This window comes from Acinetobacter sp. S40 (assembly GCF_016624705.1).
Taxonomy (GTDB): Bacteria; Pseudomonadota; Gammaproteobacteria; order Pseudomonadales; family Moraxellaceae; genus Acinetobacter.
Map to the genome: position 1 here is coordinate 1 of NZ_JACVTU010000018.1, position 44424 is coordinate 44424.

The window sequence follows — 44424 nt, forward strand, 5'->3', positions numbered from 1 at the left end:
GCACTGGGTCATCCATTGGGCGCATCAGGAGCACGTTTGGTGACCACTGCGTTAAATCAGCTTGAACAAACAGGGGGCAAATATGCCTTGTGTTCAATGTGTATTGGGGTGGGTCAGGGTATTGCCTTGATTATTGAGCGGGTTTAGGGAGCGAACAATGCCAACCGTTACTTTTAAAGATCAAATTACATCACAAGACGTCATGTTGCATTATCAAACTTTTGGTGAGGCTCATAAACCTGCCCTGATTTTCTCAAATTCTTTGGGAACAAATTTGGGCATGTGGCAAAAACAGTTTAATTATTTTAAGCAGAACTTCTTTGTGATTTGTTATGACACTCGTGGTCATGGTGCATCTTCTACCCCGCAAGGCGCTTATACTTTAGATCAGTTAGGGAATGACGTAATTCAACTGTTGGATCATCTTCATATTGCCAAAGCAACTTTTTGTGGTATCTCCATGGGCGGGCTGACAGGGCAATGGTTAGCTATCCATTATCCTGAGCGTTTTGCCCATGTGATTATTGCCAATACTGCAGCCAAAATTGGTCAGGCGCAGGCATGGCAGGATCGTGCCAAACTGGTTCGTGAACAAGGTTTAAAGCCGATTGCTGAAACGGCTGCATCACGCTGGTTTACAGCAGATTTTATTCAGCAGCATTTGGTTGTTGTAGAGACGCTTTCAAATGATTTGGCTGCGGGCAGCGCTGACGGTTACGCTAACTGTTGTGACGCTTTGGCATTGGCAGATTTACGTGATGAATTGGTGAAAATCAATATTCCTGTGTTAATTATTGCAGGTCAGCAGGATCCTGTTACAACTGTTGCTGATGGAAAATGGATGCAACAACACATTGCCAATGCTCAACTGGCCGAAATCAGTGCTTCGCATATTTCTAATGTCGAACAACCCGAGCAATTCAATCAAATTTTACAGCAGTTTATTGCCGCTTAATTTAAAGCGCTGTGATGGATCAGTCGCATTATAGTATGCTTAAATACTGAATATGCTAGACAAGACAGCTTAAATATAAAGCTATCTTGTCTTTTTAGATTCACAGCATGTTTTTCCACGGCTAGGATGCAAAGACCATGAGATTAGCAGCCATATTTTAGACGCTTAAGCTAAATAAGCCTGAGCATATTGGGATGATGTCCGTCGTTGTAAAGTCTGACTAATCCGCTGGCTGGCTTGCATCAGCTTTTCCAGATTGATTCCGGTTTCAAACCCCATATGTGAAAGCAAGTAAAACAGATCTTCCGTAGCAATATTGCCCGACGCACCTTTGGCGTATGGACAGCCGCCAAGTCCTGCGAGGGATGAATCAAATACCCGAATGCCTTGTTGTAAGGATTGATAAATATTTGCAATCGCCATGCCATAAGTATTATGAAAATGCCCAGCCAATACATCGCTATTGAGTTCAGCTAAACACGCTTGCCAAAGCGTTTGAACACGATTAGGCGTAGCTGTACCCATAGTTTCTCCTAAGGAAACTTCGTAACATCCCAAGTCGTAAAGCCGCTTAACGACTTTGACCACTTGTTCGGGTGCAATCGCTCCTTCATAGGGACAGTCAATGACACAGGAAACATAGCCGCGAACACGGATATTCTGGGCTTTGGCTGCGGCCATGACATCGGCAAATTTTTCAAAACTTCCATCAATTGAGCAATTAATATTTTTACGGGTAAAACTTTCAGATGCTGCGGTAAAAACCGCAACTTCTTTACAACCGACCGCCTGAGCGATTTCGAACCCTTTAAGATTCGGCGTAAGTAAACTAAATTGTACATCTGAATGTTTTGGCAGTTGCTGGAAAAGTTCATCACTGTGAGCCATTTGAGGTACCCATTTGGCTGAGACACAGGAGCCGACTTCTATAAATTTTAAACCTGCATCTACCAGATCAGAAATAAAATTTAAACGCTGTTCTACAGTTAAAGCCTGTTTTTCATTTTGTAAGCCATCTCTGGGGCCCACTTCTACGATTTTGACAAACTCCGTCATGCAACTTCCTCCTCAGCGGGTTGAAATTCGACTAGTTCATCGCCTGCTTTGACCTGATCACCGACTTGGAAATAGGCATCGACAATGACACCGTCTTGAGGTGCACGAATGCTATATTCCATTTTCATGGCTTCCAGCGTCATTAAAATATCGTCTTTTTTAACGCTCTGATTGGCAGTCACTAATACCTGAGTAATGACGCCTGGCATTGGGGCTTTCAGATGTCCTTGTTCGGTCTGCTGATCAGCTTGAGTATAGTCCACTCGGATATACTCAAAAGAATGGCTTTGCGCGCCATGAAATAGGGTAATACCGTGCTGGCTTTGATTAAATGCCAATATTTGCCGCTTAGCATTGATCTTTACAGTTGCTGTATGTGCATCTAGTAGTTGACCTGAAATCTGATAGCTTTGACCCTTATATTCAGCATAAAAACCCTGTTCCGCAGCGGCAATCTTGATTTCAATGTTCTGGTCTAAATAGATCAGTTTCATCTTTTGCTGGAACGCAATATTTAAACGCCATAAAGGCTGTGCTTGCCATAATTGTTTTTGGTTCGAGCAGTGATTATTGAGTTTGCTTAAAAATTCAATAAAGGCGGTCGCAACGATCAGTTCTGGCTGAATACTTTTATGGCGAAATAAAAAGTCGTGCTCACGTTGAATCAAATTAGTATCAAGTTTAGCTTGCTTAAATGAATCACAGCTTACGATACGTTGTAAAAATGAGATGTTGTTGCCTAAACCATCTACATGAAATTGGCTTAACGCATGTTGCATTTGAATTAAAGCAGCTTCACGGTTTTCACCCCAAACGATCAATTTGGCAATCATTGGGTCATAGTAAGTGGTGATTTCATCGCCCTCAACAATCCCGCTATCGACGCGTACATACGGGTTCTGAGTTGGGTAATGTAAATAGTCAATTTTGCCGATGGCAGGCAAGAAGCCCTTTTCTGGTTGTTCGGCATAAATACGTGCCTCGAGTGCATGCCCATGAATTTTTAACTCATGTTGCAGTTTTGGCAAAGGCTCACCATCTGCGACACGCAGTTGCCATTCCACGAGGTCTTCACCTGTGATCATTTCAGTAACAGGGTGCTCAACTTGCAGACGCGTATTCATTTCCATGAAGTAGGCGGTCCCATCCTGTTCCACAATAAATTCAACTGTACCTGCGCCCACATAATCAACAGCACGTGCTGCATCAATCGCAGCTTGACGCATCGCGTCCAGTTTAGCTTCTGGCATTTGTGGAGCAGGGGCTTCTTCTAAGACTTTTTGATGACGGCGTTGTACGGAACAATCACGTTCAAACAAATGTACATAATTGCCATGCATATCACCAAAGACTTGTACTTCAATATGCCGCGGTTGAATCACATAGTGTTCAATCAGCACATCATCGTTACCAAAGCTGGATTTTGCTTCACGTTTGCACGAAGCAAGAGCCTGTAGGAAATCCTCGCTCCGTTCGACCAAGCTCATGCCTTTACCGCCACCACCTGCGCTGGCCTTAATTAGTACAGGATAGCCAATGGTATCGGCTTGCTGTTTTAAAAACTCAGCATCTTGGTTGGTTCCGTGATAACCCGGTGTTAAAGGAACCCCTGCTTTTTCCATGAGAACTTTAGAGGTGGCTTTTAGACCCATTGCTAAAATTGCAGCGACTGGTGGGCCGATGAAACAAATACCGTGCTGTTGGCAGGCCAATGCAAACTGATCATTTTCGGAAAGGAAACCATACCCTGGATGAATCGCTTGACTGCCTGTATCAAGGGCTGCTTGAATAATACGATCAACTTGTAAATAACTTTGTGTTGCAGGAGATTGGCCAATATAAATCGCTTCATCTGCCAGTTTGACATGTTGTGCATCTGCATCTGCATCTGAATAAACCGCAACTGTTGCAATACCAAGTTTTTTTGCAGTGCGAATGACGCGACAGGCTATCTCACCACGGTTCGCAATTAAAATCTTTTCAAACATTGTGATCGTCCTGAATTGTTGTTATTGGGGAGTAGAAGTCCATGCAGGTTGTTGTTTATTCAAAAAGGCATTCAGGCCTTCTTTGGCTTCGCTGCCTTGACGAACTTGAGCAATATGCTGTGCAGTCTGCTTGAGTAAATCCTCACTCATGCTTTGATGATTAATCATTTGAATGAGTTGTTTTGATGCTGTCTGAGCGTGTGGTCCACCGAGTAACAACGCATCAATGATGTCTTGAACTTTTCTGTCTAAATCTTCTGCATCTGCGACTTCATGTACTAACCCTATCTGTTTGGCTTCATGTGCAGAAATACGTTCAGCAGTTAAAAAATAACGAGAGGCTTGTCGTGCACCGATGGCACGAATCACATAAGGACTGATGGTCGATGGTGCAAGACCGAGTCGAACTTCTGATGTGGCGAATTTGGCTTCACTGCTAGCAATACAAATATCACATGCCGATGCTAAACCCATGCCGCCACCAAAAGCTATGCCATGCACCCGAGCAATGCTGGGTTGTTTTAAAGTAGCGAGGGCATTTAGCATCTGTGCAAGCTTTAGCGCATCGGCTTCATTTTCTATAGTAGAAGCCTGACCTGCCTGTTTCATCCAGTTTAAATCGGCACCAGCTGAAAAACTTTTACCACGTCCACCTAACACCACCACACGAATATCATCCCGTGTATTGAGACTGTTAAAACAGGCATGTAACTCCTCAATCACCGTGGTATTGAAAGCATTATGCAGTTCAGGGCGATTCAGCCAAACATAAGCAACTTGACCGTGTTGTTCCAGTTGTAAAAATTGATAGCTCATACATATCTCCTACATGCGGAACACGCCAAACTTGGTGGGTTGGATTGGAGCATTCATCGCCGCAGCAAGACTTAAACCGAGTACATGACGGGTGTGAGCAGGGTCAATAACACCATCATCCCAAAGGCGGGCAGAGGCATAGTACGGATGGCCTTGGCGTTCATATTGTTCACGAATCGGTTGTTTGAACTGATCTTCCTCTTGTGCTGACCATTGCGCACCTTTTTGTTCAATCTGATCACGCTTTAAGGTTGAAAGAACACTAGCAGCCTGTTCACCACCCATCACCGAAATACGAGAGTTTGGCCATGTCCATAAAAAGCGTGGTGAATAGGCACGGCCACACATTCCATAATTACCTGCACCAAAAGAACCACCAATAATCAGGGTGAGCTTGGGGACATTGGCCGTGGCAACCGCCATAACCAATTTAGCTCCGTGCTTGGCAATACCTTCATTCTCATATTGGCGCCCGACCATAAAGCCAGTAATATTTTGTATAAATAACAAAGGGATATTGCGTTGGGTGCAGAGTTCAATAAAATGTGCACCTTTTTGTGCGGACTCGGAAAATAGAATCCCGTTATTGGCAATTATCCCGACAGGTATGCCGTAAAGTGAGGCAAAACCAGTAATTAAAGTAGGGCCAAAGCGCGCTTTAAATTCATCAAAACATGAACCATCAACAATCCGTGCAATCACTTCGCGTACATCAAAAGGTTTACGCGCATCACTTGGAATTACGCCATAAAGTTCGCTTGCATCAAAGAGGGGTTCATCAAACTGCTTATTTAAGTCATTTGGTTTTTTATTGAGATTGGAAACAATATTACGTGCAATGGCAAGCGCATGTTCATCATTTTCAGCCAAATGATCGGCAACTCCTGAAAGGCGAGTATGTACATCGCCCCCTCCCAAGTCTTCACTGCTAACCACTTCACCAGTCGCGGCTTTCACCAGTGGCGGGCCGCCCAAGAAAATAGTACCTTGGTTACGCACAATAATAGTTTCATCTGACATAGCGGGCACATAAGCACCACCAGCAGTACAACTACCCATGACTACAGCAATCTGTGCAATACCTAGACTAGACATACGGGCTTGATTATAAAAAATACGTCCAAAATGATCCCGATCTGGAAATACCTCATCTTGCATCGGTAAAAAAGCGCCCCCCGAATCCACCAGATAAATACATGGCAAGTGATTTTGTTCAGCAATTTCTTGTGCACGTAAATGCTTTTTCACGGTAAGTGGATAATAGGTACCCCCTTTTACCGTTGCATCATTGGCAACAATCATGCAGGTTATACCGTTCACTTGCCCAATACCTGCAATCACGCCCGCAGCAGGAATATCATCTTCATAAACCTTATAAGCAGCTAACTGACCAATTTCTAGAAAAGCTGTACCGACATCAATCAGTTGATCAATACGATCACGTGGTAAAAGTTTGCCTCTGTCCAAATGCTTTTGTTGGGCATTTTCTCCACCACCTAAAGCTACTTTTTGAGCCACTTGTTTTAGATCGCTGACCAATGTTTGCATGGCGTGTTGATTGGTTTTGAAGTCTTCACCTCGAATATTAATTTTACTGTGTAATGGGTTCATAAGCGGCATCCTGATTGATCATTATTATTTGGTTTCATTAAACAGTTCGCGTCCAATCAACATGCGGCGAATTTCTGAAGTCCCTGCACCAATTTCATAAAGTTTGGCATCGCGCCATAAGCGACCTGCCGCGAATTCATTGATATAACCATTACCACCGAGGGTTTGAATGGTTTCACCTGCCATCCAAGTGGCTTTTTCTGCTGCATATAAAATCGCACTTGCTGCATCTTTACGTAGGCTACGGTCATGATCAGCTTTGTCACAGGCTGTACCAACAGCATAGACCAAAGCCTTGCATGCCAACCAAGTAGAATACATATCTGCCAGTTTGCCTTGCATGAGTTGAAATTCACCTAAAGCCTGCCCAAACTGTTCACGTTCATGTAAGTAAGGAATGACTACATCCAAACAGGCATCCATAATGCCGAGTGGGCCAGCACTCAACACTGCACGTTCATAGTCCAGACCACTCATGAGCACTTTTGCACCGTTTCCTACACCACCGAGCACGTTTTCGGCAGGGACGTCGACATTGTCAAAAAACAACGGATAAGTATTGGAACCACGCATACCAAGTTTGTCCAAATGCTTGCCATGACTAAAGCCCGGCATATCTTTTTCAATAAGGAATGCAGTCATGCCTTTAGCGCCCGCCTGTGGATCAGTTTTTGCGTAAACCACCAGTACATCTGCATCACCGCCATTGGTGATCCACATTTTTGAGCCATTTAAAATAAAATGATTATCTTTTTGTTCTGCACGGAGTTTCATACTGATCACATCCGAACCTGCGTTTGGCTCAGACATTGCCAAAGCACCCACAAATTCACCTGAAATCAGTTTCGGTAAGTACTTTTGTTTTTGTTGCTCGCTACCGTTTCGGTTAATTTGGTTAATACATAAATTGGAATGTGCACCGTAAGAAAGGCCAATAGAGGCCGATGCACGAGAGATTTCCTGCATCACAATGATGTGCGCTAAATAGCCAAGATTAGTACCGCCATATGCTTCAGAAACAGTGAGTCCCAACAAACCCATATCGCCAAATTTTTTCCAGAGATGGGCTGGAAATTGATTATCTTGATCCACTTGTTGAGCAATCGGTGCAATTTCCTTGGCACAAAATGCTGCGACAGAGTCTTGTAGAGCAATTAAAGTTTCATCCAGACCGAAATTTAAGCTGCGTAGGTTCATTCTGTTCTCATCCCTTTGGTTATAGTTGTTGTTCCATAAGCGTTGTTGTATGTGCTTATGAAGTACCTTACAATGAATTTTTAAAAAAGTGAATACTAATTCATAAATTGATTTACAATTCATTTTGTTTGGTAGAGAATAAAATTTATGAGCTATAAACGATCATCTTTAATGCAGGAGCGGATGGAACAAAATCGCAAAGCGATTTTGAGTTCAGCCAGACAATTAATTTCAGAAGGAGGGTTTAAGGACGCACAGATACAAACGATTGCTGAGCAGGCAGGTGTCTCAAGTGGTCTGGTTTATCGTTATTTTGACAATAAAAGTCAGGTACTGATTGAGGTGCTGTCAGAAGCCATCAATACCGAATTGTTGGTGATTGATGCAATCACAGAAAGTGAGCTGACGGCACAACAAAAATTGCATAAAGCAGTCGCGACCTTTGTCAAACGGGCATTAAATAGCCCTCGGTTGGCTTATTCACTGATGTTTGAGCCTGTTGATTCAATGGTGGAGCATGAGCGTTTCCGCGTAAAACAATTGATCAAACAGAGTATTAAAAAAATCCTTGCGGATGGAAATGCAAGCGGTGAATTTGTGTTGGATGATTTAAATACCACAGCATTGTGTGTTGTTGCTGCTATGACCTATGTGGTTGTTGAGCCTTTAGATCCAGCCCAAAATACTAAGTTTGATCAGCAACATAAAGACTATTTTTCTAAACACATTGCTGACTTTTGTGTGAATGCAGTACAGAAAAAGTAGGGCAGATATACCAGTTAAAATCACAAAAATAGGCAGTTTGAAAGGTAGTTGCAGTAACAACAATTAGATCGGGTAAGAACAGAATTACAAAGAATCAAGGAGAATGATTCAATGCAACATGTACGGTTAAGCTATGCCTCAGGAACAAGTTCACAGCCTCTATTAGGAGTGACGATTGGAGAAAAATTTGATCAGGCTTGTCTACAATATGCAGAGCAAGAGGCAATAATCAGCTCACATCAGGGCAGAAGATTGACTTATCAGCAGTTACAGAATGAGGTAAATGCTTTTGCCTGTAGTCTATTGAAATTGGGTTTTCAAAAAGGAGAGCGTCTAGCGATTTGGTCACCGAATTGTGTCGAATGGACGGTGGCACAATTTGCTGCTTTTAAAGCAGGCATTATTTTGGTGAACCTGAATACTGCTTATAAAAGTCATGAACTGGAGTATGTTTTAAATAAAGTGTCATGCAAAGGGCTGATTATTGCTGCACAATTTAAAACCACAGATTATCAAGAATTGCTGAATAAAATTGCACCAGAGTTGACACATAGTCACGATAAAATTCTGCATTTAGAGCGCTTACCGCATTTAAAATGTGTAATAAAAATAGATGATCAGCAACAGACAGGGATATATCGTTTTAATGATTTGCTTGAAACACCGAATCAATCGCAGCTGAATGATTTACGGCATTTAGCCCAGCAACTACAATTTGATGAACCCATTAATATTCAGTTTACTTCTGGCACCACAGGTAACCCGAAAGGAACCATGTTGACACACCATAATATTTTAAATAATGGTTATTTTGTTGGTGAAGGAATTCGTTTAACCGCTCAGGATCGAGTGTGCATTTCCGTTCCATTATTTCATTGTTTCGGGATGGTGATGGGGAATTTGGCCTGTATTACGCATGGCTCAACCATGGTGTATCCATCTGCTGTATTTAATCCGCTAGAAACTTTAAAAACTATTCATCAGGAAAAATGTACCGCAGCATATGGTGTGCCGACCATGTTTATTGCCATTTTGGAACATGAGCAATTTAATGAGTTTGATTTATCCAGCTTACGTACAGGGATTATGGCGGGCAGTCCGTGTCCACGTGAGATTATGCAGCGTGTGATTGAACACATGCACATGTCTGATATCACTATTTGTTACGGTATGACAGAAACCTCGCCCGTGAGCGTGCAAAGTTATATTAATGATTCTATTGATAAACGAGTAAGCACAGTCGGACATGTCCATCCTCATATTGAAATTAAAATTATAAACCTTGAGGGGGAAATTACGCCAATAGGTACATTGGGAGAGTTATGTGTACGGGGCTATTCGGTCATGGCGGGCTATTGGGATGAACTTGAAAAAACCAAAGAAGTCATCGATGCAGCAGGCTGGATGCATACGGGTGATATTGCTGAAATGGATGACAAAGGTTTTGTCAAAATCAAGGGTCGAATTAAAGATGTAGTGATTCGTGGTGGTGAGAACCTTTTTCCCAAAGAAATCGAAGATTTTTTATATACACATCCAGATGTCAGTGATGTGCAAGTCATTGGTTTGCCAGATTTGCGTTATGGGGAAGAATTATGTGCCTGTATTATTTTGCATGAGCATCATCAAGCGGATGAAGACAGCATTCGTCGTTTTTGTAAGGAGCATATTTCACATAATAAAGTACCACGCTACATCAAATTTCTAACCGAGTTCCCGCTTACTGCTTCAGGCAAGGCACAAAAATTTAAGTTGCAGGAAATGATGCAAATTGAGCTTAATTTAACAGCGGCTATTTTTGAATAGAACATGGTTTCTCCTCTATGCTTAAACATAAAAGAGGAGATCATTTTGCTAAAAAGTATGATCTTAAACTTTGTGATCCTTGACCATTTTGAACTATTCATTTTTAGATTTGAATTTTTTTGTTTTACTTTTTAGGGTTAGACATTCTTTTCTCGGTGACATGGTTACATATTCAGAAAAATCTGTAACCAATTAAACTATAAAGTAATTGCTATATCTTATATCTAAGAGAGAGGTGGCTGCCCAAACAATTTCTTCTGGATGTAAGGATTGCACAGTAAAATAGCAAATAAAATAATCATTATCCCAATAATCGTAAAGAAATCTGGTAGCTCGTGCCAGAATATGAAGCCCCATATTCCCGCGAATACAATCGCAATATAATTCATTGGGCCGATTTGTCCTGCGGGAGCCAGACTATATGCATAGGACATAAATAATTGACTGATATTGGCAAGAAGGCCCGCTGCAATCAACAGGCTGAGTTCATGCCAGTTAAAAATTCGCCAGTGCCAAAACATGGGAATAGAAGAAATCAAAGTCCCAAAAATACAAAAATAAAATACGATCCGTTCTGGAGGTTCGGTATTAGTTAACGCCCGTACTGTTACAAATGCCATTGCTGAAAGAAAACAAGCTCCGAGTCCAATAAAAGACAATGTATTTAATAAACCTTGATCTGGTTTGGCAACGAATAAAACCCCAATTAAACCCAGTACCGCAGCCAAAATCATCGATGTTGTGATCTTCTCTTTGAGAAACAACCAAGCAATGAGGGGAATAAAAATAGGTGAGGAATAACTAAACACCATAGCATTTGATAGTTTTAAATTGGCAATAGCATAGAAAAAGCCATACATGGCTGCCAAACCCACTACACTGCGCCACGTATGCATCCACAGCTTATTTGTTTTAATAAATCCCATGCCTTGCTTAAATAGCATAGGAATAAATATGAATAGCCCAACAGCATTGCGGAAAAAAACAATGGTGGGGTTATCAACTGTATGTGAGGCAAAACGAATACAAACTCCCATAATTGAAAACAGTAAAGCGGATGTCATTAAACATAACAATGCTTTACCAACTTGGGAGGGCGGGGCTGAGTAAACATTTTGCATAAAAGTAAAATAGGCAGAAGATGTGTGTGGATAGTTTAACAATATCTACCCACTCAAGTAACATGAGCAAGATTAAAGACCGTCAGAGAATTGCGAATACATTCAGGATCTGACTTAATGATTGTTTACTGTGGATAATACAATCCTCTATAAACTTTATAGTCAAGAATTGGCTGATATTTATGCGAAAATATTGATCTAATTTTTTGCGTGTTTAGGCATTTAGGAGATATTTATTACTTTTAAAAATAATAAATATCAATGATTTATTTTATGTTTTTGTCATGGTAATTCTTTGAAATAGACTTCTGAGTAATTGCAACCTGCATATTTCTAAATCTGATGAGAAAAAACTATATAAATCAAAAAGAAAAAGTCCCAATCTTTCGATTGAGGCTTTTCAAAATCTGGAGCGGGAAACGAGACTCGAACTCGCGCCCCCAACCTTGACAAGAGTCACCGACATAAATTATATCATTATGTTTTATAATAATTTTATTAAATACATGTGCTTATATTATTTTTCATTAATTATATAAATTTATGACTATTTAGATCACTTTTATACGCATAAATTTTTATTCTAAAAACTCAACAAGAGTCGCCGACTTTTTTAAAATTAAGAATAGTTTGAAAATTTATTTTTTATCAATTGGTAAATAATTAAAAACATTTTAGACTATGAAGGGTTTTATTACACAAACCTATCTCACAGGGCTTATTCAGCAATATAATTTCTAGATGAATAAGCCTGCACCTAAAATCTATCGTACAAACAATTTGTCTTCTTAAAACCAAGCTTTGATCATTTGTGGAAATATCCTCATTTGGTTTGATTCCAATACCCTCTGGTATGTGTACTTGCCAGGTAAACAAGGACGAAATCAAACCTGCTCTTTACTGAACGAGCTTCTTGCTCTACGCCCTCTGGGTTCTATCCAGCTATTATATAGAGCAACAAGATTTTATACCGCCTGAACCCATGCCATTTGGATAGCAATACACCAAAGAGCGAAATGAGCAAGTCTTACGTTTAGATCACAAGATGTATGAAACAGACAAATCAGAAAATTATGATCTACATGCACTTAAAAATCTTATGGACGATAAAATCATGCATTGTATTTTCAAGTAAAAATTAAATGAAAAAACATTTAAAGAATATCTAATGTGTGTTTAATCAGGTAAAAACCTAAGCGCTATAAGGTGTATATAAAAGTACTGGGCTAAATATTAGAAACGAAATTAACAATTATAACCAAAATGTCGTTCAAAAATTTGCTTAAAGTATTGTGCGCTGCTGTAACCAATCTGATTGGCTACATTTTCTATTGGAACACCATCTTTCAATAATATTTGAGCATGTTTCATGCGAATTTCCAATAAATAATGACCAATTGTCTTTCCTGTATATTCTTTAAATAGGCGCTTTAAATCACATTCGTTTATACCAACACGCTTAGCCAAAGTTCGAATCGTGATTTTTTGTTCAAATTCTGACTCTAAAATTGCAATACTTTTATGAATAGGGGCAGGAATTTGATTTGACTTACTATGTTGGTCCAATAATAGACTCATCAGCTCTAAAGCTGCACCTTCTAAATGCAATAAATCAATAGATGACTGTGCAGGAGGGAGATTTAATAAATAATGTGCCTGATGAAGTATATTTTTATTCGGAATATTGATGGTTTTAAGTGCAGGATTAGAATCCGCTAAGAAAAATTTTGCCAAATCATGATGCTGAAAATTGGCTTGCATAATTTCTAGAAAAGTTTCATTAAAATCTAATGTAATTAAAGCCATATTTTTGTGTTCTTGAAGATAAATGGTCTGTAAACCTAGGTTTCCTTTTCTCAAAATAATCATGGGTGAACGAATTTGATATTCATGATTACTATAATGATTTTTAATGTGATGCGTACCTGAAAGAAGAATCGTGATTCCGAAAGTATTGGTGGTCGTTTCGGCACTCATTTTTAATGGGTGATCGATCCAATATTTGCCTTTACCTACGCAGAGTTTCCCAAAATCATAAATTTCACTGTAACCATCACCATCTGAAGGATTAAATTGATTCAGATGGTGATTGGGAAGAGGTGAATACATATCTAGAAATATATCACCGACTTGTTTTAGTACTGCTTTGTGCGAATCAATATAAATAGACATTGTGAAAGTCCATGCTAAATATAAGCGAGAATCATTTTCATTTTAAACCATCAGACAAGTCAATAGCATTTTGTTGTTATAAATGCTCAGTTTTTGTCAATGAGTGAATCGTTAAGCTATTCATATATAAAGAAAACAATAAATGGCCTCTTTCATCACTTGACTGAAATCCGATACTCTAAAATCAAGTTTGAATGCTGTTCCTAAACCTAAGATAATTTTTTTTTAAATCATAAGGTTTCCCATAACTATAAAAAATACATCCGATTCTTTGTATTAAATAATAATGATTCTTAATATCATTTATTTCAAGCCGATTCGTGTAGAAAATTTTAATGATAGATCAACTAAAACTACACACGTGTTATAGCAAAGGAGGCTTTATGAATGATATGAGTTTATCAATTGATTATGCATTTGAACCTATACAAAACTGCAAGTCATCTTGTTTTTTAACAAAAGACTATCAACTTTATACCTCTGAACTTATCGAAACAGTTCGATTGGCTGCAGAAAATCAGGAAAAACTCTTAACGACCATCCAAAATATATTTAGTCGCTTATCTCAGGATAAAGCGACAAATCCAGTCTTAGTGGGTGCGATTCCATTTGATACAGCACAGCCGTCTACACTCAATATTTATCGTCAGCATCAAAAACAATATGCTGAATCTGTTAATGATCTTGCAAAACATCAAAAGGACCATTCATTGACTTTGAATGGCCAGCAACGACTCGTTGCAAGGGAACATTTTGCAAAGAAGATAGACGAAGCTTTACAACAGTTTGAGAAAAATAATCTAGAAAAAATTGTGTTGTCACAGGCAGTTGATTTTGAGCTTAAACATCCACAAAACCCCTATACCTTGGTTCAAACCTTGGCCCAAAAAAATGCGCATGCCTTTAGTTTTGCAATTCCAGTCGAAGGCAATGCACATCTTTTAGGGGCAAGTCCTGAACTGCTGATTTTCAAACAGGATCAGGTGGTAAGAAGCAATCCCTTAGCGGGTTCACGTCCTTTGAGTGATCATGAACATATCAATCAAACACGAATTCATGATCTTTATGCATCAGTAAAAGATCTTTATGAACATCAAATTGTTGTCGATAGCGTGTTCAAACACTTAAAACCATTTTGCCAGGATTTAAGCCTTTCAGAAAAACCTGAGATTTTAAAAACCACCACCATGATGCATCTGTCCACGGTGTTTGAAGGTCAATTGAAATCAAAGCAGACCAATGCTCTAGAACTGGCTTTGTCACTTCATCCCACCCCTGCAATTTGCGGTGCTCCAACCCAGTTAGCCAAAGATTTTATTTTAAAACATGAAGGTTATGACCGTCATTATTTTGCAGGGCTGGTTGGCTGGATGGATGCGGAAGGCAACGGTGAATGGGTTGTGACGATTCGCTGCGGGCTGCTGACAGAAAACAATCTTCGATTATACGCAGGTGCAGGCATCGTTAAAGGGTCAGAAGCCGAACTGGAGTGGAATGAAACAGAAGCAAAAATGCAAACCTTACTGAAAACCTTGAATGCGACTTGTGAAACTTGATTAAGCCCAATACAGGTTCATAGCATATACCGCCAGATTACTCCTCAAAGACATACTTTATAACTGATACACGATAATAGGCATCACCATGGCAATTCCAAAAATTCAAAGCTACCCGCTTCCGTTTAAAAAAGATTATCCCGCTGCCAAAGTGAGATGGAAAATTGATAAAAAACGTGCAGCCTTACTGATTCACGATATGCAGGATTATTTCATTAATTTTTATGGTGAAGATTCTCCACTGATTCAGGATGTGATCAATAATATCGTCCAACTGAAAACATGGTGTATGGAAAATCATATTCCTGTGTTTTATACCGCACAGCCTGCAGAACAAAAGGATGAAGATCGTGCCTTGCTGAATGACATGTGGGGACCTGGCTTAACGGCTTATCCTGAACAAGCTGAAATTGTCGAAAAATTATCACCAACGCAACAAGATCATGTGCTGACCAAATGGCGTTATAGTGCATTTTACAATTCAGATCTGCAAAAGATTTTAAAAGAAACAGAAAAAGATCAGCTGATTATTTGTGGTGTATATGCCCATATTGGTGTCCTTCAAACCGCTGCGGAAGCCTTTATGAATGGTATACAGCCTTTTGTAGTGGGAGATTCAGTTGCTGACTTTAGTCTGACAGAACATTTATTTGCTTTGCAATATGTACACCGTAATTTGGGTGTCGTTGAAGATGCTCAAAGCGTGATTGCTTCATAAATTTCAAGATGAATCATCATTTGAATAAGGAGTTATCATGACACAAGTACAAACACAAGCATCGATCCAAGCCAATACTCAGAAAATTGCATGGGTGACTGGAGTCAATCAGGGCATGGGTGCAGAAATCATGCAACAATTGATTGCTCAAAATATTTATGTGGTGGGTTTTGACCTGTCCACCAATAACATTATCGAGAATGGCCGTTACGAAGTACACCAATGTGATGTTCGTGATTCATCGCAAATTTCAAATCTGTGTCAAAAACTACTCAACACTTTAGCGCCAGATTATTTCATCAATGCGGCAGGAGTGTTGCATTTGGATAGTCACGACACCTTGCCGATTGAAGCTTGGCAACAAACTTTTGAAGTGAATACCTTTGCGCCATTTTATTTCTTAAAACATTTAAGTCCACATTTTCGTGCCAAACGTGCAGGCAGCATTGTCATGGTGTCGTCCAATTCAGTACATGCGCCACGCATCAATATGGCGGCTTACGGTGCATCAAAAGCCGCATTCAGCAGTTTTAGTAAAACGGTCGGTTTGGAACTGGCTGAATATGGCGTGCGCGTCAATATCGTCTCACCAGGTTCAACTGCAACGCCCATGCTCCGTCAACTCTGGAAAGATGATTCAGGTGAACAGCAAACCATTCATGGCAATTTAGCGCAGTACAAAGTAGGTATTCCCTTACAAAAAATTGCGCTGACCAAAGACATCGCCAATGCCGTGATGTTCCTGATTAGCGATCAAGCTTCACACATCACCATGCATGATCTGGTGATTGATGGCGGCGCAACTTTAGGTCAGTAAAGGAACGATGACAATGCAATTACGGCAAGAAATTACCGCACAGATTCACCAAGTCCTTCAAGTAGATGGCATTCAGATTCAGCCCGAAGACAATCTGATTGAACACGGTTTGCATTCATTGGCGATTATGCAGTTGGTCGATCATTTTGAGAAGAAATATAATACCTCATTGTCCTATGCCGATTTTGCCATGTCACCAACGGTACAGGACTGGCATCAATTGATTCAGGATATAACGCTGAATACAGCAGATTCAGATTTGAATGAAGCTACGAAAAAGACCTCGACATTATCAAATTGGCTGCAACACTTACCAACAAATGCAGTGCCATTATCAGACATGCAATATGCCTATTGGGCAGGGCGAGAAACCGAAGGTGTATCGGCACATCTGTATATGGAATTTGAGGGAAAAGATTTAGATATTCCTCAATTACAATGTGCCTTTGAACAGTTAATTCAGCGTCATCCCATGCTGAGTGCATCCATTCGTGAGGGTCAGCAAAGTATTAAGTCGATTGAGCATCAGCAGATTCAGATTGAAGATCTGACTCAGTTGAATTCAGCAGACATTGAGGCACATTTAAAAGCAAAACGTGAGTGTTTAAGCCATCAACAATTAAACATTGCACATGGGTATGTGTTGGATGTGAAGTTAAGTCTTTTACCAGAACAACGTCATATTTTACATCTTGATTCGGATATGTCTGCAATTGATCCACAAAGCTTTTTGATTGTTGTGGAAGACTTAAGTGCCTTATATCGCGGTGAAAAACTTACAGATTTAAACTTGGATGGCGTTGACTATTTTAACTATTTAAACCAGCGTCGTGATCACGTGGATTTGCAAGCCCAAATTCAGCAAGATCAACAATGGTGGCAGTCACAGCTAGATACCATTTCACCTCCACCGCAGTTACCTGTGGTCGCTGAGGGCTTAAGAGCAGATCAACATCATTTTGAACGTCTTATTCATATTTTTCATGCAGATGAGCGTGCCCGTTTGCAAAGTTTGGCACAGATGCAGGGTGTATCTGTACGCAGTGTATGTTTAAGCCTATTTGCGCAAAGTATTGCAAATTGGTCATCTACACCTGAGTTTCGTCTGAACTTACCAGCCTTTATCCGTGAGTCTGATTCGCAAAATATTAATCATGTGGTGGGTGATTTCACTCAGATCAGTCTGCTGAGTTTAAAGCTCAATGGTCATGAAAGTTTACTGGATACTGTTAAACGGATTGAACGCGATGTCGATCAAATTTATGAGTACTACCGCTATGGGGGGATTCATGTACTGCGTGATTTATCAAAACATCGCCAACAGCTGGAAGTTTCTCCCATTGTGTTTACATCGGCATTGGATGAAGGTGAGATATTCTCGGAGCAATTGCAAAGTACATTAGGGCAACCTGTATGGTGTATTTCCCAAGGTCCAAAAGTCGATTTGGATGTACAGATTGCCTATTTCAATCAGGGCTTAGCCATCAACTGGGATATTCGTACACATGCTTTTAAATCGAATGTCATTCAAGGCATGTTCGATCATTATATTCAGTTAATACAGCATGTATTGACAGTAGGTAGTCCTGCATTTGCGCAAACTTTAAATGCATTGTCTCAATACACATCACAGCTAATTCAGTCGCAAAATCAGCAACAAAATCAAGTCAAAGCGCCTTTAACTGAACAGATCTTGGCAAAATTCCCGAAAGCGCATGCTAATACGCCTTATCGTATTTTAAATGGTCTGGAGGTGGATTGCCCAGCTTGGGTCTTAGGTCGATTGGTCTTGAATCTTGATGATGCGAATTCCAATGCAAGGTATCCATCAGATCAATCTGAATGGATCGATATAGGTGTTCAAGCCTATATCGATGATCAAGGACAGTTACACCTGTTTGAGCATTCACATCAGCTTATTTTAAAAAATGGTCAATGCATTGAAGTGCAAAGCATTGAAGCACAAATTACAAAAATTGCATGTGTACAACAAGTCAAAGTCTATGCGGTTGAAAAGCAAGGTAAGTCCGTAATCGTGGCTGTGTTAACGCGTCATCAACAGCTGTCATCCTCAGATTTACACGCAGCTTATACGAATGTTTTACCGCAGTATTTAATACCTGAGCAGAGCTATGTGGTTAGTGATCTTCAGCCCTTTACTGCACATCTATCAACTGAAAATCTCCATCACTTTATGGCAACGCATGTCTCAATAGAATACGCACAACCGCGACCAGTACAAAGCGCAGCTCTTGAGAATGTGGTGACTTTTATCATGACGAAGATTATTGGTTTGCCACAGCAACAAGCCAACAGCGATTTGGATTTCTTTGATGAAGGTGGTGACTCTTTGTTAGCGACGCATTTGGTCGCAGCTTTAAATCAATATTTCAAGGATGCCGAAATAAGTGTGGTGGACATTTTCACACAGCGTAATGCAACAAATATCGCCAGACTGATTGAACAAAAACTGCCTGATACTGCACAGCGCATTGCTGAAGTGTTTATGCAAGTCATCGAGGGGAAATAAAAAATGAATCCAACACCATTAACCCCAATGCAAAAAGCCTATTTATTGGGTAAAAGTAAAATGTTCCCGCTGAGTCAGTCTTCAATGCATGACTTTCGGGAGTTTCAAGGACAGATGGATGCTGAAATTTTGGCACAGCGTTTAGCTCAACTCATCGAGTTATATCCTGCATTACATACCGTTATTGATGAAACACAGCTGGTTCAGCGGGTTGAGTGCAATATTGATGTGATCCATCATCTGAAAATTTATGATTTATCTCATTTCAATTTGACAGAAGCGACCATTCAACTGGAAATATTACGAAATGAATATCGCCATTTTTCTCATGATCTGAGTACACCACCTTGGCAGATTGCATTGATTCAATTGCCAGAATCAGCTGAAGTGTCCTCAGTGGTGTTGACCAGTTTTGATGGTTTGATCATTGATGGTTATTCGATTTCAGTCATTTTAGATCAACTCTTTGATCTCAATAAAGACTTAAGTCTTTTGTCAAACATTGCAGACCTAAATTTCAATCAGATGGATCGCAGTTTTTTTGAAGTTTTAGAAAAAGATCGTCAATTCTGGCAGGAAAAATTGGCACAAGTCGAAGAAGTAACTCAATTACCTTGGGCAAATGCTTTAGACAGTATTCTTGAGCCGACTTATTCACGTAGAACAGTTGTCATTGAAAAAGCCCAGTTTGACGCGCTCTCCAAACTGGCTGCGCAATATAAAGTCTTTCCAAATGCATTACTGACCACACTTATTTTAGAGGTGATTTCACGGTGGACTGAAGAGCAGAAACTGCTGATTTCAATGCCAGTCTCTAATTCAGCTTTACATAAAAAGGTGGGAAATAGCTCTTCCTTTATTGTGCTGGATTATCAATACCATTCAGACATCAGCCTTGTCGAACAGATTAAGACGACACAAAAGCAAATTCTGGAATCCATGACCCACACTTCGTATTCGGGTATTGAGCTTTCCAAATACCTGATTAAAAACTTGCAAGAATCCATTGTACTGCCTGTGGCTTTGACCAATGGTTTGTCTTGGGTAAAACCTTCTGAATCTTCACTACTGCGTTATGTCGGAGGGCAAACCCAAACCCCGCAATTGGCTTTAGATATTCGTCTTTCATTTTCGGCAAGTTCAGATTTGGTGATTGATGTTGATTTTATTGAACAGGCATTAAGTCCAGCCATGATTCAGGATATGGTGGATGCTTTATCAAAACGACTCAATGATTCAAACCAGCTCGAAACGGAATTAGAACAACCGAAACGTTTCTCTCATGTTGCAACATTAGACGATGATACAGAGAGTTCAGATGATTATCAGCATGTCGAGGTGGTGGATTATCTAGCCAATATTCAGCGTCATTTGTTTGAACAGATTCCCGATAAAATAGCACTCATTTATGAAGGGCAATCTATCTCTTATGCTGAACTGGGTGCTAATGTCGCGAAAGTCCGTCGTGCTTTAGATTTGGCACAAATTGGTCCGAATCAAGTTGTTGCGATCTGCTTACGCAAAAGTCCAGAACATATCTATGCCATTTTGGCTTGCGCCTTGTCGGGTATTATCTGGTTGCCTGTCGATATGGATTCGCCACAACTCAGACAGCAATACATCTTATCCAATAGTCGTGCAGACTTGGCGATTTCGACTACTCCAGTTGAAGGCTTACTAACCCTAAATATCGATGAAACACTAAAAGGTTCGACGCACGGGCAATTACATTCAGGCAGTGCAGAATCGGCATTTGAATCTGAAATCATCTGGCAACATCATCATGATGCATCGCCCGCGTATTATCTATATACCTCAGGCAGTACAGGCACACCGAAATGTGTGGTACTGAATAACCGTGCCACAGCACATGTGCTGCAAGAAACTATCGAGTTTTGGTGCATCAATCAGAATGACATTCATTTGGCAGCAACACCATTCCATCATGACATGTCGATTTTTGATCTAATGGCACCACTTTCTGTCGGCGGTACATTGGTCGTCCCAACCTTGGAAGAAGCTAAAAGTGCAGTGGCTTGGGCGCAGTTGATTGAACGTTATCAGGTGTCGATCTGGTGTACCGTACCTGCGATGGCGGACATGTTATTGACCTCTGCGGATCCAAAACAATTACAAAGTATTCGCCTGATTAACCAAGGCGGTGATTATGTCAAACCGTCCGTTGTGCAAAAGTTACGTGAAATATTACCGAATACCCGTCTGATTTCGATTGGTGGCCCAACAGAAACTACCATTTGGAGTATTTGGCATGAAATTACTCCTGAAGATATCGATGTGATTCCTTATGGTAAGGAAATGGAGCATAACCGCTATTACATTTTGAATCCGTGCGGTGAATTCTGTCCGCCAGGCGTGGTAGGACAGCTCTATATGTCAGGCATTAACCTTGCCAATGGTTATCTGCTCGATGGCAAGATCACTCAAAAGGATTTTGTACTTCTAACTCTGCCCAATGGTGAAGTGCATCGTGTCTTCCGTATGAGTGATAAAGGTTATTTACGTGAAGATGGTAATATTATTTTTGCCGGTCGTGATGAAGGTTACTTAAAGGTGCGTGGGGTGCGTATTGCTGCATCCGAAGTGGAAAATGCCTTAATGAAACATCCAAGGATTACCGATTGTGTGGTCACAACATGTACCAATCCTGTCTATGAAGGCAATGAATTGGTAGCGATTTATACGATTCAAAATATCCATCACCAAGATACCGATTTAAACGCGATGCGCCCATCTGAACTGCGTCAGTTCCTACAAGATTATGTGCCGAATTCACATATTCCATCTCGTTGGGTACCCTTAGCGCAATTCCCAATTACACGTAATGGCAAAATTGACCGCAAAATTTTAAAGCAAACCGCGCAAGATTTTCTTTACCAAACCTATGCAAAAGCTTCATCAAATCAAGCTGTCAAGCCATCAGATTCGCAGTTAGACCTGCAACACGTGGATGAACAAAATCGCAGTCGCCATGCTCAACAAGCAAGCTCGGCTCAGGCTCATCCTTCAATTGCCCAAGACGTCATTGAACATTTGCAAAGTTCATTAAACACATCAAATGATTTATCTGATGTATTGCTAGACACTGAAATTTTGGCACTCGGTCTGACTTCAGGGCATTTAAGTCGTTTAGCCAAACATTTTTCCCAACAACTCAATACCTCGATTCAATTTTCTGATTTAGCCAAGTGCAAAACCATTGGCGAGATCGTGCATAACATCGAATCGCAGCTACATCAGAAATAAAAGGGGAAATAGAACATGAGTCATCAGCACAGCATTATGAGCGATGAGTTGTTTAACTTATTTGCAAGTAAATTGCAGGATATTGGACTTTCAGATCAGTCTGAGGCATCTATAATATCTGCATTGAACTCTAGCACTACAGTTGAACAAATATCTTTAGAAACTCAAGCACAGCAGCAGATTTCCTTCGCAGAAGAACGTGCATGGATGATGCATCAGCAAGACCCGTTGGCATCTTCAGGTCCATTTATTTTAGCGCTTCGTCTTACAGGTAAAATTGATATTGCGCGTTTAGCTCGAGCAATTGAAAAGCTTTATGTTGGACAATCGAATTTAAATTTACGTTATGACCTGAATGAAGAAGGAGTCTTAAGCAAATATCATGCTGAACAGGCATCTGTGGATGTAAAAATTCATGTCGTTCAGTCTGAAATAGAGGCAATTCAGTATCTGTTGTCATGGTTAAAACAACCCATTGATTTGGCAAAAGTACCTGCAATTCAGTTTAGCATTTTGCCACAAAGTCATGATGCGGTGATTTTAGGCATTTTAGGTCATCACATCTTATTGGATGACGCCGCTTGGCAACCGATTTTTAGCCAACTTAACCACTATTATGAACATGCTGATCAAGTTGATGCTGGCTCGTATGTCTTTAAGAGCAATCCACAGCGTCAAGTGAAAGACAGCACTACGGCATTACAATACTGGAAAAATGCTTTTCCTACAGGCTTGACGCCAGTGCGTTGGCCAAAATTCTGCTTAGCCACTCAAATTCAAAGTTCAATTGTTGAATATGGCAAAAACAGCACCTTTAACGATGTGCAAAAAGCGGTACGTTGTTATAGCTATGTGAATGTTGGGAAAATTCAACAGCTCAGCCAACAAGCACAAGCATCGATTTTCCACACAGTTGTGGCAATATTTGGCAGTTATTTAAATCGCTTATTGGGTCAAAACTCGGTGGATATTTTTGTACCGATTGTGGAGCAATACGATGCAAGTAGCTTAAGTCAAATTCAATCGAGTTCAAATATTTTACCGATTCGTATCGTGCGTGTAGGTCAATCAAAACAATCCCAAACACTGAAGGGTGAAATCAACAACATCATCGAAAATGTACGTAATCAAATTCTGCAAGGGATGTCGAATAATGTCCCGATTGAGCGGATTTTGTCGGCAACCAAAACCAAGCGTAATGCGATTCCGAATGTGCTCATTACTCAGTTTGTGGAATCTAGTCAATATCTTAAATTAGAGGGTGTTAAGGCTGAAACAATTGCCATTCCACCGATTCATTCCGACTATGATCTGACTTTGGCATTTCAAGTGAAAGATGAAGACATTCACTTTGAACTAACCATAGGGGACAAATTATCGAAAAATATAGGCCCCTTACTATTGGAACAATGGCTTGATTTTATAGATGCAGATATTGGGGCATGGGCAGATGGCAATGCTATTTTTGCATCAGCGACGCAGCAAAATCTCAATCCATCGAGCCAACAAGATCTTGATCCAACAGTTAAGGCTGAAGTACAGATCACATCTGACACCATCGACGAGATTGAATCTGGTCAGAATATTTATTCATCAGTCATACGTTTGATTTTAAAAGAATTTAAAAGTGTGTTGATGAATCCGAATTTACAAGCAGATGACAACTTCTTTGATTTTGGCGGGCATTCTATTCTAGCTACTCGCGTAATTGGTAAATTGCAAAGCCAGCATGCTGTGCTGATTAAAATTGCCGATTTCTTTAATGCGCCGACTGCACGTGAATTGGCACAACATGCCGAGCTATTGAATAAACATGTTGAAGAACAGCAATCCATTGATGAAGACCGTGAAATTGTTGCACCTCTGACTTTATTGCAAAAAGCCTTTATGGGCTTTTCGGATCAGGGACGTGATGCCATGTATAACATTCCATTTGCATTCCGTTTTTGTGAAGCAGTGGATGAACAGGCTTTTCATGCGGCGTTTCTGGATATTCTAAAACGTCACCATAGCTTGCGCAGTATTTTTGTACAGGCGGATCGGGGGGATATTTTCCAAACTGTTATTCCCATGCAGCGGTTGCATCAGCATCCTTGGTTTTGGGGTTCTGAATATCAGGCGGAACACAGTGCACAGCAGATTTTACGTGCTGAAGCCAATCATTCCTTCGATTTGATGCAAGAGTTTCCAATTCGTGTTCGTTTTATGAAAGATGAACAGGGGCAGCATATTTTATCGATGTTGTTGTATCACATTGCTATGGATGAATGGTCGTCGGGCATCTTAATGCATGAATTGATTCTGGCCTATCGCAGTCGTGTAGCAGGTCAGGCTCCTATTTGGGAAAAGGCACCACGTCAGTTCCATGAATATGCGATGGCGCAAGATGATTCTACCTTGCAAGCACATATTCAGTATTGGGTTGATACGATTGGAAAAATCAAGAAACAACCGCCTTTATTGCCTGCTTATGCCACAGATGCAGAGCAACACAATCACCTTGATACAGCAGATGTGGCAGGTGCAGCGATTGAGTTTGGATTTACGGCTCTACAAGTTGAGCAATTGTACGCATTGGCGCGTGAGTATCGATCTTCTCTCTTCTATGTAGTCTATGCCGCAGTGGTGCTGGCAAGCCATTATTTAGGTGCTGGCAAAAAGATTTTAACTGGGACTTCCGTAGCTTGCCGTCAAGATCCGTTGTATCAGGATACCATGGGCTATTTCACCAATGTGGTGATGCATTACACCCTGTTGAATGAAACTTTGACCATTAAAGACCTGGTACAACAGGTTCAGAACAACATCTTCAAAGCACAAGAATATGCCGATATTCCATTTGCCATTGTCGAAGACAATATTCGCGCTGAAGGTGAGGAATGGACTGAAAGTCCATATGAAGTGTATGTGCAACTACATGCCCAAAATGCCTTAACAGGCGCATTTCAGCTCGATTCTGGGCATGAAATTGGTTTTAAACTGATTGAGCCTGAACGTAATACCGCCAAGTTTGGTTTGCATTTTGAAGTCTATGAAGAACCAAGCTCTGAACAAGAGCGCTTACGTGTCGTCATTAACTACCGCGTCAATCGCTACAACGACACACAAATTCAGCTGATTCGACAGGTTGCTGAGCAGGTCTTAACCTGTTTCATCGACATTATTACCCAGTCAGGTGAATCGATGCGTGTTGATGTTAGAGACATCCGCCGTCAATTGAGCAGCATTCAACTTCCAGAAATGGCGATATAAAGGATTTAGTCATGTTTATAGAACAAGATATTCAACAGGGATATGTGCCATTTCCAGAATCGAGAGCCAAACAATATCGAGATGAAGGATGCTGGAAATCACAGACGCATTTTCAACTGCTGGCAAGTTTAAAAGACGGTTTTGCACAGCGTGTAGCAGCGATTCAGGATCATAAACAACTGACTTATCAGCAGTTGTATGACTATGCCATTCATTATGGAAGTTACTTAAAACAGCAGGGTATTCGGGAAACAGATTTTGTCTTGTTGCAATCGCCCAATGTGATTGAAGTTTTTATAGTGATTTTTGGCTTGTATGCAATAGGTGCTAGACCGGTATTTTGCCTGCATGGTCATGGCTCATATGAAATTGAAAATATTGCAAAGCAAAGTCGTGCAACAGGTTTTATCAAACTCTGTGCATCTGCCAGTGAAGTTACAGCAACAGAGGTCTGCGAAGAATTTTCTACACCCAATTTTAAATTGTGGTTTCGAGAAAATATTGTTAGTCAATCGAGCATTGAAGTGTCATTGCCACAGTTAAACGGTATTCAACCTGACTTCAATCTACAAGCGCTGAGTGAATCTGAAGATATTGCATTTTTACAACTTTCAGGCGGAACCACAGGTTTACCGAAACTGATTCCACGCACTCATGCTGACTATATTTACTCAATTGAAAAGAGTGTAGAGGTTGCAGGGCTGACTCAGGATACCAAACAACTCGTGGTGCTACCTGTGATGCACAATTTCTGTATGAGTTCACCTGGATTTCTTGGTGTGTTTTATGCGGGTGGAACGGTGGTATTGAGTCAAATGACGCAGCCACGTGTCTGTTTTGAGCTGATTCAAAAATACCAGATTCAGCAAGTCTCTTTAGTACCTGCCATTGCAACACTTTGGCTGAATGCTGAAAGTCTCGAAGATTACGATTTATCCAGCTTACAAGTGGTACAAGTCGGTGGAGCGAAACTGTTGCCATCACTTGCCGAGCAGATTATTGACACATTGCAAGTCAAATTACAGCAAGTCTATGGCATGGCTGAGGGTTTGGTGAATTTCACGCATTTGGATGATTCAGACCAAATCACCATTCAAACCCAAGGTAAAAAGCTGTCACATCTGGATGAAATCCGCATCGCTGATCAGGATGGTAACGCATTGCCGATCAATACAATAGGGCATATTCAAACTCGTGGTCCCTATACCATTAATGGTTATTACAACTTGCCTGAAATCAACCGCCGTGCCTTTACGGAAGGTGGTTTCTATAAAACTGGTGATATTGGCTATTTAGATGAAAATCTGAATATTGTGGTCACGGGGCGTGAAAAAGAACAGATCAACCGTTCTGGTGAAAAAATTACGCCGAGTGAAATTGAAGACTTTATTTTGCAGTATCCATCGGTGAAAGATGTCTGTGTGATTGGCGTCAGTGACGATTATTTAGGTGAGCGGATCAAAGCCATCATTATTCCGAAACTTGAAGACAGTGAAATCAATTTAAAAAACATCCGTAAATTTTTGATCAGTAAAAATATTGCCCACTTCAAAATTCCAGACGAAATTGAAGTGGTGGCAGATTTCAAATATACCCACGTGGGTAAAGTAAACAGACAGAAACTAGGATAAGAAGGAGTATAAGATGAATAAACAACACATTTACGACATCGTGGGCATTGGGGTAGGACCATTTAATTTGGGTTTGGCTTGTCTGACCCAACCGCTGAATGAACTCAGCACGATTTTCTTTGATGATAAGGATGAGTTTGACTGGCATTCAGGCATTATGCCTGAAGGTTCTACCCTGCAAATCCCATTTATTGCCGATTTGGTCAGTTTTGCAGATCCGAAAAGTCCCTATTCATTTTTAAATTATTTAAAGCTTCACAATAAGCTGTATCAGTTCTTTATTCGTGAAAGCTTCTTTATTTTGCGTGCCGAATATAACTTGTATTGCAAATGGGTGGCTGAGCAATTGGACAATGTGCATTTTAAAAGTTTTGTTGATCAAGTTGACTATGATGAGACATGTAATCTCTACACCTTATGTGTAAAACAGTCCCAAGGTGATATCACGGTCGTGACTAAAAACTTGGTGCTTGGTACAGGCACGACGCCAATTATACCAAAATTCTGTCAGGGATACCCGGAACAGGTTCATTCCAGTGCGGACTATTTAAGCCATAAAAAAGACTATTTGAATAAAAAATCCATCACTATTGTCGGTGGCGGACAAAGTGGTGCGGAAATTTATTATGACTTGCTATCTGAAATTGATCAGCATGAATATCAACTCAACTGGTTGACTAAAGCATCACATTTCTTTTCCATGGATTTAGGCAAATTAACGCTGGAATTCACTTCGCCAGATTACACCTCGCATTTTTATTCACTGGATGAAGATAAAAGAGATCAGGTCATTGCTTCACAAAGTGCGTTGTATAAAGGTATTGAACTGAGTTTTGTTAATCGTATTTACGATCTGCTCTATCAAAAATCATTATATCGTCCGTTGCCAACTCGCATGATGCCAAATTGTGCTTTAGACGCTGTTGAACAACAGGGCAATCATTTAAATCTGACTTTTAAAAATTCAGACATTAACACGCGTTTCAAATTGGAAAGTGAAGTGCTGATTCTGGCACTTGGTTACGACTACAAAATTCCTGAGTGCTTGGCGCCAATTCGTTCTCACATTAATTGGGATAGCAAAGGGCGTATTGAGCTGAACTGGAACTATAGCATCAACGATCAGAACACGATTTTTGCACAAAACATTGGCATTTATTCACATGGTTTTACCGTTCCAGACTTAGGCATGGGCTGTTATCGCAATGCCATCATCATCAATACCATTTTAGGCCGTGAAGTTTATTCTGTAGAAAAGCGCATTGCTTATCAAGAATTTGCACCTTTAGCTGAAGAAATAGTGACTCCTGTAAAAACAATGTTTAAGTCACACAGTACCGAGCTATCTTTTTAGGATTTTAAAATGAATTTCCCGCACTATTTTAAAAGTAATATTCAAGAGCATTTAGATGATCTGGTGAAAACCAAAGCCACGCCATTTTTGGTTTTAGATCTGAGCGTGATTGAAAAGCACTATCTGGAACTTAAACACGGCTTTCCCAATGCAGATATTTATTATGCCTTAAAGGCCAATCCAGCCAATGAAGTGATTGAACGTTTAAGTCAGTTAGGTTCAAGTTTTGATCTGGCCTCAGTCAATGAACTGAAAAAAGTACAGGCCTTTGGTATGGATGCATCACGCTTGGCTTTTGGGAATACTATTAAAAAACGGGCTGATATTCAGTATTTCTATGAACAGGGTGTACGGCTTTATGTCACCGATTCAGATGCAGATTTAAATAATATTGCGCAATATGCACAGGGTTCCAAAGTGTTTTTTAGACTGTCAATTGATGGTTCGGAAACAGCTGATTGGCCGCTTTCAGGCAAGTTTGGCTGCAATGCAGAATGTGTGATTCGACTGGCAGTCAAAGCCAAAGCATTGGGCTTAATTCCCTATGGTATTTCCTTCCATGTTGGTTCACAGCAACGCAAAATCGATTTGTGGGAAAGTGCCTTAGACGAGACTAAAGCTATTTTTGATGTATTGGCCAATGAGCATCAGATTCACTTAAAAATGCTGAATTTGGGTGGTGGTTTGCCTGCGCAATATGTACAGGAAACCGAAGCTTTTGCCAGTTATTCCAAGCAAATTAACGCTGCGCTTGAGATATTTAAATCTTATCAGCTTGAACAGGTTATTTTAGAACCTGGGCGGTCTTTGGTCGGAAATGCAGGCATTTTAGTCTCTGAAATCGTATTGATTTCACAACGCCCACAGTCTGGAACTAAGCGTTGGGTTTATACGGATGTCGGCGTATTTAACGGTCTGATTGAAACATTGGGTGAAGCCATTCAATACCCGATCATGTGTAAAAAGACAGGACATAGTGACGACATTATTTTAGCAGGTCCAACTTGTGACAGTATGGACATTATGTATCAGAACAAGAAATACGCGTTGCCACTGTCTTTGGAAATAGGCGATCACCTGTACTGGCTGTCGACAGGGGCATATACCACCAGTTACAGCTCAATCGAGTTTAATGGTTTTCCACCCCTGCAATATTACACCTTGAATTAATCTTTTTTCGGATGCTTTTCAACTAAAGCGTCCACTTTAATTTTAAATTTTGCTGTCGTTTTTTTAGAGGATGTTCGTCATGAAGACAATATCAAAATCATTACCCCGTTTTTTTGAATATGCCGAGCATCAGATATCTTATGCATTACGTGATGTGGTATTACCACAGGATTTGCCCTTAATGGTCAAATGGATGCATCAGCCACATATTATTCCGCAGTGGCAACTGGATAAACCTGAACTTGAACTGGCGGTTTATTTTGAACGAATGCTCTGCGATGACCATCAGCATTTATATATCATCCAAATTGATGGTAAAGATGCTGGTTATTTGGAAATCTATGAAGCAAAACGAGATCGTTTGGCATTGTATTATGACGCCAAAGACGATGACTTGGGTTGGCATGTATTACTCAGTGAAGATGCGGTGGGTAAAGGACATTTTCGTGCAGTGATGCGTATGCTGAGCTTTTTGATTTTTGAACATTCCAATGCAGAAAAAGTCGTGGGTGAACCTGACCAAACCATGTCTGTGTATGAAAAGGTAAGACAAGACATTGCCTTGGAACCTCAAGGAATGATTCAGCTTCAGGAAAAAACAGCAGTACTTTATCATTGTTTTAGAGAAAAGTTTTATCAACAATGTGGTCATTATTACGAAACGTTTAAGCACAAAAAAGCAGGCTAAGGATTTCATTTACTTTGCCTAATTTAAAGCAAGATGAATGGTTCGAGTACTGTATATTAAACTTAATTCTCAGTTTAACCTTCTTCTTTAAATAGGAGAGGGAACTGTCATGATTAATTACACGCCATAAATAAAAATGGATGACATGATAAAAGCCACCACAGCTGAAATAGTGAGCATAATCAGTATATCGAGAAAAGAATTTTTAAACATGATGAATCATCTCTCAAAGTTTATTTGTACTTGCTTCTAGACTGCAAAAGGTCATAATTTCATCTTCTAATTCTAGATATTTCACCTGAATTGTTCTATTCATAGCCATCTTGGGTGAGGTTTGAGGCAGATAAAAACTTAGGGTGCATGTTTCAGTGTTGAAGCCAATACAATGCATGGCATTAAAAGGTATGAGCTGTTGATATTTGTTATAGAGCGCCTTGATGAGACTTTCTTTGGCAGAAAATAAAATTAAATATAGTGTTGGAACTTGATCTAGAAATGGACTTAAAAGTTTGGCTTCTTGAGGGCTCATCAAGCTGTTCAACATGCTTGGATATTCTTTAAATATGTCAGCATTTTGTTTGATCTCGACGTCAATGCCTAAAATATTTTTATAATTTTGATTGTCGTGATTAATGCCATCATCATGGTTGAAATTGGGAGTATTTATTGCAGCTGTCGCAATTGCTATGCCATGGGTACAATCCAGCATACTGTGGCTAATGCTTCCAGTGATGCGTTTTGGCCATAAGGGCTCACCATACTGACCTTTTTTGATAATAAAGAGCGCATAATTCCCCAATGATGCCAAGGCAAATTTGGCAGCTAAGCGACCGATAAAAAACTCACACTTACGTTTTAAACTTGCCCTTGCAATGTGAAAGGGTATGAAAATATTAAATTTAAAATAGTAGTGGTCGAGAGTATGTTCATTCATGTTAAGCAGTCGAACTTGATGAATTGATTGACCATGGATATGTAATAAAGAGCATTGCAAATGTTCATCGCGAAAAAGCAACCGAGCATGCTGTTGTAATGATATCGATGATTTCAAGGGGGACAATATTAAGGGTTGGCTCGGTTGAATCATGGTTTAAACCGACATTCTTTTGATGACCTGATGAATGTTGTCCTGAATAATATTGACCGTATCTTGTAAAATTTCAGTGTCTAAAAAATAGAAATGATCTCCGCGAACTTGGTAAGCACCTAACCATTGTTCACTAAAGTTTTGCCAACTTTGCATAATTTCATGATCTTGAATATAGGGGTCATCCTTACCATAAATACTTATCAATGGTACTAAAGATTTTTGAATCGGCTTTTTCAGCATGTTGTCGCTTAGGATGAAGTCATTTTTGATAATGCGCAAAAAGAATTCTGAAGCACTTGGATTATTTAAAATTTCATCTGGGAAGTTATTGTAAAGTTTCAGTTCTTGAACGATCTGTCTATCTGTCATATCACTATAATGATGAATCAAACTTTGAAAGTGTGGTGAAGGTCGTGCACTGACAATTTTTAGAATCAGGTTATGATCAGCATCCACAAGTTTGAGTTTTTCTTCAATTTTCCATATTAATGACCCACCCACACTATGCCCGAAAAGTACACATGGGACATCACCATACGTCAGAATTTCTTGTGCAAATTGTTCTGCTAAACCATCAGGATCATTGCTGAGTTGTTGCTGAATTTTTCGACCGTGTCCTGGGTACTCAAGTGCGATGACTTTAATATTTCCAGCAATTGCTTTATTCCAAGCGTTGTAAATGGAAGCACTGCTTCCTGCAGAAGGGACACAAAATAAATTAATTTTTAAATTGTTGATCATAATAGTGACTGATAATTTTAAGCCTAAAATATACAGTTATAAATGCAAATGAGAATTACTTTAAGATACTATTTATCTGTTGGATGTCAAACCTAATCTAACTTATAAAATTTTAAATACATAAAATATTTAATTAATACAGTTGCTTTCCTTATTTTATTGAATTATTTCTAATCGTGTTTTTTGTTGAGAATGATTCTTGATATTATGTGTAACATAATTTAAACACGACTATTTCTAGGATAAGAAATGAATATCAATATCCATTTCAAAAAAGCAATTTTATCGATTAGCATCGCATTACTGTTAAGTCACAATGTAATTGCAGGGGAAAATACACAGTCGGCTCAACAGCTTCCTACGATCATCGTTAAAGCAGAGGCTACTGATAATACGACTTTGTCGAATGGTCAAGTGAGTAAAAAAAGTCAACTCGGTATATTAGGTAATAAAGATGCACTTGATACACCATTTAGTATTACGAGTTACACCGCTAAGTATATTGAAGATCAACAAGCAACCTCAATCGCAAAAACATTGAAAAATGAGCCTTCTGTACGTAGTGTATTTTCGGGAAATGGGCTTGGTGAATATTTTAATATCCGTGGTTTCTACACCCAAAGTCACGAAATGGCTTGGAATGGACTATTCGGTTTAGTGCCGCATAACCGTATACCAACAGAGTTCTTAGAACGTGTTGAAGTATTTCGTGGAACGAGCGCATTGCTTAATGGTATGTCCTTAGGTGGTGCAGTTGGCGGTGTCATTAATGTTGTACCAAAACGTGCTGGTGAACAAGATATTACAAGAGTAACGACAACTTATACTTCAGATAGTAATTTGGGTTTACATCTTGATGTAGGCCGCCGTTTTGGTGATGAAAAACAATTTGGTGTGCGCGTCAATGCTCTAAAGTCTGGTGGTGATACTGCTTTAGATGGTCAAGAAGAAGACCGGACTTTAGGCTCTATTGCTTTAGACTATAAGGGAGATAAACTTCGCGCCAGCCTCGATCTATACGATATTAATGAAAAAGTTGATGGAGGCATGCCATTAATGGTGAGTTTTGCCTCCGCAGATATTCCAAAAGCGCCAGATTCAAAAATTAATACCCAACCTGATAGTTATGCTCATACCAAAGCAACTGGGGTGATTGCCAATGTACAGTATGATTTTCTAGATGATTGGACAGCATATACTACAGTGGGGACCAAAGACCAGAAAAGTCATGGGGTAATTGCCAACAATGCTTTAGGCATGGCTGCAAAACCTAATGGAGATTATACCGCTATTTCTCGTATGAATGCTAATGATACCGATGTTAATGCAGCAGAGGCAGGTGTTCGTGGAAAATTTACAACTGGACAAATCAAGCATGAATTGGTTCTAAGCGGTAACAGGATTGATCAAAATACCTATATGGGATTAAGTGTTGGCACACCTTGGCAATCCAATATTTATAATCCTAAGCCCGGAACAAATGCAGCAAGACCAGCTAATGTACCTAAAATTTCTGAAACAAAACTATCGAGTGTTGCATTCGCAGACACTTTGTCTGTTTTACAAGATAAATATCAGCTTATTTTAGGTCTACGTGAGCAACGTGTAGAATCACAAAGTTTTAGTATTAATCCTGCAACGAATGCCTTAAATCCTGCGTATAAAGAAAGTGCCTTGACACCAGCGATTGGGATTGTATTAAAACCTTGGGGGAATCATTTATCGCTTTATGCAAATTATATGGAAGGCTTATCACAAGGTGATACTGTTTCGGATACCACAGCAGCTAATGTGGGGACAGTGTTTAAACCGTATAAATCAAAGCAATTTGAAATTGGTACAAAATGGGATTTGGGTAATTTTAGAAATACCTTGAGTTTCTACCAAATTACCAAGCCAAGCTTGATTAAAAATACGACAACGAATATCTATAGCGATGATGGTGAGCAACGCAATCGTGGTGTGGAGTGGACTACAGCTGGGGAGTTGGTTGATCATCTCCGTTTACTGGGTGGAATTTCTTATCTTGATGCAAAATATACAAAAACGGCAGGTGGGGTATACCAAAATAATGATGTGATGGGAATTCCACACTGGCAATCCAATCTTGGTGTGGAATGGGATGTGCCTCTGCAACCAAATTTAACATTGTCTGCAAATAGCGTATATACAGGCAGCATGTATGCAGATAATGCTAATACACAAAAATTGCCAGATTGGGTTGTTTTTGATTTAGGTGCACGTTATGCCACTGTTATTGCACGACGTAATGTTGTGTTCAGAGGAGGCATTGATAATATCTTTGATAAAAAACATTGGGCAGGTGTATGGAATGGCTATGTTGGGGTAGGCGGAGATCCTCGTGCATATAAGTTATCAATGCAGATAGATTTTTAATTCTATTTAAATATTAATGTATTGGAAGATCTATGATGTCCCATCATTCTAAACCTTGGCTGTTGCTGATCAGTACCTATACAACACAATATATCGGTATTGCCTTTATGATGTCTGCCACCTTTGCCATATTACGGCAAAGTGGTATTGCACTGGATAAATTAGCATTATTGAATCTGATTGCGCTTCCAATGCTGGGTAAAGTCTTATATGCGCCATTTGTTGACAGCTTTAGATTATTAACTCAAGGGCAGTATCGAAGTTGGCTTCTTTTTGCACAGTTGTGTATGACGGGGCTACTGCTGGCGTGTGGCTATTTAGATGTACATAAGCAATTTCCAGTCATGCTGGTACTCTTTATTGTTTATAGCTTGTTTATGAGTATTCAAGATGTTGCTATTGATGGTTTAGCGACGAAGATTTTTCAAGCCTCTGAACGACAATTTGCTAATAGTATTCAATATGCTAGTAATTTGTTGGGTAATATTATTGGTGGTGGTTTACTACTTATTTTATATCCATGGTTACAATGGAAAGGCGCATTTATTATATTGGCACTTTTAACTGCTGTAACTTGGATTCAGCTATTATTTTATCGAGAACCTGAAGATAAGTTTTTCAATCCGCATCATAATATTTCTTCTAAGTTCAAAAGTTTAGCTCAGCAACTCAAATTATTTATAACAAAACACAAGTCTTGGTTTGTGTTGTTATTTATTTATCCAATTGGTTTCACTGCTGTATTTGGAATCCTAAATCCATTATTAGTCGATGCAAAGTGGTCATTGGTTGATATTGGTTTTGCCACCAAAGTTTTTGGTTCAATTATTGGCATCTTATCGGCATTCCTTGCCACAATTTTGATCAATCAATTACAACGTAAAAAAGCACTGATTACGCTGACGGTCATGCAAGGTTTGACCTTGCTGCTATTTGTTCCTTTGACCTTGGGATACACCTCAAAACTCATGGTGTACTTGGCAATATTTGGCTATTTCATTGCCAATCCAGGACTAATTGCGACGATTTCTACACTCATTATGGATCGTGCTGCCAATATGCCAGCAAAAGCAACGTTCTTTAGTTTGCAACTTAGCCTTGTGGTTTTTATGGGGTTTGTATATTCAGCACTGGGTTTAACGCTGGCCCAACATATTGGGTATACCGCGGTCGTGCTACTGACCTTTTTCTGTGCTTTAGCTGTTGCAGCATTGGTATGGAAAATATTGCCATCTGATGCTGAACATCCAGCACATTAATCCTCAAGATTTATCCCATTTTATATTTTTATTTAGGAATTAGGCGGCATCATGACACATTTGACCACGATTAATGATCAAGACCGTAAGCTTGATATTATGGATCATGTGAATCAGGACCATCGTAAGGAGCTTCTGATCATTGCTCAAAACTATGGTAAAAACAATGATATTCATGATGCTGTGATTGCAGACATTTACGAAGAAGGTATTTTGTTACACACTCAAGTTCCATCTTCATCCATCAAACAAGATTTGTTTATTCATTTTGAATTAAAAGGTGATTTAGAAGAGCAGATTTTATATTTGGCTTATAACTCATTTGCCAAACAAAAAATTGAGTTCAGCAATAATGCCAAACAGTTTTTTGAAGTGGTGGCCAAGTCACAAGTCAGTCCAAATATCACACGTCTTACCATTAAAAGCCAAACACCATTGCCAAATTATTATGCAGGTTATGCTTACGGTTTTATTTTAAAAATATTAGAAAAAGCACCTGTGGTTCAATCAAAGACCTCAAACCAAAGCGGCACATTAAAAAATTTATTTGATCGGGGTTTTTTATGGTTGATGAAGCATTTATCGACACAAAAACGTCAAAAACTCATAGAAAGTATGAATAAAGATGTTCGTCTTTATACTTTAAGAAAAGCCTTTTCTTATGGTTCAAATCATGAGGATTTACATTTTGGCTATGTCGACATCTTTACACATGGTGCCAGTCCAGGAAGCCAATGGATACAACAACTGAATACGGGTGCTTTAATTTCCAGTCGTACCGAAACCGACGATAAGCACGAGCATTTACATGAAGGGCAAGCTGTTCTGATTGCGGATGAAACTGCATTTCCAGCGCTTGCGGGGATTTTAGATTTTTGGAAAAACCCGATTCCACCGATTGTAATTTTACTCAGTGCTGATGCTGCGGATTTTACTTATTTTGATGATTTTTGCTTTCCCGAAAATAGCAATCTTCAAAAAATTACTGGATCAGTGAATGAGCAGGGTAGTCAAACCATGGAGCTTTTAAAAAAATTTACCAAGTTAGATCAGGTATGGGGGGCTTTAGAAAATAACGCAGCAAAACAGATTCGACATTATTTCCGTAATGAACGCAAACTTGCAGGAAGAAATAACCACATTAAAGGGTATTGGCGTTTAGATCAGAAACATTAAACGCGCATGAAGTACCAACGGATTTTCTAAAATTTTAAGATTTGAATGCTATGAATATTTTAAAAGACATCTTCCTGCCTGTATTAAAACTGGCTTTGCCCTTAATTTTAATCCAGATTTGTCAGGCTTCTTTGGGCGTGATCAATACCATGGTAGCAGGTCGTTATCATTATATTGATCTGGCTGGAATTGGTTTGGGCAGTAATATGTGGACGCCTGTATTTATATTATTTACAGGGATTTTATATGTACTTGTTCCCAAAATTTCTGCCATGCAACAAGGGACTAAACACGAGATTGCTGCACTGATACAACAAGGTAAAAAAGTGGCATTTTTATTGTCAATTTTTGGCTTTATGTTGATTCAGATGTTGGCGCTTTTATGTCCTTGGTTAATTGAAAACCCACAAGTGGCGAGCATTGCCAAACAGTATTTGCATTTTGTGGCTTTTGGTGTGCCTGGACTGGTATATATGACCTTATTCAGATTTATCAGCGAAGGTCATAGCTTACTTAAACCAATTATGCTGACTTATCTCATTCTATTGATCTGTGATGCTTCACTTTGTGTTGCATTGGTCAATGGCATTGGTTTTATTCCCGAAATGGGTGGAGCAGGGACAGGACTCGCCACTGCCATCAGTGCTTATATTGCCTGTTTTTGTATGTATCAATTGGTGGCGAAAGCTGTTCCAGAACTGAAAACAACACAAGTGAAGGTCACTATTCAACAAAGTTTAGGATTGTTCAAGCAAGGTTTACCTATTGGTATCACCTTGGTACTACAAATTCTAGCTTTGGCAACACTGGCTTTTTTTGCGTCACAGCTTGGGGCAAAGGCGATTGCAGCACATCAGATAGTAATTAATATTGCCATGTTGATTATCATGATTCCAATTGCTATTAGTAGCGCAACTACCATTCGGGTGGCGTATTTTTCTGCAACCCATGATTATCAGTCCAAGATTGCCACCAGTGGTGCTGTAGTTATCATTACCCTGATTTATGGCGTACTCATTGCAGGACTGTTAATTACTTTTGCAACATCACTGACAGGTTTATTTAGTAAAGATGCTGAAGTATTAAACATTGCCACTGGCTTAATGTCTTTCGTGGCAGTTTTCCTTATTTTTGATGCGCTCCAAACAGTGGCATCTGGTGTGCTTCGTGGTTTGCAGCAGTTTATGCAACCACTTTTTGTGATTCTGTTTTGTTATTGGTTGGTGATTATTCCACTGAGTTATTCGATGGGGGTTCATGGATGGCTTCATGAACATGCTAATGTAGATGTAATCTGGCTGGTGCTGACCTGTGGAATCAGTTTGGCAGCAATATTATTGGTGATTCAAAGTTATCGCTATTTAAAGAAGGGTGAATTTCCAGTTGATGATACCATTTCAACCTGATTCAGTTTTAAAACAAAAAATATTGATCGTTAGCACTATAGCAGATGAGAAAGCATCTGCTTTTTTTAATCTGGATGAACAGGGTTCATTGCTTAAATCAAAAAATAACATCATCTTGGATATGGTCTATGTTCCAGTATGTGAATCGAGATGGTTTTGTCGGAGACTACTTTTCTTGAGAGAATGTCCCAATGACAAAACCAAAATATACTCCTGAAATCAGAGATAGAACGGTTCAATTATTGATTGAATCCGAAAAACATTATCCTTTAGTTGGGCTGCAATCACCGTGTTCACAATGTGATTGATGCTTATAAGCGTGAGTCATTGGACACATTAGTAGATTTCTCTTTACCTACTCAGCGTGTGTTTAGAGGACTTGATCAATTGATTGTATGGTGAGGTAAACCCAAAAGAATACGCAGCGATAATGGTTCAGAATACATAAGTAATTTAATGGAAGTATCGTGTAAACAACATGAAATTGAGGATATATTAACCCAACCAGTTAATCCACAGCGAAATGCTATGGTGAACGATAACCCCAATCTCGGAAAGAGTCAGCGCTATAAATGGTATTAAATTATATCATTATGTTTTATAATAACTTGATTTAATACATATGCTTATATTATTTTTCATTGATTGTATAATTTTTTATTCTGAAAACTCAACAAAAGTTGCCGACATACTTAACTCTTAAAGAGCTTAAAATATTATTTTTTATCAATTGGTAAAATTGTTAAATATTTGAAGCTATTTGATTAATTATACAATTTTCGACAAAGATTATGTATTTGAAAGATAAATCTTTAGATCATGTCTGAATTTCCTATTAAGATTTAGTCTTAATTGGCAATAGTCACTGATATATATTATAAGAGTCTAACAAAAAAACATATAATTCATATATTTAATTAAATTAGTGTTGTATGGTAAGTATTGATAAGGTAATTTGAAAATCTATGTCTGATTTGTTAAAAAATAACGAAAAGAGGATGTTAGTGTTGAACGGAAAGATGAAATTTACATTGTTAAATATTCTTTAAGATAGCTAAACTGGTTAGCTTGACCTACTGCTCAAAAAATAAATTTAACGTTAATAAATCGAAACAAAAAAATAATTTTAGATATTTTATTAGGTGAGTTTAACACTTCGGCAGAATGACATAAGGTTAAATCTTTATTTCATGAGTTCAGTATAAAGCATTGTAATTTTTCTGTTTTCATTTATTCATTGATATACTTTGAATTTTAATCTTTTTTACAGCTTTGAAGTAAAAAAGTAAATTTTTTTAAAAAAAAGCCTACAATTACAATTTCACTCAATTAATTAAGTTAGAATAATAATAGCAATTTTTAACTTTTCTTATTTATTTAGGATGTTTTTCTCCCATGGTTGATACAGGAGTTTACATGAATAAAGAGACAGCAGTTTTAGGAAACTCCGATGGAACAAGATTGTCTCATGAAAGTGAAACGACTTTGGAACATGTTGTTAATATTGTACCTAAGCTTATAGAGTGGATGATTAAATCTGGTGTTGGGTACACAGAGTTTTCTACAGCCCTTAAAGCTGTTTTCTATAATGAGGCCATTAAAGAACTGAATCGCATTAGTCAAAAAAAAACTGATTCAGCAATCAGCTTATTGTCAGGATTAAATAGGCGTGATGTAAGAGCATTTTGCCAAACGTATGGTGAATACGTTTTGGTCGATCAATTGAGTTTACAACTTCCCGTTAGTGTACCAGCACGAGTATTAGGAGCGTGGCTTGTTCAAGCTTTACCAAGCAGTATCCCTTTTCAAGGTAATGAAAATAGCTTTGAAAGTTTAGTTAGACAAATTTCATCTGAGAAACATCCAAAATCTATTCTTTTGGAATTAAAACGTTTAGGTCATGTCATAGAAGAAGGGGAACAAGTTGTCCTTCAAAACTCTAATTTTAATTCAAATTTACACGTGGACGAAAATAAAAAAATATTTCCTAAAAATATTTCCGATCACTTAGCTGCGGGGATTCTTAATTTAACGCAGAATACTAATTTTCTGGAACAAGCAATTTTTGCAGATGAATTGACTCAGGACTCTATTGATAAACTTACACAATTAAGTTCTGACCTATGGAAGCTAATGTCAAAAGCATTAGTTTCTGCTGCAATTGAATATTGTAAAAGTGATCAAGGTACTAAAAATGCCAATAAACGTTTTAGACTTGGTATTTATCAATACGATGAATAATTCATTTTATAAAATAAAATCTTTATTTATGGGCTTTGGAAAAGTTTTCTTTGTCCATCCTATTTTATCTAATCCCCTCCATAGAATGGAATAAGAAATTCTATAACCAAATTGCTGTTCAAAGGGTTCAAGTAAGTCATAAATTTTATTGAAAGAAGTTTTTTCAACAAATATCTTAAAACTTTCTAGATCTTTAATTGTAAAAGGTCGTCCTTTGCTTTTGGGAATTAATGGTAATAAACTTTGATTTTCTTGTTCTAACCGAATCCAATCATCTAATGTGGATCTCGCAATACCAAATTTCTTGCAGACATTTGATTTGTGCTTTGTCTGATGATAAGCAAGCATGATTTTTTTTCGAAAGTCTAATGAATATGCACGCATAAAATTAATGTACGTCCTTTTTTAGCTCAAGCAAATTCACTCATCATGGAAATCTAATAAAACTATAGCTTGCCTGAGAATTGCTGACGATGATTCATTTGAATTTAATTTGTTGTGGAATTTATCACTAAAAACAAAAAATGTACATATTTAACATATTTTATGCGAGAATTTTTTTATTTTTATTATAAAAGCTACATTGAAAATTTTATTTAATTTAATAAATAAAATTTTATGTGACAATATTTGATTTTATAATAAAAAGTTTGAATTTTACCACAATAAAATTGTCCGTTTTAATTTGGAAATTGTGTGTGAAGCGCACACATGTATATTGATACTAGGAATTTGTAATGTTAATTTTGAAATTAATTGAACAACCATATTGATCAATAAATGAAATAGAGTTTTGCAGTAAACAGATTTTTCAAAAATTAGTTAACAGCCTATATGAAATACACATTGGACTACCCCCAGTATCCTGGATATGAGACAGCCTCATTTTATAGCTGTTTCAAAGACTTCTGGACTCATTCCATCAAGATGCGAATGGCCCCTGATTCGATTGTAAAACATCTCGATATAATCAAGCGCATCTGCACGAGCCATTTCTCGATTTTTATAGATTCTCTTTTTAATTCTTTCCTTCTTTAGGCTTCTAAAAAAGGATTCAGCAACAGCATTTTCCCATGAGCAGTATACTGTGCAAGAGCTCGACGGCTCATGCTGATAATCAAGTTATGCTTCTGACAGAATTTCTGTCAGTCTCCGCTACTATATTGTGAGCCTTGGTCTGAGTGTCTGATCACAGGTTCATTGAGTCTGTTTCGCCATACTGCCATAAGAATTGCATCTAAAACGATATCTTGGGCAAGCGTAGGTTTCATTGACCAACAGATGACTTTCCTTGCCAGGTGCGGATGTAGGTAATATCAGTCACCTGAGCAACATCATTTCGTGAGGTATCAGGTGTGTTTACAACAAACTCTCGATTTAAATGGTTAGGTGGCGTAATCTGCCGACGATTACGACAATCTTAAAAGACCAAACCTTCCTCTTTAATTTGAATACCTTATTTTAAACTGTGGGATCTATTGTTGTTCCAACATAATTTTCTCTCCTGGGTCTACAAAAGGAATTGATTATATTTCTCTAGAAGACTGATAACGGTCGATATCTAATTACAACTTGCTTACTTGAAATAATTTATTTCTTAAATTTAAAGTGAGACATGCGTCAAATTAATAAAATAAAATGATAAATAGAAAAATGCTTATTTTTAACATTTTTTTGTGATATAAATGTGCTTAAAGCACATTTATGTCAAAAAATTGTTCCATTAGCAGGAATAAAAAAATGGTGATGATGGAAATGTGTAGTAAATCCTCTATTTAATTCTAAATTCAACACAGGGGTTGTTATGTTGAAATTATCGCTTTTATCCATTGCAACGTTAGGTTTGATAGGTTGCGCATCTAATCCATATTCCAAGCCATCTGACTTGAAATTTCAAGAAAATAAGCAAGGAAATACTCAAATAATCAATGTAAAAAGAGATGATAAATTATGTTCAAAAGACACACAAAATGAGCAAAATTGTCCGATTGATTTTTATATAGATAGTATTAAGGCGGGTCATTTTTATATTAATAACACTGCAAAATACCATTTGAAACCAGAAATATATAATTTCAAAGTTAAAAATTGCGTTTCTGGTAGTGAGTGTAAAACCTGTGATGTAGATTTAAGCCCAGATCATTTAAAAGATCATAATTTTATTTTGTCAGTAGATGATGTAGGCAAACCATTTATCTTAAATGGTGGTCAACCACTTATATGTACTGAGAAAAAGCAAACACCTCAAAATATCGTTGTACCAGTTGAGCAAACTATATCTGTCAATTTAGCTGCTGACACGCTGTTCAAATTTAATGGTTTCTCTCTAAACGATCTGTTGCCTAAGGGCCGTCAGGAAGTTTTAAATGTTGCATCTCAGATCTCTAATAAATTTGTTTCCGTAAGCCATATCAAACTTATAGGACACACCGACCGTTTAGGCAGTGAAAGTTATAACCAGCAGTTAGGCCAAAACAGGGCAGAAACTGTACGTAATCTTTTAGCTCAAAATGGTGTACCTGTAAATCTAATAAGCACGACCAGTGAAGGTAAGAATCAACCAGTTACTGATGGGTGTCCAACTGTTAAATCACGTGAAGCATTAAAAGCATGTTTACAAGCGGATCGCCGAGTAACTGTAGAGATCACAGGCATTTCAAAATAAGTGAAACTTTAAAAATATTATTAAATATTATATAGGCGGGAATATGAAACAGTTTACAGTCATTGAGAAAGATTCTCTTGATAAAATAGTAGTGAATGCAAATCGCATTACGTTGAGCGAAGCATCTATTGTCCATACTAAAATGTATCGCCAGGACGTTGCGGAATTTCTTCGTGATGGAAATAATCTTATTTTAAAGTTGAATAATGGAGAAGAAGTTGTTATCGAGAACTTCTTTGTTCAATACGAAAATGTAGAATCAGACTTAGTTTTTGAAGAGGACGGTTGTGTCCTGTACTGGTTTGATGAGGTTGCAGGATTTAAAGAAATTGCAGGCCTAGAAGACTTATTACCAATAGCTAGTGAGTCAGCAACTGGTGGCATTTTACCTTGGGTAGCAGGTGCTCTAGCTGCTGGTGGTATTGCAGCAGCTATTATTGATCATAACGATAATGATAACAAACTAAATGATGGCACGATTAATCTTCAAATTAATAACGATGGTACAATTAGTGGAGTAACTAAAGATGTTACCCCAGGCTCTAAAGTCATCGTTACTGTGGAAGGCTTAGATAAAGATGGAAATATCATTAAGAAAGATATTGAAACGACCATTAATTCTGATGGAAGTTACCAAGTCAATATTCCAGTAGAAATTGTTGATGGTTCAGCAGTCAATGCAGTAGCTCAAACTACCGATCAAAATGGTAAGGTCATAACAGCGGATGATCACTTACCAGGAGCAATCGAATCTGGTTCAGACGGTGGTTTAGATCGTGTAGAAAGTGCGATCACAGTTGATATCGTGGAGACTGGCAGCATCACAGGTACGACGACAGACGTTGCCCCAGGCACCGACGTTGTACTGACCATTACTGGTAAAGATGCAAACGGCAACGATGTCACGGTCACCAAGACTGTAACGACAGATGCCTCAGGCAACTACACCAGCGCCTTAACTCCAGCAGACGGAATTGTTGAC

General features: G+C 38.8%; 29 protein-coding genes and 6 pseudogenes. 24 read left to right on the plus strand and 11 right to left on the minus strand.

The window, feature by feature from the left end:
- Both IAE19_RS14965 and pcaD read left to right on the plus strand, forming a co-directional pair.
- Nucleotides 1-147: pseudogene (locus tag IAE19_RS14965) on the plus strand (acetyl-CoA C-acyltransferase); the annotation flags it as partial.
- Between the two features lie 10 nt (nucleotides 148-157).
- A complete protein-coding gene (gene pcaD, locus IAE19_RS14970) occupies nucleotides 158-955 on the plus strand; it encodes a 3-oxoadipate enol-lactonase (RefSeq protein ID WP_200461713.1) in 798 nt (265 codons plus the stop codon).
- A 165-nt stretch (nucleotides 956-1120) separates the two neighbouring features.
- On the opposite strand, the gene IAE19_RS14975 is transcribed toward pcaD, so the two are convergent.
- From IAE19_RS14975 to IAE19_RS14995, 5 genes and pseudogenes are all read right to left on the minus strand, one after another.
- Entirely contained in the window at nucleotides 1121-2011 is an 891-nt protein-coding gene (locus tag IAE19_RS14975; protein WP_200461714.1) for a hydroxymethylglutaryl-CoA lyase, read from the minus strand.
- Nucleotides 2008-3999, minus strand: coding sequence for an acetyl/propionyl/methylcrotonyl-CoA carboxylase subunit alpha (locus IAE19_RS14980; RefSeq protein WP_200461715.1), 1992 nt, complete (start codon nucleotides 3997-3999; stop codon nucleotides 2008-2010). The genes IAE19_RS14975 and IAE19_RS14980 overlap by 4 nt, the downstream gene beginning before the upstream one ends.
- A pseudogene (locus IAE19_RS14985) lies at nucleotides 3981-4815 on the minus strand (enoyl-CoA hydratase/isomerase family protein). Before IAE19_RS14985 ends, IAE19_RS14980 begins: the two are co-directional and overlap by 19 nt.
- A gap of 9 nt (nucleotides 4816-4824) precedes the next feature.
- Entirely contained in the window at nucleotides 4825-6426 is a 1602-nt protein-coding gene (locus IAE19_RS14990) for a carboxyl transferase domain-containing protein (RefSeq protein WP_200461717.1), read from the minus strand.
- 24 nt (nucleotides 6427-6450) lie between these two features.
- The gene (locus IAE19_RS14995; RefSeq protein ID WP_200461718.1) at nucleotides 6451-7623 is read right to left on the minus strand and encodes an isovaleryl-CoA dehydrogenase; all 1173 of its coding nucleotides are present in this window, start codon (nucleotides 7621-7623) and stop codon (nucleotides 6451-6453) included.
- 147 nt (nucleotides 7624-7770) lie between these two features.
- Between IAE19_RS14995 and IAE19_RS15000 the strand changes: the two genes are divergently transcribed.
- On the plus strand, nucleotides 7771-8388 hold the full coding sequence (locus tag IAE19_RS15000) for a TetR/AcrR family transcriptional regulator (protein ID WP_200461719.1): 618 nt from the start codon (nucleotides 7771-7773) through the stop codon (nucleotides 8386-8388).
- A gap of 111 nt (nucleotides 8389-8499) precedes the next feature.
- Entirely contained in the window at nucleotides 8500-10194 is a 1695-nt protein-coding gene (locus tag IAE19_RS15005) for an AMP-binding protein (protein WP_200461720.1), read from the plus strand.
- A 224-nt stretch (nucleotides 10195-10418) separates the two neighbouring features.
- Here IAE19_RS15005 and IAE19_RS15010 read toward each other — a convergent pair whose 3' ends face one another.
- Nucleotides 10419-11315, minus strand: a complete 897-nt coding sequence (locus IAE19_RS15010) for a DMT family transporter (RefSeq protein ID WP_200461741.1) — start codon at nucleotides 11313-11315, stop codon at nucleotides 10419-10421.
- 741 nt (nucleotides 11316-12056) lie between these two features.
- On the opposite strand from IAE19_RS15010, the pseudogene IAE19_RS16675 reads away from it, so the two are divergent.
- A pseudogene (locus IAE19_RS16675) lies at nucleotides 12057-12212 on the plus strand (IS5/IS1182 family transposase); the annotation flags it as partial.
- Nucleotides 12213-12560: 348 nt separating this feature from the next.
- Here IAE19_RS16675 and IAE19_RS15015 read toward each other — a convergent pair.
- Complete coding sequence (locus tag IAE19_RS15015) at nucleotides 12561-13487, minus strand: helix-turn-helix domain-containing protein (protein ID WP_200461721.1); 927 nt, start codon at nucleotides 13485-13487, stop codon at nucleotides 12561-12563.
- Between the two features lie 383 nt (nucleotides 13488-13870).
- On the opposite strand from IAE19_RS15015, the gene IAE19_RS15020 reads away from it, so the two are divergent.
- The 10 genes from IAE19_RS15020 to IAE19_RS15065 all read left to right on the plus strand — a co-directional run bounded on the left by IAE19_RS15020 (nucleotide 13871) and on the right by IAE19_RS15065 (nucleotide 30467).
- Nucleotides 13871-15043, plus strand: coding sequence for an isochorismate synthase MenF (locus tag IAE19_RS15020; RefSeq protein ID WP_200461722.1), 1173 nt, complete (start codon nucleotides 13871-13873; stop codon nucleotides 15041-15043).
- Between the two features lie 88 nt (nucleotides 15044-15131).
- Complete coding sequence (locus tag IAE19_RS15025; RefSeq protein WP_200461723.1) at nucleotides 15132-15761, plus strand: isochorismatase family protein; 630 nt, start codon at nucleotides 15132-15134, stop codon at nucleotides 15759-15761.
- A gap of 37 nt (nucleotides 15762-15798) precedes the next feature.
- The gene (dhbA, locus tag IAE19_RS15030) at nucleotides 15799-16578 is read left to right on the plus strand and encodes a 2,3-dihydro-2,3-dihydroxybenzoate dehydrogenase (RefSeq protein WP_200461724.1); all 780 of its coding nucleotides are present in this window, start codon (nucleotides 15799-15801) and stop codon (nucleotides 16576-16578) included.
- Between the two features lie 13 nt (nucleotides 16579-16591).
- Complete coding sequence (locus IAE19_RS15035; RefSeq protein ID WP_200461725.1) at nucleotides 16592-19108, plus strand: condensation domain-containing protein; 2517 nt, start codon at nucleotides 16592-16594, stop codon at nucleotides 19106-19108.
- A 3-nt stretch (nucleotides 19109-19111) separates the two neighbouring features.
- Nucleotides 19112-22372 carry a non-ribosomal peptide synthetase gene (locus IAE19_RS16790; protein ID WP_200461726.1) on the plus strand — a complete coding sequence of 1087 codons (3261 nt, stop codon included), beginning with the start codon at nucleotides 19112-19114 and terminating at the stop codon, nucleotides 22370-22372.
- 15 nt (nucleotides 22373-22387) lie between these two features.
- The gene (locus tag IAE19_RS15045; protein WP_200461727.1) at nucleotides 22388-25624 is read left to right on the plus strand and encodes a condensation domain-containing protein; all 3237 of its coding nucleotides are present in this window, start codon (nucleotides 22388-22390) and stop codon (nucleotides 25622-25624) included.
- Between the two features lie 11 nt (nucleotides 25625-25635).
- The gene (locus tag IAE19_RS15050) at nucleotides 25636-27255 is read left to right on the plus strand and encodes a (2,3-dihydroxybenzoyl)adenylate synthase (protein ID WP_200461728.1); all 1620 of its coding nucleotides are present in this window, start codon (nucleotides 25636-25638) and stop codon (nucleotides 27253-27255) included.
- A 13-nt stretch (nucleotides 27256-27268) separates the two neighbouring features.
- The gene (locus tag IAE19_RS15055) at nucleotides 27269-28609 is read left to right on the plus strand and encodes a lysine N(6)-hydroxylase/L-ornithine N(5)-oxygenase family protein (protein ID WP_200461729.1); all 1341 of its coding nucleotides are present in this window, start codon (nucleotides 27269-27271) and stop codon (nucleotides 28607-28609) included.
- 9 nt (nucleotides 28610-28618) lie between these two features.
- Nucleotides 28619-29779, plus strand: a complete 1161-nt coding sequence (locus IAE19_RS15060) for a type III PLP-dependent enzyme (RefSeq protein ID WP_200461730.1) — start codon at nucleotides 28619-28621, stop codon at nucleotides 29777-29779.
- Between the two features lie 79 nt (nucleotides 29780-29858).
- The gene (locus tag IAE19_RS15065; protein ID WP_200461731.1) at nucleotides 29859-30467 is read left to right on the plus strand and encodes a GNAT family N-acetyltransferase; all 609 of its coding nucleotides are present in this window, start codon (nucleotides 29859-29861) and stop codon (nucleotides 30465-30467) included.
- A 226-nt stretch (nucleotides 30468-30693) separates the two neighbouring features.
- On the opposite strand, the gene IAE19_RS15070 is transcribed toward IAE19_RS15065, so the two are convergent.
- A complete protein-coding gene (locus IAE19_RS15070) occupies nucleotides 30694-31554 on the minus strand; it encodes a 4'-phosphopantetheinyl transferase family protein (RefSeq protein WP_200461732.1) in 861 nt (286 codons plus the stop codon).
- Between the two features lie 3 nt (nucleotides 31555-31557).
- Nucleotides 31558-32298, minus strand: coding sequence for a thioesterase II family protein (locus tag IAE19_RS15075; RefSeq protein WP_200461733.1), 741 nt, complete (start codon nucleotides 32296-32298; stop codon nucleotides 31558-31560).
- 249 nt (nucleotides 32299-32547) lie between these two features.
- Here IAE19_RS15075 and IAE19_RS15080 point away from each other — a divergent pair, with 249 nt between their 5' ends.
- From IAE19_RS15080 to IAE19_RS15110, 7 genes and pseudogenes are all read left to right on the plus strand, one after another.
- A complete protein-coding gene (locus tag IAE19_RS15080; RefSeq protein ID WP_200461734.1) occupies nucleotides 32548-34695 on the plus strand; it encodes a TonB-dependent receptor in 2148 nt (715 codons plus the stop codon).
- Nucleotides 34696-34730: 35 nt separating this feature from the next.
- A complete protein-coding gene (locus IAE19_RS15085) occupies nucleotides 34731-35954 on the plus strand; it encodes an MFS transporter (protein ID WP_200461742.1) in 1224 nt (407 codons plus the stop codon).
- A gap of 51 nt (nucleotides 35955-36005) precedes the next feature.
- Nucleotides 36006-37130, plus strand: a complete 1125-nt coding sequence (locus IAE19_RS15090) for a siderophore-interacting protein (protein ID WP_200461735.1) — start codon at nucleotides 36006-36008, stop codon at nucleotides 37128-37130.
- A 50-nt stretch (nucleotides 37131-37180) separates the two neighbouring features.
- Entirely contained in the window at nucleotides 37181-38536 is a 1356-nt protein-coding gene (locus IAE19_RS15095; RefSeq protein WP_200461736.1) for an MATE family efflux transporter, read from the plus strand.
- A gap of 191 nt (nucleotides 38537-38727) precedes the next feature.
- Nucleotides 38728-38825: pseudogene (locus IAE19_RS15100) on the plus strand (adenylosuccinate lyase); the annotation flags it as partial.
- Nucleotides 38813-39070: pseudogene (locus tag IAE19_RS15105) on the plus strand (DDE-type integrase/transposase/recombinase); the annotation flags it as partial. The pseudogenes IAE19_RS15100 and IAE19_RS15105, both read left to right, overlap by 13 nt.
- Before the next feature lie 882 nt (nucleotides 39071-39952).
- Entirely contained in the window at nucleotides 39953-40777 is an 825-nt protein-coding gene (locus tag IAE19_RS15110; protein WP_200461737.1) for a hypothetical protein, read from the plus strand.
- Nucleotides 40778-40783: 6 nt separating this feature from the next.
- On the opposite strand, the gene IAE19_RS15115 is transcribed toward IAE19_RS15110, so the two are convergent.
- Complete coding sequence (locus IAE19_RS15115; RefSeq protein ID WP_200461738.1) at nucleotides 40784-41161, minus strand: helix-turn-helix domain-containing protein; 378 nt, start codon at nucleotides 41159-41161, stop codon at nucleotides 40784-40786.
- Between the two features lie 498 nt (nucleotides 41162-41659).
- A pseudogene (locus IAE19_RS16680) lies at nucleotides 41660-42191 on the minus strand (IS3 family transposase); the annotation flags it as partial.
- A gap of 390 nt (nucleotides 42192-42581) precedes the next feature.
- On the opposite strand from IAE19_RS16680, the gene IAE19_RS15125 reads away from it, so the two are divergent.
- Nucleotides 42582-43442 carry an OmpA family protein gene (locus tag IAE19_RS15125; RefSeq protein ID WP_200461739.1) on the plus strand — a complete coding sequence of 287 codons (861 nt, stop codon included), beginning with the start codon at nucleotides 42582-42584 and terminating at the stop codon, nucleotides 43440-43442.
- Between the two features lie 43 nt (nucleotides 43443-43485).
- Nucleotides 43486-44424, plus strand: a 939-nt coding sequence (locus IAE19_RS15130) for a BapA/Bap/LapF family prefix-like domain-containing protein (RefSeq protein WP_200461740.1), incomplete at its 3' end; no start/stop codon positions are given.

Excerpts from the sequence above, each read along its gene's own strand:
- IAE19_RS15055 (WP_200461729.1), top strand. The coding sequence starts at position 27,269 with ATGAATAAACAACACATTTACGACATCGTGGGCATTGGGGTAGGACCA.
- IAE19_RS15115 (WP_200461738.1), bottom strand. The coding sequence starts at position 41,161 with ATGCGTGCATATTCATTAGACTTTCGAAAAAAAATCATGCTTGCTTAT.
- IAE19_RS15125 (WP_200461739.1), top strand. The coding sequence starts at position 42,582 with ATGTTGAAATTATCGCTTTTATCCATTGCAACGTTAGGTTTGATAGGT.
- IAE19_RS15015 (WP_200461721.1), bottom strand. The coding sequence starts at position 13,487 with ATGTCTATTTATATTGATTCGCACAAAGCAGTACTAAAACAAGTCGGT.
- pcaD (WP_200461713.1), top strand. The coding sequence starts at position 158 with ATGCCAACCGTTACTTTTAAAGATCAAATTACATCACAAGACGTCATG.
- IAE19_RS15020 (WP_200461722.1), top strand. The coding sequence starts at position 13,871 with ATGAATGATATGAGTTTATCAATTGATTATGCATTTGAACCTATACAA.
- IAE19_RS15065 (WP_200461731.1), top strand. The coding sequence starts at position 29,859 with ATGAAGACAATATCAAAATCATTACCCCGTTTTTTTGAATATGCCGAG.
- IAE19_RS15085 (WP_200461742.1), top strand. The coding sequence starts at position 34,731 with ATGTCCCATCATTCTAAACCTTGGCTGTTGCTGATCAGTACCTATACA.
- IAE19_RS15050 (WP_200461728.1), top strand. The coding sequence starts at position 25,636 with ATGTTTATAGAACAAGATATTCAACAGGGATATGTGCCATTTCCAGAA.
- IAE19_RS15095 (WP_200461736.1), top strand. The coding sequence starts at position 37,181 with ATGAATATTTTAAAAGACATCTTCCTGCCTGTATTAAAACTGGCTTTG.
- IAE19_RS14995 (WP_200461718.1), bottom strand. The coding sequence starts at position 7,623 with ATGAACCTACGCAGCTTAAATTTCGGTCTGGATGAAACTTTAATTGCT.
- IAE19_RS15005 (WP_200461720.1), top strand. The coding sequence starts at position 8,500 with ATGCAACATGTACGGTTAAGCTATGCCTCAGGAACAAGTTCACAGCCT.
- IAE19_RS14975 (WP_200461714.1), bottom strand. The coding sequence starts at position 2,011 with ATGACGGAGTTTGTCAAAATCGTAGAAGTGGGCCCCAGAGATGGCTTA.
- IAE19_RS15070 (WP_200461732.1), bottom strand. The coding sequence starts at position 31,554 with ATGATTCAACCGAGCCAACCCTTAATATTGTCCCCCTTGAAATCATCG.
- IAE19_RS15060 (WP_200461730.1), top strand. The coding sequence starts at position 28,619 with ATGAATTTCCCGCACTATTTTAAAAGTAATATTCAAGAGCATTTAGAT.
- IAE19_RS15075 (WP_200461733.1), bottom strand. The coding sequence starts at position 32,298 with ATGATCAACAATTTAAAAATTAATTTATTTTGTGTCCCTTCTGCAGGA.
- IAE19_RS15110 (WP_200461737.1), top strand. The coding sequence starts at position 39,953 with ATGAATAAAGAGACAGCAGTTTTAGGAAACTCCGATGGAACAAGATTG.
- IAE19_RS15025 (WP_200461723.1), top strand. The coding sequence starts at position 15,132 with ATGGCAATTCCAAAAATTCAAAGCTACCCGCTTCCGTTTAAAAAAGAT.
- IAE19_RS15000 (WP_200461719.1), top strand. The coding sequence starts at position 7,771 with ATGAGCTATAAACGATCATCTTTAATGCAGGAGCGGATGGAACAAAAT.
- IAE19_RS15010 (WP_200461741.1), bottom strand. The coding sequence starts at position 11,315 with ATGCAAAATGTTTACTCAGCCCCGCCCTCCCAAGTTGGTAAAGCATTG.
- IAE19_RS15035 (WP_200461725.1), top strand. The coding sequence starts at position 16,592 with ATGCAATTACGGCAAGAAATTACCGCACAGATTCACCAAGTCCTTCAA.
- dhbA (WP_200461724.1), top strand. The coding sequence starts at position 15,799 with ATGACACAAGTACAAACACAAGCATCGATCCAAGCCAATACTCAGAAA.
- IAE19_RS15090 (WP_200461735.1), top strand. The coding sequence starts at position 36,006 with ATGACACATTTGACCACGATTAATGATCAAGACCGTAAGCTTGATATT.
- IAE19_RS14990 (WP_200461717.1), bottom strand. The coding sequence starts at position 6,426 with ATGAACCCATTACACAGTAAAATTAATATTCGAGGTGAAGACTTCAAA.
- IAE19_RS15080 (WP_200461734.1), top strand. The coding sequence starts at position 32,548 with ATGAATATCAATATCCATTTCAAAAAAGCAATTTTATCGATTAGCATC.
- IAE19_RS15045 (WP_200461727.1), top strand. The coding sequence starts at position 22,388 with ATGAGTCATCAGCACAGCATTATGAGCGATGAGTTGTTTAACTTATTT.
- IAE19_RS14980 (WP_200461715.1), bottom strand. The coding sequence starts at position 3,999 with ATGTTTGAAAAGATTTTAATTGCGAACCGTGGTGAGATAGCCTGTCGC.
- IAE19_RS16790 (WP_200461726.1), top strand. The coding sequence starts at position 19,112 with ATGAATCCAACACCATTAACCCCAATGCAAAAAGCCTATTTATTGGGT.